This is a genomic window from Cryobacterium sp. MDB2-A-1 (assembly GCF_004402675.1).
GTDB lineage: Bacteria > Actinomycetota > Actinomycetes > Actinomycetales > Microbacteriaceae > Cryobacterium > Cryobacterium glucosi.
Window position 1 is genome coordinate 57,672 of sequence record NZ_SOFK01000002.1, and the last position, 45,113, is coordinate 102,784.

The window sequence follows — 45,113 nt, forward strand, 5'->3', positions numbered from 1 at the left end:
GGCGTAGCGGGCGGCGCGCGGGTGCAGGGAGACGACCTCGCCGCGGTGTTCGCGGTCGGCAGTGACGACGAGGTCGGCGTCCGCGACGAGCCGCGCGGTGAGCTGGCGGGAGACGTGGGCGCGCGGGTCCCCGCCGTAGCGCACGGACAGGGCGGCGGCTTCATCGGGCATGCCCTTGCCGACCATGGCATAGGTGCCGGCACTCGTCACGCGGACGGGGATACCGGAGTTCGTGAGTCGTGTGGTGAGCAGCTGCTCGGCGAGCGGCGAACGGCAAATGTTTCCGGTGCAGACGACCAGAATGCTGAACGGAGGCTCGGCGGCTGGGGCCGTCGGGTCTGGGTCAATCGTCAATTTCGCACCTTCGTCTTTCGGACCCCATTTCGGGGGGTGATGTCCACAGTATCGGCATCGTCGGCGCCATAACCATAGCCGTAGCCATAGCCATAGCGGCCGTAACCCGAGGCATCCGCCCCTGAGGTGGGCAGCATCGTGAGCACCAGGCCGGACACCGACGCCCCGACGTTTCCGAGCGCGGCGATGGCGCCGGTCAGCTGATTCTTGTGCACGCGCCCTGCGGCCACGACGACGAGGGCGCCGCCGACGCTCTTGGCCAGGATGGCGGCATCCGTCACCGGGAGCAGCGGCGGGGCGTCGAAGATGACGACGTCGAAGTTCTTGTTGAATTCCCCGATGAAATAGGTCATCCGGGCGGAGCCGAGCAGTTCGCTCGGGTTGGGCGGCACCTGGCCGGCCGGCAGCACGAACAGTTTGGAGCGCCCCCACGGCTGGATGATGTCGGCCAGATCGGCGCGGCCGACGAGCAGGTCGGTGAGGCCGACGGTGCCGTCGATGCCCATGTAGTCGGCGATCTTCGGGCGGCGGAGGTCGGCGTCGACGAGCAGGACGCGGGCGCCCGAGTCGGCGAGCGCGATGGCGAGGTTGGCGCCGGTGGTGCTCTTGCCCTCGCTCTCGATCGATGAGGTGATCACGAAGCTGCGGTCGGTGCGGCCGACGTCGAGGAACTGCAGGTTGGTGCGCAGCGTACGGAAGCTCTCGGCGCGCGGGCTGCGCGGGTCGACGTGCACGATCAGGGGTCGGTCCTGGGCCTTGGCATCGAAGACGATGCCGCCGAGGATGGGGATGTCGGTGACCTGTTCCACATCGCGCTCGTTGCGGATGCGGGTGTCGAGGGTTTCGCGGAGGACTGCGGCACTGACGCCGAGGGCGAGGCCCACGAGCAGGCCGAGGGCGATATTAAGAGGTACGTTCGGGCTGACCGGGGCGCTCGGTACGGTGGCCTCCTGCGCCCGGGTGAGCTTGACCGGGGAGACACCGGCGACGCCGGTGGCGGTGGACTCGGGGGTTTCGATGGTCTGCACGACGGCGGCGAGGCTGATCGAGATGGCGTTGGCGATGTCGGCGGCCCGCACAGGGTCTGTGTCGCTGACCGCGATCTCGATGATCGAGGTGTCGAGCGGGGCGGATGCCGTGACCTGCTTGGCGAGGTCATCGGCGGTGATGCCGAGCCCGAGGGTGCCGATCACCGGCAGGAGCACGATGGGGGCGGCCACGAGGTCGGAGTAGGTCTTGACCCGCTGCACCGAGAAGCTGTTGCCCTGGGCGAGGTCCTGGGCGGTGCCGGTGGACTGGGTCGAGACGAAGACCTTGGCGGATGCGCTGAATTTCGGGGTCTGCATCAGCGAGTACGTGGCCGCGGCGGCGACGGCGACGAGCACGAAGATGAGGATCATCACCCAGCTCTTGTGGAGGATGCGAATGTAGTCGCGAAGTTCCACTAGGCGGCCCTTCCTGTGTTGACTTACTTTTTGGCGCACGGCAGCACGATTCGTGCGCCCCTGACATGTTGTCACATAAGATTCGCGCTCTCCGTCCGTGACTGGGCAATGTGCCTCAATGGGGGTCATGAATCTAGGCAAATGGGGGTGGGGCGAGCGGCGGCCGAGCGGCGACATCCGCCTGGGCGGGGGTGGCGGCGGTAGGCTCGCTGCATGGGCGCGACATTTGCATACAACGAGGTGCAGCGGGAGTCGTCTTCCGCGTGCGGAACCGGGCCAGCCCTGGCCCCACCACAGATAACCGGCTGATGGACGATTCAGGGGGGAATCGCACACACCGATGGAGAGAATCTCTGGGGAGATTCTTCCGGGCCGAGCTGATGGTCACGTTCCATCCGGGAATGTTCGACAACCCGAAGGTGGCCGGGCTGCTGCTCGGCAGCCTGACGACGTTCGCATCCCTCGTGCTCTTCGTCTACGTGGGCACACCGGAGGAGAGCCTGGCCCCGCACGCCGGCCTGTTCGTCCTCATCGCGTGTGTCTCGCTGCCGGTCGGGCTGCTGTCGATTCTCTTTCGCCGGTTTTTCACCCGGGCCGTGCGCATGATCGTGCTCACGTTCCTGCTGCTCGACACCGCTGTCAGCGTCTACCTGACCGACACCACCTCCTCGGCCCTCGCGATGAGCACGTGGATCCTCGTGATCCTCGCGCTGTCCTATATGTTTCTGCCGATCCTGCAGTCGCTGCCGTTCGCCGTGGCCGGCACGGTGCTCGTCACGACCGCGCTGTTCGTGCACCCGGGCATGCGCGGCATCGATCTGCTCCTGATCATCCCTGCGGCGATCATCGCGAATTTCGGCCTGCACTGGCTCGTGACGAGCGCACTGAAGTCGGAGACCGATGACCTGACCCGGCTCGGCAACCGGATCTACTTCAAACGCATCCTCAACGATCATGTCCGGAGCGCCGCGCCCGGCGACGTGACGACGGTCGTGCTCGTGGACCTCGACCACTTCACCCTCACCAATGAAGTACGCCAGCGGTCCTACGGCGACACGATTCTCATCGACTTCGCCGCACGGTGCACGCGGCTCGGCGGCCCGGACTCGGGCGCAGTTGTCGCCCGCACGGCCGGCGACGAATTCGCGATCCTGCTGCCGGGCATGACCACCTGGCAAGCCGAGGCCGCGGTCGAGGCCATGCGGGCGGATGTCCATGTGTTCTCCGCGGGCATCGCCGGCCACGAGCCGGGCGAGTCGGCCTCCGGGCTCCGCACGCGGGTGACCGAGGCGCTCTCGAGCGCCAAGCGGGCGGGGCGCGGGACCACCCGCGTCCATGGCGGGCACTACGCGACCGCGACCGCGGTCGGGCAGGCCATCGCCAACGGCGAATTCAGTCTGGTGTTCCAGCCGATCGTGGACCTGCGCACCCGGCGGGCCGTGGGCGCCGAGGCGCTGCTGCGCTGGACGCACCCGACCCGGGGCGCGATCTCGCCGGCCGAGTTCATTCCGCTGTGCGAGGCGAGCGGTGCGATGCCGCGCCTGGGCGACTGGATTGTCCACACCGCCGTGACGACCGCGTCCTCGTGGACGATGCCGGTCGAGCCGGGGGCGCCGCCGTTCTACGTGAGCGTGAACGCCTCGGGCATCGAACTCGGCGACCCGCACTACGCCGACCGGCTGCTCGCGCTGTGCGCGGCTGCGGCGCTGCCGGCGGGAGCGCTCAAGATCGAGCTCACCGAGAGCGACTACGTCGTGGAGTACGGCGCGGTGCACGCGAACATGGCCCAGCTGCAGACGTCGGGCATTCCGATCATGATCGACGACTTCGGCACCGGCTCGTCGAACCTCGAGCGGCTGAGCGAGGTGCGGGCGAACGTGCTGAAGATCGACCGCCGCTTCATCTCGGCGATCGGCTGCGCTGCCGACGACGCCCCGCTCGTGCAGTCGATCCTCGGGCTCGCCCGGGGTCTCGGCAGCAGCGTCATCGCCGAAGGGGTCGAAACGGATGTCCAGGCCGATTGGCTCGAGGAAAATGCGTGCCGTTTCGCGCAAGGGTATTTGTTCTCCGGGCCCGTGGCATCCGCCGACCTTGCCGCGGTGTGCGCGGGGCTGAGCGCGCGCTCGGCGGCGTTGCGCCCGGAATAGGCGGGCGGGGCGCTCGGGCGACACGATAGTTTGAGTGCATGACCCACCCCACACCCGCTGCGCCCGACACTCCCCCGGCCCGGCGCGTGCGCTGGGGTCTCGATGACGCGGCTGCCGGCGCGGTCGGGGCGATCCTGCTCGTGCTCGCGGCCGACTGGGCGCTCAGCCATGGCTACCTCACCGACCCGCGGCTCGTCGAGGTGCTCAGCTACCTGGTGGTGTGGGTTCCGCTGCTCGGAAGCGTGCTCGTGGCCTGTTACCTGCGCGGCTCCCGCTCGCTCGCCCGCGATTTCGGGCTGGGCTTCCACCCGTTGGACCTGCTCTGGGGGCTCACGATCGGGCTGCTGACCCGGGTGGTGGCGAGCCTGTTCGAGATCGCCGGCTACGGGCAGATGGGCACCGCGGGCGCCACGCTCGACGCCCCGGCGCACGACGCGTGGTGGATCGTGCTGTCGCTCCTCGCCCCGGTGCTGATCGCCCCCTTTATTGAGGAGCTGTTCTTCCGCGGGCTCCTGCTGCGCGCGGTCGCCGCGGCCAGGGATGCCCGCCGCCCGGTGGCCCTGTCCCTCGCGTGCACGGTGAGTGCGCTGGTGTTCGCGCTGGTGCACGTGGTGGATGCCGGTTCGCCGACCGCCCTGTGGGTGGTCGGGGCCGGGACGTTCGTGTTCGGGCTCGCGGCGGCATCCGTCACCGCGGTCACCGGGCGGCTCGGCGGGGCGATCATCGCGCACGTGGTGTTCAATGGGCTCGTGGTGGTACCGGCGCTGCTCGGGTAGGTGTCAGCGGGCTCGGATTCGGCCGCGGCGGGTGCGGCGGCGGGCGGCCCGTGCGGTGCGCCAGAGGATGATCACGTCGCCCACGATCGACCAGTTCTCGATGTAGTACATGTCGAGGCGCAGCCGTTCTTCCCAGGGCAGGGTGGAGTGCTCGTAGAGTTCGCCGAGGCCGGTCATGCCCGGCTTCATCAGGAACCGGCGGTGCTCGAGGCTGTTGAAGCCCGTGACCTCGTCCTCGAGCGGCGCGCGCGGTCCGACGAGGGACATCGTGCCGGTGAGCACGCTGAACAGTTGCGGGACTTCGTCGAGACCGAAGCGGCGCCGGCGCGCGCCGGGGCGCCGGGCATCCACCGACCCGAAGCCGAGCAGGGTGAACGGGCGGCCGCCGCTGCCGATGCGCTGCTCGCGGGTGAGCACCGGGCCGATGCCGACAAGGCGGATCGACAGCGCGGTGACCGCCATCACCGGCGAGAGCACGAGAAGCAGCAGCCCGCCGATGACGAGGTCGAAGGCGCGCTTCGTGAACCGCTTGCCGACCTCGAACCGGGGCGTCTCCACGTGGATCAGCGGGAGGACGGCGACGGGTCGGGTGTTGATGCGGGGGCCGCCGAGGTCGGTCAGGCCGGGGGCGACCACGAGGTGGTGCCGTCCGGTTTCGCGGTGTCGATCAGCGTTGCGCTCTCCCGGCACGACGGCATGCTCACGAGCGACTCGATCGTCGTGCTGGCGTCGGCGGTCGCCGCGATGCTCAGGCCGGGGAACCACCCGGGTGCACGGCGGCCAGTACGCCTCCTCCGCCGCCGTCGGCCTTGCGATCGCGAATGGCGAGTTCACCGTCGTGTACCAGCCGATCATCGACCTCGACACGATGCGCGCGGCGGGCGTCGAGGCGCTGCTGCGCTGGACGCGCCCGGTACGCGGCGCGATCTCCCCCGAGGAATTCATCCCGCTCTGCGAGACGAGCGGAATGATGCCCCGCCTCGGGGAGTGGGTACTCGAAACGGCCATGTCGACGGCCACGGGCTGGACGATCCAGGCCCCGCCGGGGCATCCGCCGTTCTTCGTCAGCATCAACGCCTCGGGCATCGAGCTCGGCGACCCCCAGTACGCCGCCCGGGTGCGCGCGATCCTGTCCAGCTCGGGGCTCGCGCGCGGTGCGCTCAAGATCGAGCTGACCGAGAGCGACTACGTCACCGAGTTCGCGGAGGTGAACGACAACATGGCCGAGCTGCAAGCGGCCGGGGCGGCGATCGCGGTCGACGACTTCGGCACCGGGTTCTCGAACTTGGCCCGGCTCAGCGAGGTGCGCGCGAACGTGCTCAAGATCGACCGCCGGTTCATCTCGGCGATCGGGCTGCGCGAAACGGATGCGCCGCTCGTGCAGTCGATCCTCGGGCTCGCGCGCGGCCTCGGAAGCAGCGTCATCGCCGAGGACATCGAAACCGCGGTGCAGGCGCAGTGGTTGCGTGCACACGGGTGCGAGTACGGGTAGGGGTTCTTCTTCTCGCGACCGGCCGCATCCGCCGACGTCGCCGCGGTCTGCTCGCGCATTGCCGCCGGCCAGCTCGCCCGCTGACTCGGGGCATCCGCGGGTCAGCCGCGCGCGCCGCCGCTACCGTTTCCGCAGGCCGCACCCGAAACGGCGGGCGCGGCCTGCGCAAACCGACGCGGCCGCGACACCAGACCGGCGCGGCCTGCCAAAACCGGCGCGGCCGCGCACGGATGTCGGGGGCCTCAGTAGGCACCCTCCTCGACGGGAGCCGTTTCGTCGGAGGTGATCGGGGCATTCGCTGTCGTGGTTAAGAGGTCGGCGAGCTCGCCGCTCTGGCTCAGCTGCGCCACCCGGTTGATCACGATCGAGCTCGCATCGGCCACGGTGCGCAACGGGCTGACGAACCAGCCGTCGCCTTCGCGCACGGCGATGAGCCGCAGATCCTGGGCTCCGAGCTTCGCGAAGCCGGGGATCTGATCGAGGCAGATCTTTGCGCCAGAGGCACTCCCGACCGTGGCGCACACTCCCGAGATCGAGAACGCATACGGCACCGAGTCCGACTCCCCCGCGAAGGACAGGTCATCCAGCGTGATCCGGGCGGTGTCGCCGGACACCGTGCTGGAGACGCCGACGTTGGTGACGTTCAGGCTCCGTCCGTCGACTGAAGAGGTGGGCACGCCGTAGAGGCTCACAAGGCGCCGCTCGGCGAGGGGAAGCGCGGCGGCGAGTGCGCCCGAATCTCCCCGGGCCAGGTAGGCGGAGACCCCGTCGGCCAGCCCGCGGACTGCGTCCTCCGGCGTGACATAGGTGGCCGGCGCGACGATGGCCCCGCGGGTGAGCGTCGGGTCCGCGCGCAGGCGGTCCTGGAAGCCCTGCTCGAACCCGGTCAGCAGGGGGCTGACGTACCACGAGCCGCCCTCCTGCACGGCGACTGCGGAGACGTCCCTCCCCAGGTCCTGCTTAAGGTCGCTCGCACTGCGGTCGTAGGGCAGCGCGGCGTCGATGCCGGCCACGGCGGCCGCGCGGGTTTTCTCGAGCGAGGCCGCGACCTGCTCGTCGGTGGAGCCTGTCGCCTTCAGCTGCTCGGTGAGCTGGGATTTCACGGCGTCCATCCACAGACCGGCGAGAGCGTTCGGGTCACCGTCGACGTGCAGCTGGCCACCGGTCACGGCGACCACAGCAATCCCATCGCCGATGTCGGTGACCAAGAAGTCCAAGCCGGTGAGGGTGACGTTCAGGTTCGGTCGCAGCTTCTCGAAGACGGCCGTGTAGTCGGTCGGGCTGGTCGCGGAATCCAGCTTGATCCGGCCGAGCGTCTCGACCGGGCCTCGGAGCGAGGTGATCTCCGAGGGAGACAGGGAGCCGTACACGTTGAGCAGGTCCAGCGACACCGCTCCGGTCAGGAGCTTTTCGACTGCGGCCTGCGGAGTCGACGACCCGCCGATCTTGGAGAAGACGGATGCGTACGCCCAGACGCCGCCACCGGCGAGCAACAGCACGGCAACGCCGATCGATCCCCAGAGCAGGCCGGGCCGACGGCGGCGACGTCCGGCGGATGCCGCGGCGCTGGCCCGAACGACGGGCTGCTGCCAGCCGCCGGGTGCGCCCGACCCGGCCCCTACCGGGCCAGACACGGGCAGGGACACGGGCCGGGAGACTGCATAGGCGGGCACGGATGGCTCAGCGTGCGCCGCCTTTCGGGTCGGTGCCTGCGCCGCGATTGGAGACTGCGTCAATGCGGGTGCGAGCGGTTCGAGCGTGCCGCAGCCGCGCATCCATTCGAGAAGACCTGGATAACACGCGGGGTTCGCAGCGATCGCCCGATGCAGGTCGAAATGCTTCGCGGCGAGCTTGGCGAGGCGGGCTGGCGAGGTCGCGGGGTTCGCGGCCTCGGCGAACAGGAGGGTGCGGGAGTCGCTCACGGTGGTGCCCTTCTCGGGTCGTCGGTCGGCATGAGCGCGGCGGAAAGCGGCTGCCAGAACCCGGCGATGACGACGGCCCCCTGCATGTCGCGGACCACCCCCGCGCAACACGTGTGCCCACGATGATAGTGGGTAGTGGAGAATCGCAGGTGAAATCTAGTTTCTGCAACTCACCGATGAGTGTGGGCCCTCGCTGAAGCGTCGCAGATCGACGTTCCCACGCCCCTCCAACGTCGTTCTGCGACACCTCAGGGCAAGCACGGGACCGCCTAAACGACGGATGCCGCCGGTCCGGTCGGGCCGACGGTATCCGTGCATCAGGGGTGGAGACTAGACGTTCATACGACCGGTGTTCATCAGTCGCGTGAACATCAAGGCGGCTCCGGCGATGAGCAAAGACAGGCCGGCGAAACCGCCGAACTCGAGTGTGCCGATGCCGGTCGATGCGAGCTCCGTGACCGACAGTGCGGCCGGGGCCGAGACCTTGCCGGAGTGCGCCGGCGTGGTCGACTTCGCCGAAGCTCCGAATGTCACGATTGTGTCGATGAGGGCGGTCGGGCCGGCCGCGTCGGTCGGATCCGTCGGGATAGCCGAGGTCACCGGGGCCATCGGGGCCATCGGGGCCATCGGGGCCACCGGGGCCACCGGGGCCACCGGGGCCACCGGGGCCATCGGGGCCATCGGGGCCATCGGGGCCATCGGGGCCATCATTGTAGCCGTGGTCATCGGGGTCATCGGGGTCACGGAGGTCGGGGTCACCAACTCGCTGTCACCGACGACGGAGACCGCGTTGCCGCCGACCGTCACCGGAGCGGAAACCACCGGGTCGACATGCGTGCCTGACGCCGTGGCATCCGAACCTGAGGTCACCGGGGCGGATCCTGCCGTGGGAGCGGAGGTCGTTCCCGCGCCAGACCCTGACGGAGCCGGCGAACCAGATGTCGCGCTGCTGTCACCGAGGATCGCGACGGAGTTACCGCCGACCGTCACCGGTGCAGCGACTTCAGGGACGACCTGCGTACCTGATGCGATGCCGTCCGCACCCGAGGTCACCCGGCCGGAGCCGGCCGCGGGAGCGGAGGCATCCGCCGTGCTCGCGGACGGTGTGCCCGTTGACGCCGAATCACCGATGACACTCACCGCGTTGCCCGATGCCGTGATCGGCACGTCGACGCTGGTGAGGCCCTGTGTGCCGCCGAGAAGGGAGTCGGTTCCTGTTGTCGTTGCCGGGGCCAGGGTGGCCGCCGGGGCTGGGGCGGGGGCCGGTCCGGTCGACCCGGTCGAGGTCGAGTCGCCGAGCACCGAGATGGCGTTGCCGGACGCGGTCACCGGGGCCGCGACCGGGGCGACGACCTGGGTGCCGGAGGCGGTCCCGTCGGAGCTCGAGGTGGTTGCAGCGGCTGGCGCCGGTGTGGCTGCAGGAGCAGGAGCCGACGCGGACGCAGCCGCAGGAGCCGGTGCCGTGCTGGCGGAGTCGCCCACGACGCTGATCGCGTTGCCGGAGACCTGGACAGGGGCCGTGGTGTCGGTGACGACCTGGGATCCCGAGAGGGTTCCGGAGTCGCCGCTGGTGTCTGCGGCGTGCGCCGCGGTCGTGCCGAGGAGCGAGAGCGCCCCGACGAAGAGGGTGCCGTAGAGCGCCCGGGACAGAGTGATGTTCATGATGGTTCTCCTTGAAAGTGTGAGTGAGCCGCGCGAGGGACGCGTGGCGGTGGTCCGCATGCCGTCGGGATAGCACGGTAGGGACCTACTCAGGCGGGAGAAGAACCGGGGTCGATGGAGAGGGAGGACGGCAGGGCGTCGTCCTCGAAAGTGAGACGGAGAGCCGCGACAGACGCGGCGCGTGTTGATCCGCACGTTGCGAGCAGAGATGCCGAACTGCCGCCGCCCGGTGCTGCGGCATCCGGAGTGGGCTGCGGCAGGTTAACGGGGTGCCCCGGCGTGCCGAGCGGGGCTCCGGTAGCGGATGCCGCGGCATCAAGTAGCGTCAGGCTCGCGACCGCGTCGGGGGTACCGGCGGTGCCGCGCACAGAGGGCGGGAACGGATGCGCGCTCGGCGCGACGAAGACGGTCCCGGCCGGGACGACCGAGGTGATCACTGTGCGAGTCGCGAGGGTGGAAAGGTCTGAAACCGCGAGGGCGATCGTGGGCACGGCGACGGGCACGGTGACAGGAGAACCCGCCACATCGGGGATGCTGAGGTCCGGAATGCTGACGTCGGGTACTTCGGCAGCTACGGCGGCCAGAATCGGCGTCATGGCCGTCCCAACGGCTTCGGGCACGTCTGCGGACGCCGCGTCAATGGTTGCGGTGTCGACGCCAGGTGCGTCAGCCACGACGGAGACTGCAAAGGCAGGAACGCTGGCGACCAGCTCCGGGACGGAAGCGTTCAGGAGGCCGGGTGCGGCGGCATCCGTTGCAGGAGGCGCATCGGGGAGCAGATCGGTCGCCGACGCGGGATTCGCCCCGCCGCACAGGAACCAGGCGATGCCGAGCGCAACGGCGACGAGAGCGAGCCAGAGGGCGCGGGGAGCACGAAATGCCTCAGCATCATTCATCTCGTTCACCTCCGTCCTCAGTTGTGTACAAGGCCGACCGTAGGTGCACGGGGAGCTCGTGTCCACGAAACTGGTCGATACTGCCAGCTTCACCAGGACGGGCCTTGAGCGCCGGCCCCGCCTCACTTGGGGAATGTTGCATCACGCTGCAATTGGGATGGGCTGGCAAGGGTGCAAATCCCCCGGCCTGGGTCGGCCGAAACGGCCCGCGGATGAGCCAGCGAACGAGATTCGCAGTTCACAGGTTCAGGCGAGTCGACGGTCCCGCACCGTCCCGGGCGTGACGTCGTCCGACGAGAACCGCTGATCCGCCCCAATCTCGTTAAGCTCGGACGGGGCTTACGGGGAAAACGCCTGGCAAAGAGTGCACAGGCGACAGAACCTCTCGCTTCACGAGTCCTGGGGAAGGCAGACGAGCTGCACCTCGCGAGGGACGTCGCGCGCCACCGTCCGCGACTACACCACAACTCGATGAGGATCCGGAAGTGAAACTCAGCACTCGCTCGATCGTCACCCTTGTCGCGGCCGTGACAATGGCAGCCGTGCTCACTGCTTGTTCCCCGCAGGCCGTCAGGGCCACTCCGGCGCCAACGCCGACGTCCTCAGGATCAGCGACCGGGGCATCAGCGACCGGGGCGAGCATCAGCCGCGAGGCCGCTGCCGCGCTCCTGAACGCCGTCCCCGGGCTGAGCGATGCCAGCATTGGTGAGGTCATCTCCGGCCTGTCGACGCTGGCGATCATCGAGGTCTACGTCGATGACGACTCCGCGCTAGCGGCCCCCGGCGTGCTCGACTACGTCCTCAGGGTTGGCTGGGCGACCTCGTTCGACAGCCAGCCCGCCGAGCTGACCCTGACCGTGCGCAACCACGGCAGGACCCTCGACCTGCAGCCGCAGGCCAACCTGCTCGCCGGGGTCGAGTACCCGGCCCAGACCGGGGTGAACAGCGTCTACCTCGACAGTCCCGCATACCTGGGCACGTGGCCAGGCGCCGTCCCCACCCCGCCGGCCGCCTGAGCGCGGCCTTCCGGTGGCTAACTCAGGAAGATCGCGCGGCTGACCGCTACAGATTGCCGGACCGGTGCGGACGATCCTCCGTTGGCGCCCGTCGGTCAGCTGTCGAAGCTCACGACGGGCAGCGGTGACGGGTCCGGCCTGGAGAAGAGGTAGCCCTGCCCGTAGCGGCAGCCCATGGACCGGAGCAGGTCGCGTTGGCCTGCCGTCTCGATGCCCTCGGCGACGACGTCGAGTCCGAGCGAATCGGCAAGGCGCAGGATGCCCTCGACGATCGCCCGGTCGTGTTCGGAGCGTTCGAGGTCGCGCACGAAGGTGAGGTCAATCTTGAGCAGGTCGACGGTGAAGGCGCGGAGGTGCGTGAAGGAGGAATAGCCGGTGCCGAAGTCGTCGATCGCCAGTTTGACACCCAGTTCCCTCAGCTCCTGGAAGGTCCGGGCCGCGGAGTCGATCGCCTCGAGCACGGCGCTCTCCGTCAGTTCGATCCAGAGGCGCTCGGGAGGCAACCCGCTCTCCGCCAGCGCGCGTCTGACAACGACGCCGAAGTCGTCCTGCGCGAACTGTCGTGGAGAGACGTTGACGCTCACCGCGAGGCCGCCCTCGAGGGTCGCCGCCGCCCGGCAGGCCTGGCCGAGAACGGTCACGCCGATGCCCTTGATCAACCCGACTTCCTCGGCGATCGCGATGAACTCGCCCGGGTAGACGATGCCGCGCTCGGGGCGGCGCCATCGGGCGAGAGCCTCGGTGGCGACGACCGTGTTCTCCTGGAGATCGACGATCGGCTGGTACCAGGTCTCGATCTCGCCGAGCTCGACGGCGTCGCGGAGGGCGAGCTCGGTGTCCAGCCGCCGGTCGATGCGGCCGCGCAGGTCGTCGTCGAAGACCTCGTAGCGGGCCCGGCCCCGGCCCTTGGCCGAGTACATGGCCTGGTCTGCGTTGCGGAGTAGCGCCTCCGCGTCGTCGTGGCCGAGGCCGAAGGCGATGCCGATACTCGCGTCGACGGATGCGACGAGGTCGCCGATCCGGATCGGTTCGGCGATTGAGCGCTGCAGGTTGTGGGCCAGTGTGTGCACGTCCTGGCTGCTGTCGACGCCCGGACAGAGGATCACGAATTCATCTCCGCCGATACGGGATACCGTATCGGTGGCCCGCGCCCGCTGCCGAAGCCGCACCCCGACCTCAGCCAGCACGGCGTCCCCGATGTGGTGGCCAAGGCTGTCGTTGACGAACTTGAACCGGTCCAGGTCGATGAACAGCACGGCCACGCCGTGCCCGTGCCGTGATGACTGCAACAGGGCCTGGTTGAGCCGGTCGAGAAGCAGAAGGCGATTGGGCAGGTTGGTCAGCGGGTCGTGGAACGCGAGGTGCTCCACTCGGGCCTCGGCGAGGCGGCGGGCGGTGATGTCCTCCACCTGGTACAGCAGCGCGCCAGCCTGCTCCCCCGCGGGGATCTCGGCGATACTCACCTTGACCCACGTCTCCTCGTCGTCGACCCGGAGCATCCGGCGGTCCATGCGCTGCCGCGTCGAGGGCCCGTCGAACACCTCCGACGTGCGAGCGCCGCGCGCTCCGGCATCGAGCGGCATGAAGATGGCCTCGATGTGCTGGCCGACGACAACGGATGCCGGCCCGGCGAGCTCGAACAGCCGCGGGTTGGCCGCCACCACCCTGCCGTCGAGATCCACGATCGCCGTGCCGAGCGGTGACGACGCGAACGCGGCCTCGAATCGTGCCCGCGCGGCCGAGACCGCCTGTTCCGCAGCGTGGAGCGCGGTCACGTCGGTGACCGTGGCCATGTGCCCGGTGACCTGACCGGCGTCCCGGATCGGTGCGGTGCTCACCTGTACCCAGTTGACCTGACCGCCCGGGGTGCGGAAGCGCATCATCGTCTCGTACGCTGCCCCGGCGGCAATCGCGGCAGCCCAGTCGCGTTGCACGCGTTCGGTATCGTCGGGGTGGATGGCTGTGGCCATACCGCCGCGCTGGAACTGAACCCTGGTGAGGCCGCTCAGGGCGCGCCACTGGTCGTTGGCGCTGAGAAGTCCGCCGGCCGCGTCCATCTGCACGATGCCCACCGGGGCGATCGCGACGAGCGTGTGCAGCGTGTCTGCGACCTTCGCGAGCTCGCGGGTGCGCCTGTCCACCGCCGTCTCGAGGGCGTGGTTGGCCGCGTCCATCGCGACCATGGCGGCGTCGCGCTGCCGGTCGAGGTCGCGGAGCCTCCGGGCGGCCACCCAGCTCAGGCCGATGCCGACCACCGTCATCGTGGCGATCAGGAAGGCGACACCGAGCACCGTGTCGAACCAGCCCTGTCGCTGGCCCCAGAGTCGCAGCCAGCCCAGCACGAAGGGGCCGAGCAGGAGGAGCGGAACGACGGGTCGGAGCAGCCGCCCTGAGCTACCCGGGTCGCGCAGCAATCCGACGAGGCCGTTGTCGGGCCGGGTGAGAAGGATCGAGACCGACGCGAACGCCACCGCGAGAGCGGTGATGAGAGCCATGCTCGTGTACCCGCCCAAGGTGTAGAGCGAGGACGCCCCGTAGGCGTAGCCGAGCAGTGCGAGCAGGCTCACGGTCAGCGAGCCGAAGGCGAGGCCGAGCATCCAGGACGCCCGCGGCAGCAGGCTCGCGCAGACGGCGATGCCCAGAAGTATCAGTGAAACGGCCGTCGCCGGCGCCATGCGTGGATCCTGACCGCCGAAGGCGATGCCGGGCAGCAGTCTGTCGACGCCGAGCGTCACGCCCAGAATGTCTTCGGCGAGGGTGAGGGTGCCGAGCAGGGCGACGGGAAGCCCCAGGACCAGGGCCACCCGACGCCGCTCGAGCAGGAACAGGGCCAGCGACAGCATGATGAGAGCCAGGGCCGGCGTCGGCTTCATCGACCAGGGGCCGGCGAATGCGGCCGGCAGGGTGCTCGCGCCGAGATACCAGCCTGCGAGCACGACGAGTCCCATCGCCCCGGTGACGGCCGCGCTGATGCGTGCCAGTAGTAGTTGCATGCTGCCCTCGTGCTCGCGAGACGCGGAAATACCTGCGCCCCATCACAGGGTACCCGGCGCGGCCCAGCGCGTCACACCACCGCTTCCGTCGAGAATTGCCCGGCGCGCCGAGTGTCGCCGGCGCTCCAGCGACGGGGCGTTAACGACGGATGCCCCCCTCACCGAAGTGAGAGGGGCATCCGTCTGAGAGAACTACACGCTACTTGTAGGTACCGGGCGTGAAGTCGTCGGACGAGAAGCTGTCGAAGTCGACGAAGCTCAGGTCACCCTCGTTGAACGCGGCATCATCGGTGAAGATGCGGTTCGGGTAACGCTCGGCCTTGGCCTCCTCCGTTGCCTCGACGGTGACGTCGCGGTAACGGGGCAGGCCGGTGCCTGCCGGGATCAGCTTTCCGATGATGACGTTCTCCTTGAGGCCCATCAGCGGGTCGCTCTTGCCTTCCATGGCCGCCTGGGTGAGAACCCGGGTGGTTTCCTGGAAGGAAGCAGCCGACAGCCAGGACTCGGTCGCCAGGGACGCCTTGGTGATTCCCATGACTTCCTGACGAGCGGATGCCGTCTTCTTGCCCTCGGTGAGTGCCGCACGGTTGAGTTCGTTGTACTTCAACCGGTCGACGAGCTCGCCGGGGAGCAGGCCGGTGTCGCCGTGTTCGACGACGGTGACCTTGCGGAGCATCTGGCGGACAATGACCTCGATGTGCTTGTCGTGGATCGGCACACCCTGCGAACGGTAGACGTCCTGGACGCCACCGACGATGTGCTTCTGCACGGCCCGGACACCCTTGACGCGAAGAACTTCCTTCGGGTCGACGGCGCCGATGATGATCTGCGTGCCGAGCTCGACGTGCTGGCCATCCTCGACGAGGAGGGTGGAGCGCTTGAGCACCGGGTACGCGATCGGCTCGTCGCCGTTGTCGGGGGTCAGGATGACCTTCCGGCTACGGTCGGTGTCCTCGATCGTGATGCGTCCCGCAGTGTCGACGATGGGCGACGCACCCTTGGGGGTACGTGCTTCGAAGAGCTCCTGGACGCGCGGCAGACCCTGGGTGATGTCGTCAGCGGATGCCGAACCACCGGTGTGGAAGGTACGCATGGTCAGCTGCGTGCCGGGCTCACCGATCGACTGTGCGGCGATGATGCCGACGGCCTCTCCGATGTCCACGAGCAGGCCGGTCGCGAGCGAACGGCCGTAGCAGACCGCACACACACCGACGGCAGACTCACACGTCAGCACGGAACGCACCTTGATGGTCTCGATGCCGGCCTCGACCAGCTTCTCGATCAGCACGTCTCCGACGTCGTCTCCGGCTTCGGCGACGACCTCGCCTGCGGCGTTGACCGCGGCTGCGGCCAGGCTGCGGGCGTAGACCGCGTTCTCCACGTTGGGGTGGCGAACCAGGTTACCGAGCGGGTCGACGATCGCGATCGGCAACTCGAGGCCCTTGGTCGTTCCACAGTTGTCTTCGCGGATGATGACATCCTGCGAGACGTCCACGAGACGACGGGTGAGGTACCCGGAGTCGGCGGTACGGAGGGCGGTGTCGGCCAGACCCTTACGGGCACCGTGAGTAGCAATGAAGTACTCGGCGACGGACAGGCCTTCGCGGTAGCTCGAGATGATCGGGCGAGGGATGATCTCACCCTTCGGGTTGTTCACGAGGCCTCGCATGCCGGCGATGTTACGCACCTGCAGCCAGTTACCACGAGCACCGGACGTGACCATGCGGTTGATGGTGTTGTCCTTCGGGAAGTTCTTCTGCATGGCCTCGGCGACGTCTTCCGTCGCCTTCGTCCAGATCTGAATGAGTTCCTGACGGCGCTCGAGGTCGGTCGTGAGACCCTTCTCGAACTGCGACTGCACCTTGGCGGCGAGCTTCTCGTAGCGAGCCACGATCTCGGGCTTGTCCGGCGGGGTGAGGATGTCGCTGAGCGCGACGGTCACACCGGACCGGGTGGCCCAGTAGAAACCGGCGTCCTTGACGCGGTCAAGCGTCGCGGCAACTTCCACCTTCGGGTACCGCTCGGCGAGGTCGTTGACGATCGCCGAGAGGCTGCCCTTGTCGGCCACCTTTTCGAAGTACGGGTAGTCGACCGGCATGGCCTCGTTGAAGATCGCGCGGCCGAGCGTGGTGTTCACCAGCACGGTACCGACGGCCTGGCCGTTGACGAGTTCCACGCCTTCCGGCTGGGTGCCCTCTTCGAAGTACTTGTCCGTCAGACGGATGCGTACCTTGGCGTTGAGGTCGAGGCCCTGGTTTTCGCCCTTCTTCTGGTCGAAGGCCAGGATCGCCTCGGCGATCGAGGAGAACGAGCGGCCTTCGCCGATCACGCCTTCCTTGAGCGTCGTGAGGTGGTGCAGACCGATGATCATGTCCTGGGTGGGCAGGGTCACCGGGCGGCCGTCGGACGGCTTCAGGATGTTGTTCGAGGCGAGCATCAGGATGCGCGCTTCGGCCTGGGCCTCCATGGACAGCGGCAGGTGCACTGCCATCTGGTCACCGTCGAAGTCGGCGTTGAACGCCGCACACACGAGCGGGTGCAGCTGGATGGCCTTACCCTCGACGAGCTGAGGCTCGAAGGCCTGGATGCCCAGGCGGTGCAGGGTGGGCGCACGGTTCAGCAGCACGGGGCGCTCGCGGATGATCTCCTCGAGCACGTCCCAGACCTGCGGGCGTGAACGTTCGACCATGCGCTTGGCGGCCTTGATGTTCTGAGCGTGGCTCAGGTCGATCAGGCGCTTGATCACGAACGGCTTGAACAGCTCGAGTGCCATCTGCTTGGGCAGACCACACTGGTGCAGCTTGAGCTGCGGGCCGACGACGATGACCGAACGGCCGGAGTAGTCAACGCGCTTGCCGAGGAGGTTCTGGCGGAAACGACCCTGCTTGCCCTTGAGCATGTCGCTCAGGGACTTGAGGGCACGGTTGCCAGTACCCGTGACGGGACGGCCGCGACGACCGTTGTCGAACAGTGCGTCGACAGCTTCCTGCAGCATCCGCTTCTCGTTGTTCACGATGATCTCGGGGGCACCGAGGTCAAGGAGGCGACGCAGGCGGTTGTTGCGGTTGATCACACGACGGTAGAGGTCGTTGAGGTCGCTCGTGGCGAAACGGCCACCGTCGAGCTGCACCATCGGGCGCAGTTCGGGCGGGATGACCGGGACGACGTCGAGCACCATCGCGGCCGGCGAGTTGCCGGTCATGATGAAGGCGTTGACCACGCGGAGACGCTTGATGGCGCGGATCTTCTTCTGACCCTTGCCCTCGGCGATCTGCAGGTGCAGGTTTTCGCTCTCGGTGACCAGGTCGAAGGCCAGCAGGCGCTTCTTGATGGCTTCGGCGCCCATGTAGGCCTCGAAGTACATGCCGAAACGGTCCTGGAGCTCGTGGAAGACGCTGTCCTCGGGCTTGAGGTCGCCGACCTTGAGGGTGCGGAAGTCTTCCCACACGCGCTCGAGGTGCGCGATCTGCTCGTCGAGGGACTTGCGGACCTGCCCCATTTCCTTCTCGGCGGCGTCCTTGGTGCGCTTCTTCTGGTCGCTCTTGGCGCCCTCGGCCTCAAGTGCGGCGAGGTCGGTTTCGAGGCGGACGAGGCGGTCGGCGATCCGGGAATCGCGCTGGCCTTCGAGGGTCTTGATCTCGAGGCGAAGCTCGTTCTCAAGGCCCGGCATGTCCTGGTGACGGCCGTCTTCGTCGACCGTGATGACCATGTACGCAGCGAAGTAGATGACCTTTTCGAGGTCCTTCGGTGCCATGTCCAGCAGGTAGCCGAGACGGGAGGGGACTCCCTTGAAGTACCAGATGTGAGTGACGGGGGCGGCGAGCTCGATGTGGCCCATCCGCTCACGACGCACCGACGACTTGGTGACCTCTACGCCACAACGCTCGCAGACGATGCCTTTGAAGCGAACTCGCTTGTACTTACCGCATGAGCATTCCCAGTCCCGGGACGGTCCGAAGATCTGCTCGCCGAACAGGCCGTCTTTTTCCGGCTTGAGCGTGCGGTAGTTGATGGTTTCGGGCTTCTTGACCTCACCGTGCGACCAGCGACGGATGTCGTCTGCGGTCGCCAAGCCAATTCGAAGCTCGTCAAACGTGGTTACGTCGAGCAATTTCTCTCCTTGAAGAGTGTTCGGAGTATTTGTCATTCTGCCCGGCCCTAGATGTCGTCGATCGAGGATGATTCGAAGCGGGTGGAAATGTTGATGCCGAGCTCTTCCGCAGCGCGGAACACCTCGTCATCCGTGTCGCGCAGGCTGACGGCGGTTCCGTCCGAGGACAGCACCTCGACGTTCAGGCACAGCGACTGCATTTCCTTGATGAGGACCTTGAAGCTCTCGGGGATGCCGGGCTCCTGGATGTTCTCACCCTTGACGATGGCCTCGTACACCTTGACGCGGCCGAGGATATCGTCGCTCTTGATGGTCAGGAGCTCCTGCAGGGCGTACGCGGCACCGTATGCCTCGAGCGCCCAGACCTCCATCTCACCGAATCGCTGTCCACCGAACTGCGCCTTACCACCCAGCGGCTGCTGCGTGATCATGGAGTACGGACCGGTCGAACGAGCGTGGATCTTGTCGTCGACGAGGTGGTGCAGCTTCAGGATGTACATGTAGCCGACCGAGATCGGGTTCGGGAACGGCTCGCCGGAGCGGCCGTCGAACAGCTGCGTCTTTCCGGTGGAGTCGATCAGTCGCACGCCGTCGCGGGTCTTCGTCGTCGAGTCGAGGAGACCCTCGATCTCGATCTCGAACGCACCGTCGAACACCGGGGTGGAGACCTTGGTGTTCGGTGCGGCGTGGTGCGCCTGCTCGGGCAGGTTGGCGGCCCACTTGGGCTTGCCTTCCACGTCCCAGCCCTGCTTCGCAATCCAGCCGAGGTGCGTTTCGAGCACCTGGCCGAAGTTCATGCGACCGGGGATACCGAGCGGGTTGAGGATGATGTCGACCGGGGTACCGTCTGCGAGGAACGGCATGTCCTCGATCGGCAGGATGCGGGAAATAACACCCTTGTTGCCGTGACGGCCGGCGAGCTTGTCACCCTCGGTGATCTTGCGCTTCTGGGCGATGAAGACGGCAACACGCTGGTTGACGCCAGAGCCGAGCTCGTCGTCGCCATCCTGCGAGTCGAACACCTTGACGCCGATGATCGTTCCGCGCTCACCGTGGGGCACCTTGAGCGAGGTGTCGCGAACTTCGCGGCTCTTCTCGTTGAAGATGGCGCGCAGCAGGCGTTCCTCGGCGGAAAGCTCGGTCTCGCCCTTCGGCGTGACCTTTCCGACCAGGATGTCGCCGGGGCGAACCTCGGCGCCGATGCGGATGATGCCACGCTCGTCCAGGTCTGCAAGCAGGTCCGGGGAGACGTTCGGCAGGTCGCGGGTGATCTCTTCCTTGCCGAGCTTGGTGTCGCGGGCGTCGACCTCGTATTCCTCGATGTGAATCGAGGAGAGGGTGTCGTCCTTGACCAGGTTCTGGCTCAGGATGATCGCGTCCTCGTAGTTGTAGCCTTCCCACGGCATGAATGCCACGAGGAGGTTCTTACCGAGGGCGAGCTCTCCGTTGTCGGTGGCGGGACCGTCGGCGATGACCTCGCCGGCTTCGATCCGCTCACCTGCGGTGACCATGACGCGGTTGTTGTAGCTCGTGCCCTGGTTGGAGCGCGCGAACTTACGCATGTAGTAGTCCTGCGTGCCACCCTCGTCAAGCTGGATGGTGACGACGTCGGCCGAAACCTCCATCACCACACCCGACTTGTCGGCGGTGATGACGTCGCCGGCGTCGATGGCCGCGAAGACCTCCATGCCGGTACCGACGAGCGGGCTGTCACTCATGAGGAGAGGAACGGCCTGGCGCTGCATGTTCGCACCCATGAGGGCGCGGTTCGCATCGTCGTGCTCGAGGAACGGGATGAGGGAGGTCGCGACGGACACCATCTGGCGCGGGGAGACATCCATGTAGCCGATGTCTTCTGCGGGGAAGAGGTCGACCTCGCCACCCTTCTTACGTGCGAGGACCCGGGGCTCGGCGAACCGGGCGTCCTTGGTCAGCGGCGCGTTGGCCTGGGCGACGATGAACTCGTCTTCTTCGCTCGCGGTCAGGTAGTCGATGGTCGTCGTGATGACGCCGTCGACGACACGACGGTACGGGGTCTCGATGAATCCGAAGGCGTTGATCCGCGCGAACGAGGCGAGCGAACCGATCAGGCCGATGTTCGGGCCTTCTGGGGTTTCAATCGGGCACATGCGGCCGTAGTGCGAGGGGTGAACGTCTCGCACCTCGACGCCGGCGCGGTCACGGGACAGACCACCCGGGCCGAGCGCGGACAAGCGGCGCTTGTGCGTGAGGCCGGCGAGCGGGTTGTTCTGGTCCATGAACTGCGACAGCTGGCTGGTTCCGAAGAACTCCTTGATCGCGGCGACGACGGGGCGCACGTTGATCAGGGTCTGCGGGGTGATCGCTTCGATGTCCTGCGTGGTCATGCGCTCGCGGACGACGCGCTCCATGCGGGACAGGCCGGTGCGGACCTGGTTCTGGATGAGCTCGCCGACGGCGCGGATACGACGGTTGCCGAAGTGGTCGATGTCGTCGATGTCGATGCGGATGTCGGTGGGGACGCCCTCACGGATGCCGGAGATCGTGGTCTGGTTGTCGTGAAGGGCAACCAGGTACTTGATCGTGGCGAGGATGTCCTCGAGCGTCAGCACGGAAGAGCTGAGCGGCGCTTCGATGCCGAGCTTGCGGTTGATCTTGTAACGACCAACCTTGGCCAGGTCGTAACGCTTGGAGTTGAAGAAAAAGTTGTCGAGGAGCGCGCGGGCTGCCTCGGCGGCGACCTGCTCTCCCGGGCGCAGCTTGCGGTAGATGTCCTTGAGGGCTTCTTCCTTGGTGAGGATGTTGTCCTTCTCAAGGGTGAGCTCGATGGACGCGAAGCCCTTGAACTCTTCGAGGATCTGCTCGCTCGTGAGGCCGAGTGCCTTGAGGAACACGGTTACGGACTGCTTGCGCTTGCGGTCGATGCGAACGCCGACCTGGTCGCGCTTGTCGATCTCGAATTCGAGCCAGGCTCCACGGCTCGGGATGACGCGGGCGGAGTAGATGTCCTTGTCGGAGGTCTTCTCCTGCTCACGGTTGAAGTACACACCGGGCGAGCGCACGAGCTGTGAAACGACGACACGCTCGGTGCCGTTGATCACGAAGGTGCCCTTGGGGGTCATCAGCGGGAAGTCACCCATGAACACGGTCTGGGTCTTGATCTCACCGGTGAGGTGGTTCATGAACTCAGCGTTCACATAGAGGGGTGCGGAATAGGTCTTGCCCTTTTCCTTGCACTCGTCAATGGTGTACTTCTCAGGCTCGAGCTCGGGGTTGGTGAACGACAGCTGCATCGTTTCGCCGAGGTCCTCGATCGGGGAGATCTCTTCGAAGATCTCGTCGAGCCCGGTGCGGGTCGGGAGGTCCTGGCGACCTTGCGCCTGACCTTCTTCGACACGCTTCTTCCACTTGTCGTTTCCGACAAGCCAATCGAAGGACTCCGTCTGCAAGGCGAGCAGGTCCGGGACCGTCAGATTGTCTGTGATCTTTGCGAACGACAGACGCCCTGCAGCGCGGCCGTTCTTGGGTGAGTTGGTGGTTGCGTTGCGCGCAGCAGCCAAGGAAATAACCTCCGTAGACCCCGTCAGGTCTAGTCACTGTTAGTAATGAATTCCGAGTACGCTCCCCAGACCCTCAGTTTGAACGAGGTATGCCTCAAGGTGGCTTGAGCACGCAAAGCCGACCGCAATATGAAGGCATAGATTTGTCTGGGAGCGCAAAGATCAACTATAGGCTGTCTTTCCCCCTATGTCCACCCCAATCTTGACCTTCACCATTTTCTCAGGTATAACCCGCCGCATCCGCTCCCCCCGCCCCGCCGCCCACCTTCCGCGAGAGCGGAGAAATGGCCCTTTCGGCGCCGCTGAAGGGGCCTATTTCGTACTCTCGCGGAGTGGTGGTGGGGGTGCGTGGGGGAGACTGGGGGGATGAGCAGGTCAGAAGTGCAGCATCCGTCGGTCAGGTTGAAGCTGAGCGGGATGACCGCGGAAATACAGCCGGACCGGTTCGTTCCGGGGAGCTTCGAGCTCATCGTCGACGGCACGCCGCAGTCGCACGTGAACATCGACAACCCCGGTGAGTTGTTCTTCGAGTACGTGCAGCGGATCGGGCACGTCATCGACCTGCTCGGGGACGTGGGCGAAGCCATCACGGCCGTGCACCTCGGCGCGGGTGCGCTCACCCTCCCCCGGTACGTCGAGGCGACGCGGCCCGGCTCGCGGCAGCAGGTCGTCGAGATCGAGAGCGACCTGATCGACTTCGTGCGGGCCGAGCTGCCCTGGGACAAGCGCGCGAACCTGCGGGTGCGGCACGGCGACGCCCGCGAGGTGCTCGCCAAGCTGCCCGCCGGGCTGCACGGCACGACCGACCTCGTCGTCGTCGACATCTTCTCGGGGGCGCGCACCCCCGCCCACGTGACGAGCCGCGAATTCTACGAGCTCGCCCGGCCGCTGCTGAGCCCGCGCGGGGTGCTCGTCGTGAACGTCGCCGACGGGCCGGGGCTCGCCTTCGCGCGCGCGCAGGCGGCGACGCTCTCCGCGGTGTTCCCGCACGTGATCGGCCTCGCCGAGACCCAGGTGCTCAAGGGGCGCCGGTTCGGCAACATCGTGCTCGTCGCGACGCTCTCGCCGGTCGACCTGACCTGGGTGCCGCGGCTGCTCGCCGGCGGCCCGCACCCGGCCAAAGTCGTCGAGGGCGCGGAGCTGCGCCAGTTCATGGCGACCGCACTCGTGACCACGGATGCGACGGCGACGCCGTCCCCGCTGCCCGGCCGCACGGTGTTCCAGATCGGCAACTGAGCCGGAGCAGAACATGAACGTTTGGTGACGTTGCGGCCCCGCGAAGGGGCCCCCGGCGACGAAGACAAATCGTTGCAATAAAAAACCCGATCGAGGCTGGAAAAAACCACTAGGCTCCGAGACACTGTCGTGCACGGTAGCGCGCTGATCTCCGGGGGTCCAAGCGATGTCTGCTGTCGAGTTCGAACGTGTGTCCTTTTCCGAGCGACTACGCCGCAGCGTGTCGCCGATGATGCTGCTGCGCACTGCGGGCGTTGCCGCCGCTTCCGTGGCCGCCGGCCCCCTCGTGCTGATGGTCTTCCTCCTTCTCGGTGGCACCTTCGTCGGCGGTCGGCTGGCCGAAACGGCCGACGGCGCACTCGTCTGGGCCACGATCGTCACCACGCTCATCACCGTCGTCAGTGCCGCGCTCCTGGTCTTCGGAATCGTCGCGGTCGGGGTCCTGCACCGCCGGGCCCACCTCCCCCAGGGCGTTCGCGCGAGCGCGCCCCGGGTCGGCCGCTCCCTGCTCGGCGCGGCGCGCACCTTTCCCCGGCTCGCGCTCGCCCTGCTGCTGACGCTCGTCGCCCTGGTGCTCGCCACGATCCTGACGCTTCCCGCGAGCGCTGCGGCCCTGATCGTGGCCGTTGTCCTGTTCGTGCGGAACGCCCGCGTGCGCGAGCCCGAGGGGACGCGATTCACTCGCGGCACCCGCATCGCCCTCGTGGCCGCCGTCCCGTCCGTTCCGACGCTGGCCCTGCTCCTCCTCCTGCCCGCCCTGCTCGCGGCCACGCTCGACGCTCCCCGCTCCCTCCGAGCACTTGTCCGCATCGCGATCATCGGCCTGCGCCAGCGCCTGGTCCCCCTGCTTCTCTTCGTCGTCGTGGGCGCCGGTGTGTCCGCCGGCCTCACCTGGGCCGGCACCGCTGCATCACGCGCGATCGACGGCGACGGCACCAGCGCCACCGGGCTGCTCGTGCTCGCGGCGATCCTCGCGGCACTCCTCGCCCTCACCGGGATGGCCCTCGCCGTCATCGTCGCGGCCGTGCCCAGCGCATCCGCCGCAACGACCGCGGGCACGAGCGCGCCGCGCCGCCCGTGGCAGCGCACCCTGCCCCTGACCGCCGCCGGCGGGCGGGTCGCCATGCTCGTGGTCGTCGCCCTCGTCGCCGGCGTCGTTCCGGCCGTCACCGTTGCGGCACCCGCCCAGGCGGCGGGCGTCACCCCGTCGACGGCGGTCGCGCCCGCACTGATCGAGCCCGTGCTCAGCATCGGATTCGACGGCTTCGGTGCGACACCCATCCTCTCGGCCGAGGTCACCGTTCCGGACGGCGACCCGATGGGCACCGTGCAGTTCCTCGACGGCGCCGTCCCCCTCGGCGCCCGGGTCGCCCTGGCCCTCGCGCCCGGCGACCCGCACGTCGCCCGCGCCTCCCTGAGCGGCATGGCTCCGCTCGATCCGGGCTCGCATCCGCTCAGCTTCAGCTTCGAACCGGCCGGCACCGCCGTCGCCGCCGGCACCTCGAACGTGCGCATCTGGTCGTTCCTCGCCGACACCGAGGTCACCATCAGCACGGATGCCGCCGCCGCGGTGAACGGACCGGCGACCGTGACCGTGACGGTCGCCCCGACCTACGCCACGTCGATGAAGCCGGACGGAACCGTCGACGTCACGATCGACGGGACCACCGAGACCCTCACCCTAGTGGACGGCTCGGCGGAGAAGCAGGTCACCCTCCTTTCCGATCCGTACATCACCGCCGACTACGCCGGATCCGCCCTGTTCAAGCCCAGCTCCGGCCACTACCAGGTCGGCGCGGTCATCGTCCCTGACCCGACCCAGATCGTCGCCACCGTCTACAACCCGCCATTCACCCTCGGTACGGTGATCAACGCCTCCGCCGTCGTGACGGCGCCGAACGCCGACTACGGCACCGTGGTGAAGGGGACGATCCAGGTCTGGGCGGGCCAGACCCTGCTCACCGAGTCGTCCAAGCTGACCCAGACGCTCAGCATCCCCACAACCGCCCTCCACGCGGGAAGCACCGACCTGCGCTTCGCCTTCGTTCCGGCCACCGGATTCGAGGCCTCCGAGACCACGTCGACGATCACCATCGCCCCGGCCCGAACGAGCGTCTCCGCCGCCCTGCAGCCGGCCTCCTCACCGACCCTGGTGCCGCGCGGAAGCGCCCACGCGATGACCGTCGACGTCACCTCGGACCTGGACGGACCGCGCACGGTCGAGGTGCGCAACACCCGCACCTCCGCCCTCGTGGCCACCGGCAGCGTCACCGTCACCGACCAGCACGGCACCGGAAGCGTGGTTCTCACGGGACTCCTGCCGATCGGCAGCTACACGCTGGCGGCGACCGTGGTCGGCGACGCGGACCACGCCCCGGCCACATCCGCCGGCCAGACCGTCTCGATCGGCGCCGGCCTCACGAGCACCACGCTCACCATCTCGGCCGGCGCCGCGACGGTCGACACGGTGGAGATCGGCACCCCCGTCACCCTCGTCGCCACGACGACGGCAGCCGCCGGCGAGACGACCCTGCCCGGTGCCGTGACCTTCACCCTGCCCGACCGCTCCTCTGCACGAGTAGACCTCGCCGCCGACGGCACGGCGCGCTACAAGTTCACTCCGACCCAGGCGAGCACTGCCGCCGTGCAGGCCTCCTACTTCGACACGACGTCTCAGTACGAGCCGTCGAACGCGACCGATGCGCTGACGGTCGCGTTGGCAATCGCCTCGACCCCCGTCGCCGTCTGGACGGGCGACCTCACCCCGAGCGACCGCACCCTCACCCTCAGCTATGCGGCGGCACCGAACCGCGCCGTGCCGACCGGCGGCATCCGCATCCTGGATGCCTCCGGCGGCATCCTCGCCACGGGCAACCTGGCAGACGGCTCGGTCACCCTGCGGCTGTCCGCACCCGGTGCGCACCCCGTGCTCCGCGCCGAGTACACCGGCGACGGCCTCTATGCCACGCGCACCGACGTGGTGCCGGTCTCCGCGCTGCGGAACTACACCCCCTCGGTCACCGTCGGCGCCCCCGCCTCGGCGCCGCTCGGCACCGCCTTCCCGGTGACGGTCGACCTCAGCGGCGTTCCGCTCGACCTCGTGACCCAGGTGAACCTCACGGCGACGGCCCCGGATGCGACGGTCAGCGACCTCGGCACGATCACCCTCGACACGGCAGGCCACGGCACCGCGGCCCCCACCCTGCTCGTCGCCGGGGCCCACGGCATCCGTGCGGTGGTCACCTTCACCGCGGCGAGCGAACTGGCGCCTGCCGCTTCGGACCCTGCCGTCACGACCGTGCAGCCGGTTCCCGTCCCCCAGCTCACGGTCTCCCGGACCGACCCCGGCGCAGCGCTCGTCGCCGGCGCGTCCGTCGAGCTGACCATCACGGCCGCCTGGCTCTCCTTCTCGTCGACGGGACTCGCCGCCGGCACACGAGCGGATCTCCTGGACGCCACCGGCACGGCCATCGGCACCACGCAACTGTTCGGGTCCCCTGAGGGACTGAGCGGAACGGTGACCGTCGCCAACCTCCGCGGAGGCACCCTGGCCGTGCACGCGAGCGTCGAGTACGGGCCGTTGCGGGCCTCCACGTCGAGCCCGGTCCTCGACCTCGCGGTCAGCGCGCCCACGACCGACCTGTCCCTGGCCGTTCAGCCGGTCACGGTCGGCGACAGCCTCACGGTCACGGTCACGGCCGAGCCGAGCGGCACCCTGACGGGGTCCTCCCGTTCGGTGCCGGCCACGGTCACCGTGCTGGGCACCGACTACCCCCTGAGCCTGACCCGCAGCGGCGCCACCGGGTTCTTCCGCGGCACGGTCGCGGTCCCCACCCTGCACGCAGGGTCCCTCACCCTGTCCGCGTCCACACCGGGTGACGGTGTCGACACGAGCGCCGCGACCGCGGACCTGACGGCCACCGTGGACAAACGCGCCACGAGCGTCGCGGTGGTCGTCCCGGACGGGGCTCGCGCGGGCGACGCCCTCCCGGTCTCCGCCCGGGTGCTGCAGGCCGGCTCCCAGACCAGCCCTGCGCCCACCGGCACGATCATCCTCACCGGTTCGAACGACACCCTCTGCGCCGCAGACGGGACCGGCGCATGCACCCTGCCCGGGGCATCCGTGCGGATGGGCGAGAACACCCTGTACGCGCACTACGACGGCGACGCCGACAACGAAGCGTCGCACAGCGTGACGCAATTCACCGCGTCAGCCCGGGGCACGGACCTCGCGGTGACGTTCTCCCCGACCCCCGACGAGTGGGTATACGGCGACCCGATCACCGCCAGCTGGACCACGACGACGACCGGTGCCGCCGCCGTCGGCCGGGTGTACTTCGACCTCCCCGGCGTCGGATGCAACGGGCCCGCGCTCGCGGGCAGCTGCACGCTCACCCCGGTGACGACCGCCCAGTTCGCCCCCGTCAGCACCGAGTACAGAGTCACCTTCGTCTCTCGAGACGACGCCCCCGGCGCCGTCGTGAGCGGAACGGCCGACGCCAGGCTGTGCGCATACCCGATCGTCTTCGGAACCATCGACTACGGCGACTCCGTGCGCTGCGGTGACGACAAGCTCGGCGTCGTCACCGGCAGCCTGCTGCGCGCCACGGCATACGCACATTCCGACTACGCCGTCGACAGCTGGACGATCGACGGCTCGATGCGTCTTTCGCAGGGACGGTCCTTCCTGTTCGTCGTGACCGGATTCATCCGCGTCGGCTACACCGAGCACTACGCGCCGACCTGCTTCACCCTGAAGCTGACCCCCACGGTGGACTGGGGCCTGCTCGACCCCTACGCGCAAGGCTGGGCGCGCGCGAATACCCGGCCGAACTGCGCCAGTCCGTACGGGTCCACCGCGCAGGAGCTGGCCGACCAGAAGGCCGGCTTCTCCCGCTACGCAGCGGGCACCATCGTGGACCTGACGCTCGTTCCCGCCAACCTCTCCGAAGAACACACCCAATCCGAATTGGAGCTCGACGCCCTCACCGGAGCGACCCTCACCGGCCCGTACTCCGCCCAGGTGGCGATGACCGCCGATCGCGCGGTCGCCGCCACGTTCCGCGTCAAGGCCTGCACGGTGGTCGACCTCCCCGTCACCGAGGGCGGCAGCGTCGCGGTGACAGCCGCCGATCGGCCGTCCACCAGCTGGGGCCTGAAGCCCTCGTCTGGAGCCTGCACCGTCGGCGGCGAGGCCGGATACGTTCCCGGAACGAAGATCACCGTCGTGGCCACCGCGAAGCCCACCGCAACGTTCGGTTCGTGGCTCGGCGGCTCGTCACGCGACAACACCCCGACGACGCTGCTGGCGGCTCCGACCGGACAGCTGCTCAAAAGCGGTGCCACCACCGCGACGACACAACTCACCGTGCCCTGGGCTGACAGGTTCCAGGTCGGAGCCCAGTTCAGCATGGTCAAGTGCGTGACGGTCACCGTCGTCTCGAAAGCGATCCGCGACTACTTCGCCGCGCGCACGGGCGAGCCCGCCGGCGCCTCGTGGGCACACGACGGCCCCCTCACGCAGTGCGGCGACGTCGCATCCACGACCACGACCAGCAACAGCGCACTCGGCGGCTACCACGTGGTCACCACCACGGACTCGATGGTCGCCACGGGACGCCTGCACCTGACCACGACGGAACCGGAATACGCCATCATGGGCTGGCGCGGCTACACCGGTAACACCGCCTCGGTGCGCTGGAGCAGCAGCACCCAACAGGGTGTCGTCTGGAACGGCAACCAGGGGACATCCGGGGGAACGGAGATCGACCTCGCGCGGGTCAACAGCGCCATCACGCTGACCGCCGGCTGGTACAACACGAGCTGCAAGCCACCCATCGTGAACCTTCCGCAGGGCGGCTCCTACATGATCGCTCCCCTGTCAGCCGACGAGAGCTATTGCGAACGCGCCGGCGAACTGCCCCGGGGCCAGGCCGGGTACCTGCTGCCCGCCGCCATCGCCGGGTCCCCCAACCTCGTCCCGATCACGAGCCTGGTGAACGCCTCGGGCCTGGACGAAATGGCGGAGTTCGGCACCTCCCAGGGCTTCTTCGAAGGTCGCGCCAAGGTCTATGGCGGCGGCAGCTATCGCCTCGAGTACTGCGCGCCCATCGGGCTGAACGTTCGGGTCATCGACGATTCGGGCCAGGCATCCGCCCTCGACCCGGAGACCGCCAAGAAGATCGTCGTCGACGACGGCGGATGCCCGCCTCTCTATTCGCGCCCCGGCCGCACCGTGACCACCGCCGTGACCGTTGCCGGGCAGTACACCTACTCGGTGGGGGGAAGCACCGACGGCACCGGCCCGACACGCGTGGTGGATGCCCAGGGCAACGTCTCCGGCCCGAACACCCTCGACCTGACGATCATCTGCTACACGATCTCCGGGAAGGACCTGTCGGCGACCACGCCCGGCAACTGCCCGGGAGGGGCCGGCAACCGGTACACGCGCGGCACCACGGTGCAGCTGCAGGCCGAGGACATCGAAGGCAACCGCTTCGACGGCTGGGACTACGCCGACGCGTCGAGGGACCAGACCGCGTGGGTGATCATGGACAGGGACCGCTACGTCGAGGCCAAGATTCACCGCTACAGCACCCGCGAGAAGGTCGGCAACTGGTTCAGTTCGATCAGCCAACGCATGCTCGCCGCCGTGATCACCGTCGCGACGGGGGTGTCCCTCGCCCAGTTGATGGTCGCCAAGGTCGCCGCCGTCGGGCTGAAACTCGCGGCAGCCGGCCTCAGGGCCGCGGGAGCCGGTGGTGCGGTCGCCGACGCGATCGACAAGGCCGGAACGGTCATCCAAGCACAGGTCGACCTCGCGATGCTCGCGACGAAGTGCCTCAACGACTGGGCGAACGGCAAGGGCGAGATCCTCACCCTGCCGTCCTCGAACAGCGCGACACCCACGCTGGGCGCCGGCGCGGGGCTCGGCCCGAACGCGACGGCCGAGGACATCTTCAACGCCGCCAAGGCCGACCTCCAGACCCGGATCGCCGCGAAAACGGGGTACAGCGGCGCGGTGCCGATCGGGGCGGTGACGAGTGACGTGGGAACGTTCATGAATGTCGTCGGATCGTTCGGCGAGAACCTCAGCATGTACGGCTCGGACGCAAAGACGAACTGGAGCAGCTACGAGGCGTCGATGAAGGCGTGCATGGCCGAGGGAGTCGACTCCTACGTCAAGGACACGTACACGGGGTACTAGCGGAGTGCGGCGAGCGGACCGGGGCCGGGCCGGAAAGTTCGCCGGCACACCCCCGTACGGGTGTCGCCGCGGCATGGTCGGGATATCCTGTTAGGGAACCCGATCGTCCGCGGCACACCCGGCCGCCCTTGCCTCTGGACTACACCCTGCCCATCATCATTGGTTACGACGCCGTCACTCTCCGTGAAAAAGTCGACCTGCTCGCCGCCGGGCAGCGCCTCGACGAACTCGGCGAGTTGCGCAGCCTGTCCGCGCTCAACGAGAAGATCGCGCTGCTGCGCCTGATCGGACGCCTCGACGAGGCCTTCGACATGGCCAACGCCGCCCTGCGCCAGGCCCGGTTCACCGGATCCCGGGAGGAACTCGCGGCCAGCCGCATCCGCCGGGCCCAGGTGATGCAGTTCCAGGGCAAGCTCGATGAAGCCGGGAGCGAGCTCACCCACTGCGTTCTCGAGGCCGAGACGCACGAGTGGAGCGCGGTTGCGGCGTTCGCGCGGGAGAACCGCGGGAAGGTCCTGTTCGAGCAGGGCGACCTCGAGGGGGCCCTCACCGACCTCACCGCCGCCGTGTTCCTGCGGGAGAAGGCCGGGGCATCCGTCGAGCAGCTCGAAGGGTCCCTCGTCGCCGTCGCAGTCGTCGAGTCCATCATCGCCGAGCGGGGCCAGGGCCGCTAACCCCCCTGGCGCGTGCTCGCGCCCGCGCCGGTTTCCGCAAGCCGCGCCCTCCGATGTGGGAGCGGGCTGCGCAAACAGTCGCGACGGCAGTCGCGGGAACGGACCACGCGGAGGACGCTGCGGCAACCCGGTGGTCGATGTCGGTGGACGGGGGCATTCTGGGGGAACGGGCGTAGCCGGTTCCCCCACTGTTCCGGATGCGCGGGCACACGGTAGGGCAGGCCCCGCGGCAGCGGGCCGGTGCAGGAGGAGTCGGGAGGTCGCAGTGGACGAGTGGATGCCGCCGCACGAGCCGGCACAGGGGTGCGCACTCCCGCCGACGCAGCCGCGTGGAGTGCGGCATGCCCGGCGTTCGGCGCACCATGCCGGCCGGGTGGTCCGGCACCTGGCCGTGCTCGCAGTAATCACGCTGATCGCCCCGGTACTGGTGGCGTGCACCTCCGACGCGCCAGAAACGCCCGCAGCGGCATCCGCATCGTCGGGGCCGTCACCCGCGACGCCATCCCCGGGTTCGACCGGTGTGCCGAGTCCTGACCACGGGGCGCAACCGGGCGACCCGAACACCGGACCCGGCCAGGGCCCCGGTGAGGGCGTGGGGCCCGTCGAGCCGGTCGGGGACCCCGTCGTCCTCGCCTCGGGCCTCGAGGTGCCGTGGTCGATCCTTCGCCTGCCCGGCGGCGGCACCCTGATCAGTGAGCGGGGCACCGCACGCGTGCGTGAGCTGCTGTCCGGCGGACTCCGCGACGCGGGCACGGTTCCCGGTGTCGTCGCGCGCGGCGAGGGCGGGCTGCTCGGCCTCGCCTACCTCGCCGACCCGGCCGCGGCCGTCGGGGCCCCCAGCGCGGGACCCGGGGGCTGGGTGTACGCGTATTTCACCGGCACCACCTCCAACCAGATCGTGCGGATGCCGCTCACCGGCACCCTCGGAAGCCTCACGCTCGGGAGCCCCGAACCGGTGCTCTCGAGGATCCCGCGGGCAGGCAATCACGATGGCGGGCGCATCCGCTTCGGGCCGGACGGAATGCTCTATGCGACGACCGGCGACGCCGGGAACACCGCGGCCGCGCAGGACCTCGGGTCGCTCGGTGGGAAGATTCTCCGGATGACGCCGACCGGCGCCGTGCCGCCGGACAATCCGTTCGGGACGCTCGTCTACTCATATGGGCACCGGAATCCGCAGGGCATCGCCTGGGATTCGCGCGGCCGGCTGTGGGCGAGCGAGTTCGGGCAGTCGACGTGGGGCGAACTCAACCTGATCACGCCGGGAGCCGACTATGGCTGGCCGGACGCCGAGGGCATCGCGCACGACCCGCGGTACACCGACCCGGTCGTGCAGTGGCGCACGCCCGAGGCCAGTCCGATCGGGCTCGCGATCGTCGGGGACACTCTGTTCCTCGCGGCACTGCGGGGCGAACGACTCTGGCGGGTCGACTCCTCAACAGGCGCGGCGAGCGCGTGGTTCGTCAACACCTGCGGCCGGCTGCGTGACGTGGTGCCCGGCCCGGATGGCACACTGTGGTTTGTGATGAACAACACGGACGGCCGCGGCATCCGAGCCGCCGGCGACGACAAGCTCTACTCGGTTCGAGTGGAGCAGACCACGCCCCTGGCGCGAGGCATTCGGGTGGCGCAGCGAGCGAATGAACCCGCCGGATTTGCGGCGGCGCCCTGATGGCGGACCTCACCCGCGTGCGGCGCTGGGCCGAAGCGCTCATCGACCTGCACCTCGACGCCGGCTGGACCTTCGCGTTCGACAACGCCAAGAAACGCGCCGGGCTGTGCAACTTCACGGCGAAACGCATCACGATCTCGCGTTACCTCGCCTCCCGGTACGAGGACGACGACGTGCACCAGATCCTGCTGCACGAGGTCGGGCACGCGCTCGCCGGCCCGCGCGCCGGCCACGGCCCGAAGTGGAAGTCCATCGCCCGCGACCTGGGCTACGACGGCAAGCGCACGCACGACGGCGAGATCGCCAACGAGCTCGCCCCGTGGGTGGGCGTCTGCCCGGCCGGCCACATCCACTACCGGTACCGGAGGCCGACGCGCGCCCTCGCCTGCGGGCTGTGCGGGCGCGGCTTCAACAGTGACCACCTCGTCACCTGGACGAGCCGGGAGATCACTGCGGCGGCTCGGCGGCGCGCCGCGGCGTCGGCCGGACTCTAGGCCGGGCCGGGAGACCGGCCACCGGCCGGGCGTGACAGGAGCGGGCGTGACCGGAGCAGGCGCCTGCCCGACGGGCGGTGAATGCCTGGCGCACGCCGATCCGGTGAGACGCCGGTGCCAACTCTGACGCTCCCGGCCGGCAGCTTCCCGGAGTGGTCCGGCACGACGATATACAGCAACGGCCAGCGAGTGCCCTTCGACACCGGCGCCTTCGAGGCGAAGTGGTGGACCCAGGGCGACAGCCCGGATGCGGCGGCCGAGAATCCGGACGCCTCCCCTGGGTGGCGCTCATCGACGCCCAGCTGCGGGTGCTGCTCGGCCTGCCTGCGATCCCGGCGGACACCGACAGCATCGGGCAGCCGGGGCGACAGGGACGGCCCGGCCGACGGCACCCGCTGGCTTACGCGGCCGCCGGAATGTCAGCCGGAGAGGCCCATGGCCTCGGACACGAGCCCGATGATGCCGAAGAAGGCTGCGCCGCCGCCGATGAAGATCGCGAGCGGAAGGTAAATGCGGCGCTGTCGGCTGGCGGCGCGGACCTCCGCGTCGAGGGCCTGGAAGCGTTCGATCAGGTCGTCGCCGGTCTCGACGGGCACGTTCGCCCACATCGCCGGGTTGTCGAACAGGCCGGTGAGCCGGCCGCACTCGTTCTGGTCGAGGACGACCGGGAGCGCCTCGAGCCAGCCGACGAGGTCGTCGACGCCGAGCACCGTGACGAAGGGCGGGCGAGCCCTGACCTTGACCTCGCGGGCGCCGACGAAGACCACGGTCGGCCGGACCGGTGCGGTCTGGGCGCGCCGGTCGCTCATCAGGTCGGTGATATGGTTCGCCTCGAACTCGGCGTGGCGCAAGTAGGGCACCGTGCGTCCGTTGACGGTCAGCACGGCCTTGTCGACGAGGATGCGTGCCGAGCGGTGCTGTTTCGCGTTGACCGTGATCACACCACCGGGGCCGACGATCAGGTGGTCGATATCCCAGCCTTCGAGGCCGATCGGAAGCGCGTGGAAGATCGTCCAGTCGGAGCTGAGCGCCTCGAGGCTCTTCCCGACAGCGATCTCGCCGAGTGCGGCCAGGTACCAGCCCTCGCAGCGTTTGCCGAGCGGGGAACGCCCGCGGAAACGGTGCCACGGTGAACGCACCGGCGTTCCGGTCTGCTCGCGCAGCAGCTTGTCGATCACGGATTCCGCCATCCGCCGCCTGTACATGCCGCCGCCGCTGAGCCTCACCATGTCTGTCGGTCCGATACTTTTACTACGCGCGATCGCAAATCCTGTCAGCCAATTGTCCCCCCGAACAAGGGCGTGTCCTTACTCAACGGGATTATGCGGTTCGGTCAGCCCCCTCACGTACCTCTCCTGGGCACGCCGGCGCTGGGCCGGAACGACCGAAACGCACGCGCCTGACGGCCCCGCGCTGCCCTCTTGCGGCAGGTCACTCCGACTCCGGTATTCTATTGAGAGGACAACTGTCCGTTCAACAGCGGCCCGAGGGGAACGATCATGCCGGCTTCCCCTCGCGCGTTCCGGAGAGTCCTGCGGACCGGGCGGGCCCCGCTGACGAGCTTCGGCATCCCCTTCGGGCTGTCGGGCCTTGCCGGCACCTGGACGATGGCCGCGGGAGTCCTCGGCACGCCCGCTGGGATCGGTGAGGCCCTGTGGGTGTTCGCGCTCGTCGCCTGGGTTGCGGTCCTCGCCAATTACCTCGTGCGCAGCCGGAACAACGGGGGGACGATCCGGGGGGACCTCGCCGACCCGGTGCAGGCACCGTTCGCCGCCCTCGCGCCCACAACCGGGATGCTGCTGGGCACCCATGTCGCTGTATCCCTGTCCGCGGGTTCCGGTTCAGGGCATCCGCTTGCGGGGGTACTGCAGGGATCGCCCGCCGGGCTCCTGGTCGCGCTGGTGCAAGGGGTCGTCGTCGGGTTCCTGGTCGTGGCGCTCGTCTTCGGGGCGTGGTCTGTCGCGCAACTGGCTCTCCGGATGCGCGACATCGACACACTCCATGCCGGGTACTTTCTTCCGACGGTCGCCGCCGCCTTCATCGCAGGGCAGTCGGCGGGAACGTTCGGCTGGACGACGCTGAGCGTCGCTTGTATCGGGGTCGGGCTGCTGTTCTGGATGCTGCTGGGTGCGCTCATCCTCGGCAGGATGGCGTTCCGTCCCGCCCTTCCTGCCCGCCTGCTGCCGACGTTCGCGATCTTCTCCGCCCCGCCCGCGGTCGCGGGGAACGCCTGGTTCGCCTCCAACGGCGGCCGGCTCGACACCCTCGAGACCGTCCTGCTCGGGACGTTCGTGCTGCTGATCCTCGTGCAGGTGATGATGCTCGCCGCCTACTGGCGGCTCGGGTTCGACCTCGGCTTCTGGGCGTTCACCTTCACGGCCGCGGCGAGCGGGACCTACGCCCTGCACTGGATCGGAGGTGCCGCAGCGCCCGGTGCCGGGACCGGGTCGGCCGTGAACCTGGGGGCGTCGGGGGACTGGGTGTCGGCGGTCGCCGGAACCGGCATCCTCGCCACCGTGACCCTCGTGATCGGCAGTATCGCCGTGCGCTCGGTCGGGTACCTCGTGCGGGCACACGCCCGCTCGACGCACGCACCGCAGGCGCGCGTCTGACCTACTCGGTGACGGAGATTTCCTTCCAGAAGGCGACGTAGCCGCTGTAGTCCTGGCCGACCCGGTCGAACGAAGCGGGGTACGGCGTCGGGTAGCTCCAGGCGCGGTCCTGCAGGAGGGCATCGCCGTCTTTGAGGCTGAAGTACTGGCATTCGCCCTTCCACGGGCAGGTGTACGGCGTCGCGCTCTCCACGAGGAAACCGGGCTTGACGCTCTCCGGCGGGAAATACCAGTTGCCCTCGATCTTGACGAGGTCGGACTGGGGGGCTTCGGCGATCGTGGTGCCGTTGAATACTGCCTTCATGGGGTGCTCCTGGTTCGGTCGGTGAATCGGGCTGGTGCGAGGCGGTTGCGGATGATGAAACGTCAGGCCGGAAACCGGAATTCCCGGACACGGCGAATCTCGGCGGATTGCCGGGCGGCATCCGTGGCCGTGTGCGGCCGGGCGAGGTCGATGGCGGAGCGAACCTCGTCGCCCCGACCGGCCGCGCCGAGGGCCACGGCGGTCTCGGACGCGCTCACGAGGTGGCGGAGGGCACGATGGAGTCCGAGGAACCCGGCGGAGGGGGCGGCAGCCTCCGGCGAGCAGTGGTCGATTCCGAGGCGGGCGAGTTCGTCGATCACTTCCCCGGCCAGGAGGAAGTCTTCGACTGCCGGGCGCGGGGAACCGTCCCGGCGCTGCTCGCCGACGGCGATCACGGCGACGGAGAACCGGTCGGCCTTCTCGGACTGACGCGCGAGCACCCACTCGGCGACGCGCGCCGGGTTGCCGAGGTCGGCCACGATCACGCGGGGCCCGCCCAGGGGCGTGGCCGGTGCCGTGTCGCCGACGGTGGGCAGGGCATCCGCGAGGATGATCACGTCCGCGTCCCCGGCGAGCGCCTGGAACCCGGCGAGACCGACGTCGAAGCGGACCTGGTACTTCTGCTGGGGCAGGAATTCACTCACCGGGAAAGGCTACCCGTCGGTCAGGCGAAGCGAGCGTCGTAGCGGGCGAGGGCGTCGGCATCCGTTGCGAGGGTCATCGCCCGGCGCGCGGCGTCGAGCGCGGTCACGGGGTCGGCCTCGGCCTCGGCGAGGGCGACGAGCCGCTCGGATTCGGCGAGGCGGGTGCGGGCCTCCGCACCGACCCGGCCGGGGTTGGCCGAGATGAAGCCGCGGGTCACAGTGCCCTGGCTGCGCGCGGCCAAAAGCGCGCCGGCGAGCGCGGCCCGCGCGTTGTCGAGTCGCAGCTGCTGGTTGCGAGCCTCCGACCGGGTGACGTCGAGCCCGTCGAGCACCTCTCGCAGCCGGGCGAGGTCGGCGGCCGGGTCGCTCACCCGCGACGGATGCCGCAACTCGGCCACGATCGCATCGGCGGCGGTGATCACCCGGTTCAGGTCGGCTGCCGCGACGGACTCCTCGTGCCCGTCGCGCAGGGTGCGCGCCTCGGATATCTCGGCGTCCGCGGAGTCGAGTGCGGCGCTGAGGGTCGCATAGCCGATGTGGAGCTGGTCCTCTCCGGTCTCGATCGCGTCGAGGAGCTTGCCGGCGTGGAAGAGCCCGAGCTCCGCCGCCGAGAGCTCATCGCCGATCGGGTAGCCGTGGACGGCCGCGAGATGAGCGGCGGCGGCATCCGTGGCCTGTTTCGCCTGTCCGAGGGCTGTGCGGGCCTCGGCCACGTTGCCGCTGAACGCGGCGAGCGCGGAGGGGGCGTAACTGAGCCGGAGCCTGTCGATACTCGCCGCGCCCGCTGCGACCCGATCGGTCACCCGATCCACGCGCCGGGTGAGCTGCTCGAGGAGGAGCGGGGCGTCGCGCTCGCGGCCTCGGCGGGCGGTGAAAGCGCGGTCCTGTTCGGCGAGGCGGGTCGTCGCCTCAGCGGCGAGCGCGATGATCTGCTCGGTCCAGCGTCGGCGTTCGGACTCGGTGTCCGGAACACTGTCATCGAGCTTCTGCTGCAGGGCGAAGGCATCGCGCAGCTGGCGGCGGGAGAGTTCGAGGGCCGCGGCGAAGTCCCGGGTCGCCGCCTCGCCGAACTGGGCGACCGCGAACCCGAGTTCGTCGGTCGCGGCGCCGACCTGGTCATCGGCCCGCACCAGGGAGATCGCCGCGGCGCGTGCGCGTTCGGCGACCACCGCAGCTTCGGCCTGCTCGCGGTCGCGGCGACGACGACGAGCGGATGCGACGACGAGGGTCACCCCGAGGACCACGAACGCGAGAAGTATGGCCGAGGGCACCCACCAGAGATCGCCAGTCATAGCCGCGAGTCTAATCAACGCGGCTGGGGCGAGCGGGAGCACCCGCGAACATGCCGTGCCGGCGCCTACATGCGGCGCATCTGCCGCCGGATCACGTCGTAGTCGTGCCGGGAGATCTCGAGCAGCCCCCGGCGGAGCTGGTAGCCCCAGTCGGGATCCTCCCGGGTGAACTCGAGCACGTTCAGGAGCGGGCGGATCGACGTGCTGACGGCATCCGTGTCGTAGTCGATGCGCCGCCGCCACGGCACATAGGTGCCGGAGGGCGTCTCCGGGCTCCGGAATTCGTACGCGTTCCCCTCGGCGACGAACCCGATCGCAGTGAACTCGCGCAGCAGCTCGCCCTCGACGGCGGTCTTCGGCGAGTAGTACACGACCCCGTCGCTCTCCCGCATGCCCTCGAGCGTGGTGCGCAGCCGGTAGCCGGCCTGCGCGAAGCCCATGGCGACGCCCCGCTGCACGTTATCGCGCTGCGCGACCCCGAGCCAGTACCGAATTGCCACTCCTCAGTTGTACTGCATGCCCCAGCGCCACAGACTGGGGGCATGCGTGTTCTCCTGAAAGAAATCCTCGATTGCCCGCCGGATGCCGCGTGGCGCGCCCTGCAGAGCCCCGCCGTCTTCCGCGAGGTGAGTTCGCCCCTCATCAGCGTGGAGTCGCTCGAGGCCGACGGCTTCCCCTCGATCTGGGAGCCCGGCGAGCACCCTGTCGAGCTGAGCGCGCTCGGCCTCCTGCCGATGGGCAAGCAGGTGATCCGGCTGCAGATGTCTACCGAGCGGCGCGACGGCGTGCGCATCGTGCGCGACACCGGCCGGGGCGTCTCCGGCGCCCTCGAGGCCGTGACGCTCTGGGACCACCGGATGGCGGTGTCGGCAGACCCGGCCGGCACCGGCAAGACGCTCTACCGCGACCAGCTCATCTTCCGCACCGGCGCGCTCACCCTGCCGAGCTGGCCGGTGTTCTGGGCGATGTGGCAGTGGCGGATGCTTCAGCTCAAGCGGCTGGCCCCGACGTGGCGTTTCGACGTGGGCATCGACGCGGTCGACGCCGCATCCGCTGACCCTGACGAATCCGACGGGGATTCTGCGCCGACGGAGGTGTCGGCATGAGTTCGACTCTGGGCGCCCTGCAGCTCGCCGACTGGCGCCGCCGCGTGACCGGACTGTATGCGGGCGTGCGCCAGCTGAGCGTGCAGAATCCTGCGGCGGGGCACGAGCTCTGGCGGAGCGGGCGCGACGACCTGTTCGCGGGGCATCCGTCGTCGCCCCTGCTCCCCGACGATCGGTCCGCGTTCACGGGGCTCACGGTCGCGCCGTACGACCCGGACTGGCGTTTCGAGGTCGAGGTGCACCGGGCGCCGGAGCCGCACTGGATTGCGGTCGAGACCGGGACGGACGGCACCGTGCCGTTCGACCTGGTCGGCATCGTGCGGCTGCCCTACCTCGGCCCGATCGACCTGTGGCGACTGGGCAGCTACGGCGGCGGCCTGTTCCTGCCGCTCAAGGACGGTCTCGCCGGACGCCCGGGCGGAACCTACGGCGGCGGGCGCTACCTGCTCGACACGATCAAGGGTGCAGACCTCGGACCGGGGGTCGGCGACGACACCCTGATCCTCGACTTCAATTTCGCATACAACCCGTCCTGCGCCTACGACCCGATGTGGGCCTGCCCGCTCGCGCAAGCCGGCAACACGGTCGCGGTGGACGTACCCGTCGGCGAGTTCTACACCGGCGACCGCGACTAGAACGCACCGAGCTGGGGGATCCTGGGAGGGTGCTTGACAGCATCCGCTAGACTGAAACCACTTGCGAATGCATCGCTGCGCTCGCTGCGTCGTAGAACGCCCTCTTCTTGTTGCGGCGGCACACCTGCCTGGTGGGCCGAGCGCATATTGCGAATGAACATTCTTACGGCGAACGGATGTGCCCATTGGCACCTTCGCCATGTGAATCCTCCTGGCTCCGAAGCCTGCATTCCCTCACTCGGGGTGCGCACACGGTTCGACGGAGGGCTCTGATGCCTGAAAGGCACCACTTTGTCTGAAACTTCCTTCGGCGCGCTTGGCGTGCCGGCTCCCCTCGTTGCCGTCCTCACGGCGCAGGGAATCGACAGCCCCTTCCCGATCCAGGTCGACACCCTCCCCGACACCCTCAAGGGCCGGGACGTGCTCGGTCGCGGCAAGACCGGCTCCGGCAAGACCCTCGCGTTCGCCATCCCGATGGCCGCGCGCCTCGGCGGCAAGCTCGCCGGCGGCAAGCGTCGCCCGGGCCGCCCGCTCGGCCTGATCCTCGCGCCGACCCGCGAGCTCGCCACCCAGATCACCACCGCACTGACCCCCTTCGCCGAGGCGTACGGCCTCAACACGACCACCATCTTCGGCGGCGTCTCCCAGGGCCGTCAGGTCTCCGCGCTCAAGGCCGGCGTCGACATCGTCGTCGCCTGCCCCGGACGCCTCGAAGACCTGATGAAGCAGGGTTACGTCAACCTCGACTCCGTCGAGATCACCGTGCTCGACGAGGCCGACCACATGGCCGACCTCGGCTTCCTCCCCGTCGTCACCCGCATCCTCGACAAGACGCCGAACGGCGGCCAGCGCCTGCTGTTCTCGGCCACCCTGGACAACGGCGTCGACAAGATCGTCCGCAAGTTCCTCCACAACGAGGTCCTGCACTCGGTCGACGACTCGAACAGCATCGTCTCCGCGATGACGCACCACGTCTTCGAGATCGACAACGCCGAACAGAAGAAGGCCCTGATCGAGAAGCTGGCCTCCGGAACCGGACGCCGCATCCTCTTCATGCGCACCAAACACCACGCGAAGAAGCTCGCCAAGGCGCTCACCGAGGCGGGCATCCCCTCGGTCGACCTGCACGGCAACCTCTCGCAGGTCGCCCGTGACCGCAACCTCGCCGCGTTCAGCAATGGTGACGTCAGCGTGCTCGTCGCAACGGATGTCGCCGCTCGCGGTGTGCACGTCGACGACATCGAACTCGTCATCCACGTCGACCCGCCGGCAGAGCACAAGGCGTACACGCACCGCTCCGGCCGCACCGCCCGCGCCGGGCACGCCGGTGACGTCGTCACCCTCGTGCTCCCGGAGCAGCGTCGCGACACCGCAGACCTGCTGCGCAAGGCCGCCATCAAGGTAACCCCGCAGCGCGTGACCGCGGACTCCCCCGCCGTCGCCGCCCTCGTCGGCGAGGTCGCCGCATACGTCAAGCCGGCGCCGCGCACCGAGCAGCCGCAGCAGCAGCGCCAGTCCCAGGGCGGACGCTCGCAGGGCGGTCGCTCGCAGGGCGGCCGTTCCGAAGGCGGTCGCTCGCAGGGCGGCCGTTCCGAGGGGGGTCGCTCGCAGGGCGGTCGTTCCTCGTCCTCAGACGGCGGACGCTCGCAGGGCGGCAGCCGTTCCTACGCCTCCTCGTCGTCATCCGACACCTCGCGCTCGTCCGACGGGCAGCGCTCGCGCGGCCGTGACGACCGCGACGGCGCCAGCACCGCGCCCGTTCGCGGCAACCGCGGCAGCCGCAGCAACGACGCCGCCTCGGCCGGCGGAGCACGCCAGGAGCACTCTGGCCGCCCCGCGGCATCCGGTCGCAGCCACGCCCCGCAGGGCTCCGGTCGCTCCGGCGGCATCCAGGTCGGCGGACTCGTCCGCGGATCCGGCTCGGGAGCCGGCGCCGGCGGTGCCCGTCGCTCGGCGCCGCGCCGCGCGCAGGGCTAAGCAGCACCAGCACGACACAAACGGGCCGGACTCCACCAGGAGTCCGGCCCGTTTGTCTGCCCGGACCGGGCGCGGTAAACCGGCGTCCCCCGGCTGGGTTAGGGTCAGATTATGGACACCACCACCGTCGTTGTTCGGCCCGTCGAAGAAGCGGACGCCGAGAGTCTGGGCCGCGTACACGCCCTCTGCTGGCACGAAACCTACGACCACCTGCTGAGCCAGGCGGCCCTCTCCCAGCTGCGGCCGCAGCGCCTCGCCGCCATGTGGCGCCGGTTCACCACCCAGGGAGCGGAATACCGCCAGGTCGTCGCACTCGTCGACGGAGAGGTCGTCGGCTTCGCCGGCAGCGGCCCCGCCCGCGACGAGAACGCCCCCGCCGCCCACGAGCTGTACTTCATGTACCTGCTCGAGGACAAGCACGGCAGCGGCATCGGCCAGAAACTCTTCGACGCGGTCGTCGACCCCGGGCCCTCCTACCTCTGGGTCGCCGCGGTCAACCCGCGTGCCCACGCCTTCTACACCCGCAACGGCTACGCCGCCGACGGTCACGAGCAGGTGCAGGAAGTGCTCGGCGAGCAGCTGCACGAGGTTCGGCTGGTCCGGTAGGTCTCCCCGCAGGCCGATGCACCGGCGCGCGCCGCTCGCGTCAGTGTGCGACGGGCCCGTCGCCGACCGGCAGCACCACGGCGAAACACGCGCCGCCCTCGGCCGCGGACTGTACCGTGATCGTGCCGCCCATCCTGGTCACCAGCCGGGCGGCGATCGACAGGCCCAGGCCCGTGTTGACCGGGCGGATGTCGCGGTATTTGGCTCGCAGGACTCCGCGCTCGAACGCGACGGCGGCATCCGAGGTGCTCAATCCAGGGCCGCTGTCACGCACCTCGACCCGCACGTGCCGGCCGTCGACCCGGCGAGCCGCGAGTACGACCTCGCCGCCGGCCGGCGTTGCGCGCAACGCGTTCTCGAGCAGGCCGTCGACGATCTGGCGCAGGCGCATGCCGTCGGTCACGATCGTGAGGACACCCGGCACTGCGCCCGCACCCGCACCGTCCCCCGGCTCGTCGACGCGCAGCGCGACGCCGAGCTGGGTGCATTGACCCTGCCAGGCGAGCGCAGCCTGCGCGAGCACTCCGCCGACGTCGATCGGCTGCAGGTGCACGGTGAAGTCATCGGCTTCGAGGCGGGCGAGTTCGAGCAGGTCGCTCACGAATCGGTCAACGCGTTTCGTCTCCGCAACCAGGACGTCACCGACCGCCGCGCTGCCGCTTGCTGGAATCACGCCCTCGGCGAGGGCCTCCGCATACCCGCGGATCGCGGTCAACGGCGTGCGGATCTCGTGCGACACCGAGAGCAGGAACTCCCGCTGGCGGGTCTCGCTCGTACCCAGCGCGTGGTCGAGGGCACGGAGCGAGCGAGACACATCGTCGATCTCCGGAATGCCCTGGGCCGCGAGGAGTACGCCGCGTTCGCCGTCGGCGAGCCGCCGGGCGGCTCCTGCGGTCCGCTCCAGTGGTCGCGCCAGCCGCCGGGACAGGAACAGTCCGGCGAGCACGGCCACGACGAGCCCGACGAGCACGGCCAGCAGGATGCGCCCGGCGACGAGCCTGCCCGAGTCGGTGATGTCCGCAACGCGCACGAAGCCCACGAGCCCACCACCTCCCGCAAGCGGCCGCGCTTCCACCACGTACGACTCACCCCGGATCTGCAGCGACGTCGACACCGAGCGGCCGGCATCCAGTACCCGGGTGATGCGGCTCTTGACGTCCTGCGTGACCGTGAGCGCGCCCGGACCTGTTTCCGGTACCGTCCCGTCGGCGCCGACCAACACAAAGCGCTCGCCGCGCGCGCCGAGGAGGGTGTCGTCCTCGAGCAGGATGCGCAGGGTCGCGAGCGGCCGTTGGCTCAACGCGGTCGTCCGGGCGCCGAGGTCCGCCTGGGCCTGCGTCGTGACGAGGGTCTGCACGAGTTGCAGGGACACGACGGCCGTGACGAGAACCGCAACGAACGCCACACCTACCGTGACGAGCAGGATCCTGCCGCCGAGTGACGCGAACCAACGCCGCACCGCTCAGCCCTCCAGGCCGGCGACGGAATACCCGACGCCGCGCACCGTGCGGATCGGATTTCCCTCGCCGAGCTTGGCACGCAGCTGGGCGACGTGCACGTCGACCGTCCTGCTCGCACTGTAGTCGGCGATTCCCCAGACCAGGGAGAGCAGTTCTTCCCGCGAATACACCCGTCCGGGCCGGGCCATCAGCTGGGCGAGCAGGTCGAATTCGGTCGCGGTCAGGTCCACGCGGATGCCGCCGAGCGCGACCAGGCGCGTCGCCGGGTCGAGCGTCACATCCTCCACCCGCAGCACCGCGTCGCCGATGAGACCCGAGGAGCGGCGCACGATTCCCTTCACCCGCGCGACGAGTTCCCTCGGCGAGAATGGCTTGGTCACGTAGTCGTCCGCACCCAGTTCGATGCCGAGCACCCGGTCGACCTCGTCGTCGCGTGCCGTGACGAAGAGCACGGGTGTCCAGTCCCCCGCCTCGCGCATGGCCCGGCACACTTCGATCCCGTCGAGCCCGGGCAGGCCGACATCAAGGATCACCGCGGCCGGCCGCAACCGGCGCACCTGGTCGAGACCCGCGCGCCCGTCGGACTCCAGATGCACGGTGAAACCGGCGCGCACGAGGTACAGGCGTTCGATGTCTGCGATTGCGGGGTCGTCTTCGACGACCAGCACCAGCCCTCTGTCGTCGCCCACAGCATCCATTAAGCCAGTAGACGCCGGTTGCTGCGAACCGCGCGGGCGGATGCTGTTATGTCTCAGGACATCGGTGACAGTTCTGCATCAATAGATCGGTGACCATTCGGGCGTGTTTGGTGGTGACACTTCTCCCGCGTACACATTTGAGG

30 protein-coding genes (1 of these 30 only partly in view) are annotated in these 45,113 nt (G+C 68.9%); 14 read left to right on the plus strand and 16 right to left on the minus strand.

Annotation, left to right across the window (positions count from 1 at the left end):
* Together E3O39_RS00280 and E3O39_RS00285 are read right to left on the minus strand one after the other, a co-directional pair.
* A protein-coding gene (locus E3O39_RS00280) for a low molecular weight phosphatase family protein (protein ID WP_134449694.1) crosses the window boundary here: on the minus strand, positions 1-354 show its 5' portion. The gene continues 351 nt to the left of window position 1, outside the view; only the first 354 of its 705 coding nucleotides appear in the window; the start codon lies at positions 352-354; the stop codon falls past the left edge of the window.
* Entirely contained in the window at positions 351-1,799 is a 1,449-nt protein-coding gene (locus tag E3O39_RS00285) for a polysaccharide biosynthesis tyrosine autokinase (RefSeq protein WP_134449695.1), read from the minus strand. Before E3O39_RS00285 ends, E3O39_RS00280 begins: the two co-directional genes overlap by 4 nt.
* Before the next feature lie 401 nt (positions 1,800-2,200).
* Between E3O39_RS00285 and E3O39_RS00290 the strand changes: the two genes are divergently transcribed.
* Both E3O39_RS00290 and E3O39_RS00295 read left to right on the plus strand, forming a co-directional pair.
* Positions 2,201-3,946: a bifunctional diguanylate cyclase/phosphodiesterase gene (locus tag E3O39_RS00290; RefSeq protein WP_166787400.1), complete on the plus strand. Its 1,746-nt coding sequence runs from the start codon at positions 2,201-2,203 to the stop codon at positions 3,944-3,946.
* 38 nt (positions 3,947-3,984) lie between these two features.
* Complete coding sequence (locus tag E3O39_RS00295) at positions 3,985-4,722, plus strand: CPBP family intramembrane glutamic endopeptidase (protein WP_134449697.1); 738 nt, start codon at positions 3,985-3,987, stop codon at positions 4,720-4,722.
* A 3-nt stretch (positions 4,723-4,725) separates the two neighbouring features.
* On the opposite strand, the gene E3O39_RS00300 is transcribed toward E3O39_RS00295, so the two are convergent.
* Positions 4,726-5,412 carry a sugar transferase gene (locus E3O39_RS00300; protein WP_166787401.1) on the minus strand — a complete coding sequence of 229 codons (687 nt, stop codon included), beginning with the start codon at positions 5,410-5,412 and terminating at the stop codon, positions 4,726-4,728.
* 79 nt (positions 5,413-5,491) lie between these two features.
* On the opposite strand from E3O39_RS00300, the gene E3O39_RS00305 reads away from it, so the two are divergent.
* Positions 5,492-6,214 carry an EAL domain-containing protein gene (locus E3O39_RS00305; protein ID WP_166787402.1) on the plus strand — a complete coding sequence of 241 codons (723 nt, stop codon included), beginning with the start codon at positions 5,492-5,494 and terminating at the stop codon, positions 6,212-6,214.
* A gap of 242 nt (positions 6,215-6,456) precedes the next feature.
* Here E3O39_RS00305 and E3O39_RS00310 read toward each other — a convergent pair whose 3' ends face one another.
* The 3 genes from E3O39_RS00310 to E3O39_RS00320 all read right to left on the minus strand — a co-directional run bounded on the left by E3O39_RS00310 (position 6,457) and on the right by E3O39_RS00320 (position 10,694).
* Positions 6,457-8,136 carry a hypothetical protein gene (locus E3O39_RS00310; protein WP_134449700.1) on the minus strand — a complete coding sequence of 560 codons (1,680 nt, stop codon included), beginning with the start codon at positions 8,134-8,136 and terminating at the stop codon, positions 6,457-6,459.
* Between the two features lie 330 nt (positions 8,137-8,466).
* Positions 8,467-9,798, minus strand: coding sequence for a chaplin family protein (locus tag E3O39_RS19200; RefSeq protein ID WP_194088659.1), 1,332 nt, complete (start codon positions 9,796-9,798; stop codon positions 8,467-8,469).
* Between the two features lie 89 nt (positions 9,799-9,887).
* A complete protein-coding gene (locus tag E3O39_RS00320; RefSeq protein WP_134449702.1) occupies positions 9,888-10,694 on the minus strand; it encodes a hypothetical protein in 807 nt (268 codons plus the stop codon).
* A 485-nt stretch (positions 10,695-11,179) separates the two neighbouring features.
* Between E3O39_RS00320 and E3O39_RS00325 the strand changes: the two genes are divergently transcribed.
* Positions 11,180-11,710 (plus strand): hypothetical protein, encoded by a 531-nt coding sequence (locus E3O39_RS00325; RefSeq protein WP_134449703.1) that lies wholly within the window; start codon positions 11,180-11,182, stop codon positions 11,708-11,710.
* A 95-nt stretch (positions 11,711-11,805) separates the two neighbouring features.
* Here E3O39_RS00325 and E3O39_RS00330 read toward each other — a convergent pair whose 3' ends face one another.
* From E3O39_RS00330 to rpoB, 3 genes are all read right to left on the minus strand, one after another.
* On the minus strand, positions 11,806-14,703 hold the full coding sequence (locus tag E3O39_RS00330) for a GGDEF domain-containing phosphodiesterase (RefSeq protein WP_134449704.1): 2,898 nt from the start codon (positions 14,701-14,703) through the stop codon (positions 11,806-11,808).
* Positions 14,704-14,902: 199 nt separating this feature from the next.
* Entirely contained in the window at positions 14,903-18,814 is a 3,912-nt protein-coding gene (locus E3O39_RS00335; protein ID WP_134449705.1) for a DNA-directed RNA polymerase subunit beta', read from the minus strand.
* A gap of 47 nt (positions 18,815-18,861) precedes the next feature.
* Positions 18,862-22,353, minus strand: coding sequence for a DNA-directed RNA polymerase subunit beta (gene rpoB, locus E3O39_RS00340; RefSeq protein ID WP_134449706.1), 3,492 nt, complete (start codon positions 22,351-22,353; stop codon positions 18,862-18,864).
* A 366-nt stretch (positions 22,354-22,719) separates the two neighbouring features.
* Here rpoB and E3O39_RS00345 point away from each other — a divergent pair, with 366 nt between their 5' ends.
* From E3O39_RS00345 to E3O39_RS00365, 5 genes are all read left to right on the plus strand, one after another.
* Positions 22,720-23,589, plus strand: a complete 870-nt coding sequence (locus tag E3O39_RS00345) for a spermidine synthase (RefSeq protein ID WP_134449707.1) — start codon at positions 22,720-22,722, stop codon at positions 23,587-23,589.
* 190 nt (positions 23,590-23,779) lie between these two features.
* A complete protein-coding gene (locus tag E3O39_RS00350) occupies positions 23,780-30,796 on the plus strand; it encodes a hypothetical protein (protein WP_206751291.1) in 7,017 nt (2,338 codons plus the stop codon).
* 128 nt (positions 30,797-30,924) lie between these two features.
* Positions 30,925-31,470, plus strand: coding sequence for a hypothetical protein (locus E3O39_RS00355; RefSeq protein ID WP_241975556.1), 546 nt, complete (start codon positions 30,925-30,927; stop codon positions 31,468-31,470).
* Between the two features lie 373 nt (positions 31,471-31,843).
* Positions 31,844-33,142 (plus strand): sorbosone dehydrogenase family protein, encoded by a 1,299-nt coding sequence (locus E3O39_RS00360; protein WP_241984917.1) that lies wholly within the window; start codon positions 31,844-31,846, stop codon positions 33,140-33,142.
* Positions 33,142-33,636: a SprT-like domain-containing protein gene (locus E3O39_RS00365; RefSeq protein WP_134449709.1), complete on the plus strand. Its 495-nt coding sequence runs from the start codon at positions 33,142-33,144 to the stop codon at positions 33,634-33,636. The genes E3O39_RS00360 and E3O39_RS00365 overlap by 1 nt, the downstream gene beginning before the upstream one ends.
* A gap of 419 nt (positions 33,637-34,055) precedes the next feature.
* Here the strand turns inward: E3O39_RS00365 and E3O39_RS00375 are convergent, their stop codons facing one another.
* Positions 34,056-34,826, minus strand: coding sequence for a nuclease-related domain-containing protein (locus E3O39_RS00375; protein ID WP_166787403.1), 771 nt, complete (start codon positions 34,824-34,826; stop codon positions 34,056-34,058).
* 309 nt (positions 34,827-35,135) lie between these two features.
* Here E3O39_RS00375 and E3O39_RS00380 point away from each other — a divergent pair, with 309 nt between their 5' ends.
* Positions 35,136-36,248 carry a C4-dicarboxylate transporter gene (locus tag E3O39_RS00380; protein WP_134449712.1) on the plus strand — a complete coding sequence of 371 codons (1,113 nt, stop codon included), beginning with the start codon at positions 35,136-35,138 and terminating at the stop codon, positions 36,246-36,248.
* Position 36,249: 1 nt separating this feature from the next.
* On the opposite strand, the gene E3O39_RS00385 is transcribed toward E3O39_RS00380, so the two are convergent.
* The 4 genes from E3O39_RS00385 to E3O39_RS00400 form a co-directional block, all read right to left on the minus strand.
* Entirely contained in the window at positions 36,250-36,552 is a 303-nt protein-coding gene (locus tag E3O39_RS00385; RefSeq protein ID WP_134449713.1) for a DUF427 domain-containing protein, read from the minus strand.
* Between the two features lie 62 nt (positions 36,553-36,614).
* Positions 36,615-37,196 carry a hypothetical protein gene (locus tag E3O39_RS00390; protein ID WP_134449714.1) on the minus strand — a complete coding sequence of 194 codons (582 nt, stop codon included), beginning with the start codon at positions 37,194-37,196 and terminating at the stop codon, positions 36,615-36,617.
* A gap of 20 nt (positions 37,197-37,216) precedes the next feature.
* Positions 37,217-38,488 carry a hypothetical protein gene (locus E3O39_RS00395; protein WP_134449715.1) on the minus strand — a complete coding sequence of 424 codons (1,272 nt, stop codon included), beginning with the start codon at positions 38,486-38,488 and terminating at the stop codon, positions 37,217-37,219.
* A gap of 65 nt (positions 38,489-38,553) precedes the next feature.
* Positions 38,554-38,988, minus strand: coding sequence for an EVE domain-containing protein (locus E3O39_RS00400; protein WP_241984918.1), 435 nt, complete (start codon positions 38,986-38,988; stop codon positions 38,554-38,556).
* 42 nt (positions 38,989-39,030) lie between these two features.
* Between E3O39_RS00400 and E3O39_RS00405 the strand changes: the two genes are divergently transcribed.
* From E3O39_RS00405 to E3O39_RS00420, 4 genes are all read left to right on the plus strand, one after another.
* Positions 39,031-39,594, plus strand: coding sequence for a hypothetical protein (locus E3O39_RS00405; RefSeq protein ID WP_174774821.1), 564 nt, complete (start codon positions 39,031-39,033; stop codon positions 39,592-39,594).
* Positions 39,591-40,229 carry a DUF1684 domain-containing protein gene (locus tag E3O39_RS00410; protein ID WP_134449716.1) on the plus strand — a complete coding sequence of 213 codons (639 nt, stop codon included), beginning with the start codon at positions 39,591-39,593 and terminating at the stop codon, positions 40,227-40,229. The genes E3O39_RS00405 and E3O39_RS00410 overlap by 4 nt, the downstream gene beginning before the upstream one ends.
* A 291-nt stretch (positions 40,230-40,520) precedes the next feature.
* Positions 40,521-42,206, plus strand: coding sequence for a DEAD/DEAH box helicase (locus tag E3O39_RS00415; protein WP_134449717.1), 1,686 nt, complete (start codon positions 40,521-40,523; stop codon positions 42,204-42,206).
* Between the two features lie 111 nt (positions 42,207-42,317).
* A complete protein-coding gene (locus tag E3O39_RS00420; RefSeq protein ID WP_134449718.1) occupies positions 42,318-42,812 on the plus strand; it encodes a GNAT family N-acetyltransferase in 495 nt (164 codons plus the stop codon).
* A 40-nt stretch (positions 42,813-42,852) separates the two neighbouring features.
* Here E3O39_RS00420 and E3O39_RS00425 read toward each other — a convergent pair whose 3' ends face one another.
* Together E3O39_RS00425 and E3O39_RS00430 are read right to left on the minus strand one after the other, a co-directional pair.
* The gene (locus tag E3O39_RS00425; RefSeq protein WP_134449719.1) at positions 42,853-44,271 is read right to left on the minus strand and encodes a HAMP domain-containing sensor histidine kinase; all 1,419 of its coding nucleotides are present in this window, start codon (positions 44,269-44,271) and stop codon (positions 42,853-42,855) included.
* Positions 44,272-44,274: 3 nt separating this feature from the next.
* The gene (locus E3O39_RS00430; protein ID WP_241984919.1) at positions 44,275-44,961 is read right to left on the minus strand and encodes a response regulator transcription factor; all 687 of its coding nucleotides are present in this window, start codon (positions 44,959-44,961) and stop codon (positions 44,275-44,277) included.
* Positions 44,962-45,113: the final 152 nt, after the last annotated feature.

Bases quoted from the DNA above. Each gene is read 5' to 3' on its own strand.
- E3O39_RS00385 (WP_134449713.1), bottom strand. From the start codon at position 36,552: ATGAAGGCAGTATTCAACGGCACCACGATCGCCGAAGCCCCCCAGTCC.
- E3O39_RS00295 (WP_134449697.1), top strand. From the start codon at position 3,985: ATGACCCACCCCACACCCGCTGCGCCCGACACTCCCCCGGCCCGGCGC.
- E3O39_RS00405 (WP_174774821.1), top strand. From the start codon at position 39,031: ATGCGTGTTCTCCTGAAAGAAATCCTCGATTGCCCGCCGGATGCCGCG.
- E3O39_RS00410 (WP_134449716.1), top strand. From the start codon at position 39,591: ATGAGTTCGACTCTGGGCGCCCTGCAGCTCGCCGACTGGCGCCGCCGC.
- E3O39_RS00330 (WP_134449704.1), bottom strand. From the start codon at position 14,703: ATGCAACTACTACTGGCACGCATCAGCGCGGCCGTCACCGGGGCGATG.
- E3O39_RS00365 (WP_134449709.1), top strand. From the start codon at position 33,142: ATGGCGGACCTCACCCGCGTGCGGCGCTGGGCCGAAGCGCTCATCGAC.
- E3O39_RS00375 (WP_166787403.1), bottom strand. From the start codon at position 34,826: ATGGCGGAATCCGTGATCGACAAGCTGCTGCGCGAGCAGACCGGAACG.
- E3O39_RS00320 (WP_134449702.1), bottom strand. From the start codon at position 10,694: ATGAATGATGCTGAGGCATTTCGTGCTCCCCGCGCCCTCTGGCTCGCT.
- E3O39_RS00380 (WP_134449712.1), top strand. From the start codon at position 35,136: ATGCCGGCTTCCCCTCGCGCGTTCCGGAGAGTCCTGCGGACCGGGCGG.
- E3O39_RS00420 (WP_134449718.1), top strand. From the start codon at position 42,318: ATGGACACCACCACCGTCGTTGTTCGGCCCGTCGAAGAAGCGGACGCC.
- E3O39_RS19200 (WP_194088659.1), bottom strand. From the start codon at position 9,798: ATGAACATCACTCTGTCCCGGGCGCTCTACGGCACCCTCTTCGTCGGG.
- E3O39_RS00345 (WP_134449707.1), top strand. From the start codon at position 22,720: ATGAGCAGGTCAGAAGTGCAGCATCCGTCGGTCAGGTTGAAGCTGAGC.
- E3O39_RS00395 (WP_134449715.1), bottom strand. From the start codon at position 38,488: ATGACTGGCGATCTCTGGTGGGTGCCCTCGGCCATACTTCTCGCGTTC.
- E3O39_RS00290 (WP_166787400.1), top strand. From the start codon at position 2,201: ATGTTCGACAACCCGAAGGTGGCCGGGCTGCTGCTCGGCAGCCTGACG.